Below are 57,671 nucleotides of genomic sequence, written 5' to 3'. Positions count from 1 at the left end.
TGAATACGGTGTGCCTTTCAGTTATATTGACATTAGCAGCAAGTACGATGAATTGGTGGCTAATCCCAATATCACTAAGACCAAGATTAAGGCCCGTGATTTAGAAACAGAGATTTCCAAACTCCAACAAGAATCAGGCTATCCTTATATTATCAATGTTGATACCGCCAACAGAACCAGTCCTATTGATGGTAAAATCATCATGAGTAACCTCTGCTCAGAAATTCTCCAAGTGCAAACACCTAGTCAAATCAATGATGCGCAAGAATTTGTCAAGCTAGGAACAGACATTTCATGTAATCTTGGTTCAACCAATGTGCTGAACATGATGACCTCACCTGATTTTGGCCGCTCTATTCGCACCATGACTAGGGCCTTGACCTTTGTCACTGACGCTTCAAGCATTGAGGCTGTGCCGACCATCAAAAATGGCAATGACCAAGCCCATACCATCGGGCTTGGAGCCATGGGCTTGCATAGTTATTTTGCCCAACATCACATGACCTATGGTAGCCCAGAGTCCATCGAATTTACTAGCATCTACTTTATGTTGATGAACTATTGGACCTTGGTTGAGTCCAACAATATCGCTCGTGAACGGGGCAAAACCTTTGTCAATTTTGATAAATCAACCTATGCCGATGGAAGCTATTTTGACAAGTATATCACTGGTCAATTTGTCCCTCAATCAGACTTGGTTAAAGAACTCTTTGCCGGTCACTTTATCCCGCAGGCTGAGGACTGGATAAACTTGCGTCAAGCTGTTATGGCCCACGGTCTTTACCATCAAAACCGTCTAGCCGTTGCCCCTAATGGGTCAATCAGCTATATCAATGACTGCTCAGCCTCTATCCATCCCATTACACAACGGATTGAAGAACGGCAAGAGAAGAAAATCGGTAAAATCTACTACCCTGCCAATGGTCTTTCAACCGACACCATTCCCTACTATACATCTGCCTATGACATGGACATGCGTCAAGTCATCGATGTCTATGCGGCAGCCACTGAACACGTTGACCAAGGCCTATCCATGACCCTCTTTATGCGTAGTGAAATTCCGATGGGCATTTACGAATGGAAAACGGAAACCAAACAAACCACTCGTGACCTGTCAATTCTTCGCCACTATGCCTTTAACAAGGGCATCAAATCCATCTACTACATCCGTACCTTTACTGATGATGGCGAAGAGGTTGGCTCAAATCAATGCGAAAGCTGTGTGATTTAGAAAAAGGAGTTACTAATGACCTACTATAACGCAATTAACTGGAACGAAATTGAAGATTCCGTTGATAAATCCACCTGGGAAAAGCTGACCGAACAGTTTTGGTTAGATACAAGAATTCCTCTTTCCAATGATTTGGACGACTGGCGTAAGCTCTCCGACATGGAAAAGGACTTGGTCGGCAAGGTTTTTGGTGGTTTGACCCTGCTTGATACCGTCCAGTCAGAAAGTGGGATGGCAGCCCTTAAAAAAGATGTCCGTACCCCTCATGAAGAAGCTGTGCTCAACAATATTGAATTTATGGAGTCGGTTCATGCCAAGTCTTATTCGTCAATCTTTTCAACCCTGAACACTAAGTCAGAAATTGAGGAGATTTTTGACTGGGTAGCTGAAAATCCTTACTTGCAGAAGAAGGCAGAGATTGTCAATGAAATTTACAAGCATGGTAGTCCCTTGGAGAAAAAAGTAGCCAGCGTTTTCCTTGAAACCTTCCTTTTCTACTCTGGTTTCTTTACCCCGCTTTATTATTTGGGCAACAACAAACTGCCTAACGTGGCCGAAATCATTAAGCTGATTATCCGTGATGAATCTGTCCACGGCACCTATATCGGCTATAAATTCCAGCTTGGCTTTAACGAATTGGACGAAAGAGAGCAAGAAAAACTCCGTGACTGGATGTATGACCTGCTCTATACCCTCTACGAAAACGAAGAAGCCTACACCGAATACCTCTATGATGGTGTCGGCTGGACCGAGGAAGTCAAGACCTTCCTGCGCTACAATGCCAACAAGGCCTTGATGAATTTAGGGCAAAATCCCCTTTTTCCTGATACTGCCAATGATGTCAACCCTATTGTCATGAATGGTATTTCAACAGGAACCAGCAACCATGACTTCTTTAGTCAGGTGGGAAATGGTTATCTACTTGGAACCGTTGAGGCCATGCAGGATAGCGACTATTTGATTGGCCTAGAAAATTAATTAAAAACTACCAGAGATTAGGTCTGCTGGTAGTTTTTATAGCTATTTTATCATATTTTTGATAAGATAGAACATATCACAAGCTGAGGAGACCATCATGAATAATGAGTTTAAAATTATGCTCTATGTCAAAGACGTTGACGCAGAGAAAGCATTTTGGCAGCAACTGGGTTTCATTATTGAAAATGAACAGGAGGTTCTAGGCTATCCAACCTTTGACATGCGAGTTAGTGAGCAGTCGAATTGTTCCTTTACCGTTTATTCCCTCTCATTTATTGAACGGTATTCGCCAAGTATTGCTACCAATCAGCCCAATCTCTTATTTACTAGCTCCGACATTGAAACCATCTATCAAAAGGTCAAAAAAATCACTAACCAGGTCAGTGATTTAAATCCCCTTCCTTTTAAAAACTTTAATTTTCAATCACCTAGTGGCCACTTCTATACCATTAGAGAAAGCTAAAATCCTTGGATTTTCCAAGGATTTTTTGCTTATACCAGACCATCTAGCAGGCCTTTGACAAATTCTTCTGAATTAAAGAGACCAATGTCATCAATCTTCTCGCCAAAACCGATAAATTTAACCGGAATATCCAATTCTTCTCGAATGGCAAGGACCACACCACCACGAGCCGTACCGTCTAATTTGGTCAAAACTAGCCCTGTCAACGGGGTAATTTTTGAAAACTCCTTGGCCTGACTGAGGGCATTTTGACCAGTTGAGGCATCCAGTGCCAGGAGGGTTTCATGAGGGGCATCTGGGACCACCCGCTTGATAATCCGCCCCATTTTTTCCAATTCAGCCATGAGATTATCTTTGTTTTGCAAGCGACCAGCCGTGTCAATCATCAAGACATCAACCTCTTCCGCCACTGCTTGGGCAACACCATCATAGACCACGCTAGCAGGGTCTGATTTTTCAGCCCCTGTCACCACGGGAACCCCCACTCGACGCCCCCATTCAACCAACTGGGCAACAGCTCCTGCACGGAAGGTATCAGCTGCTACTAGCATGACTTTCTTGCCTTGCTGCTTATAACTATAGGCTAGTTTACCGATGGAAGTGGTTTTACCGACACCATTGACACCAACAAACATCATAACGGTCAGCCCTTCTTGCATATTGACGGCTTCATTAAAATGACCGTCTTTTTCATAGATGTCAACTAACTTTTCAATGATGACTCGACGTAATTCTTCTGGTTTCTTGGCCTTCTCTAGCTTGGCTTCATAGCGTAGGGCTTCTGTCAAATTGGTGGCCACCTTGACCCCCACATCTGACATGATGAGTAATTCTTCTAATTCCTCAAAAAATTCTTCATCAACCCGACGGAATTGAGCGAAAAAGGCATTTAATTTGGCACCAAAACCAGTTCTGGTCTTAGATAGGGTGCGATGATATTTTTCGGTCTCAGTTTCCTGACCAGCAAGGGAGCTCTCATCCTCTGTCTCAGAACTTACTGGTTCTGCCCCTACTGACTGCTCCGCCTCAACTAGCTGGCCACTCGGACTAAACTCCTCAGACAAGTCTCCTTGGTCAGAATGGCTGTTTAATTCCTCCTCTGGCTGGTCGTCAGCTCTGCTATTTTTTTCTGCTTCCTGTTGGGCAAATTCTTGGCGGAGACGGGCCAACTTGGCCATGACATCTTCTTCTGTAAACTGGTTATCTTGCTCCGTCTGTTCACGCTCCGCAAGCTCTACTGTTTCTTCCTCTTGGTCGGTTAGGTCTTGACCAAATAAACGATCAAATAATCCCATCACTCTCTTCCTTTCAAAATATAACGTTCAATGGCTTCAGCTACTCCTGACTCTTCATTGGTGCGACTGGTCACGGCAGCTGCGACTGCCTTGACCTGCTGGCTAGCATTAGCCATGGCCACACCCAGGCCAGCCCAACCTAACATGGTCATGTCATTTTCTTCATCGCCCATGGCCATGACTTGGGCGGCGGTTAGGCCCAGATGTTTGGTCAACAGGTCCAAGCCGACAGCCTTGTGCACACCCTTGGGCATGATTTCAAAGACAATATCGCGTGACTTAAACAATTCAAACTTGTCCGCCAAACTGGCTGGTAAGTTACTAACTTCTTGATCCAAAATGGCCTGCTCATAAACACAGACTGCCTTGTTAAAGACAGCATTTTTCGGTAAATCTGCCAAAGCACTAATCTCAACAAAGTCTAACATGGGATTAACTTTGGGATAGAGCGACTGACGGGTCTGACTGGCTAAGCTGTAAACCGTCCCCTCACTTAAAATATCCATGGGTAAATCAAGAGCCTGCAAGGCCTGATAAATCTCTTCCAACTCTGCCATACTCAATTCACTCTTTGCCAAAATCTGCCCCGTATTTGATTGAACCAAGCCACCATTAAAGGTGATGCTATAATCATCCTCCTTAAGCAAATCCAAATCTGCCAACAAATGCTCAATAGCCTTCAATGGCCGTCCAGTTGTCAGGACCACCTTAATTCCCAAGTCTTTGACTGCCTGCAAGGCTAGACGATTGGCCAACGTCACTTCTTTTTGGCTGGTTAACAAGGTACCGTCCAAATCCAAGGCTAATAATTTGATTTCTTCCATCTATTTCTCCCTCTACTTAGTCATCAATTTTTCTGCTTCAGCCAACTTGACCGACACAATTTTTGACACTCCTGACTCCTGCATGGTCACCCCATAAATACTGTCAGCGGCAGCCATGGTTCCCTTGCGGTGAGTCACAACAATAAATTGACTTGACTTATCAAAACGATTGAGATAGTCGCCAAAACGCTTCACATTTGCTTCATCCAGAGCTGCTTCCACCTCGTCCAAAATCACAAAAGGAATGGTTTTTACCCGAATAATAGCAAATAACAGAGCTAGAGCTGACAGGGCTTTTTCTCCCCCACTCATCAAATTGAGGGACTGAATCTTTTTGCCAGGCGGTTGCACAGAAATCTCAATCCCCGCAGTCAACAAATCCTGTTCGGTAAGAATGAGGTCACTGCTACCGCCACCAAACATCTGCTTAAAGGTGTGTTTAAAACTCTGACGAATAGCTTCAAAACTAGCCTTAAAACGTTCCTTAACGTCATTGTTCATCTCATCAATCGTTGTGGTTAACAATCGCTTGGCTTCCACCAAATCTTCTTTTTGATTAGTCAAAAAAGTCAAGCGCTGTTTCACTTCTTGATGCTGCTGAATAGCCTCTAAATTAACTGAACCCAAGACCTTGATTTCCTTGACCAAGGCCTTTAATTGCTGACGAGCTAGCTGAAAATCTGATAAGACCTGGGCTGCTTCCTTGGCTTCATCAAAACTCATTTGATAATCCTCAGCCAATTGATGGGCAAACTGGCGAAGTTGATTCGTTTGACCATCAATGGCCAATTCTAGCTGTGTCTGCGCTCGAATCAACTCTTCATTTTTCTGACCTGACCTTAAGAGACGTTCCGCTACTTCCTCCAGGGCCGCATCGCAATCCTCCAGTTCTAATTTCTGTCGAATATTGGCCTGTTCCTGTTGATTCTTTAGCCCTTCAAGGCGAACCAATTCTTCCTGAATTTGTGCCAGATATTTGGGATTGTCCTCCTGAGCGTAAGTTTGAAGCTGCTGGTCAATCTTAGTCAATTGATGACTTAGTTGCTTGACGTCCTCTTCTAATTGGTTTAAATTAGCTCGCTCAAAACGATTGGCACTAACGAGATCACGCTCCCTTAACTTGGTCTCCTGAACTTGCTCTCTTAGAGCAGCCAAGCGTTCTTGGACATGGTCCTTGTTATCCTTGATCTGATTCAACTCTTGTGTTAAACGACTTTTTGCTTCTTCTACGTCAAGCAAACGACCTTCTAAAACCCTTTGTCGCTGAATCAAGTCCGCTCTAATTTCCTCTTGATGATCCCCTTGATTCCTTGCCAATAAGCTAGTCAGATCCGCCAGGCGCTGCTCCAGTTGTTCATGCTCCAAGCGAGATTTTTGCTCCACCAAGCGAGCCTGTTCCCCTTCTTCCTTGATTTCCGCCAAATGATTAGTCAAGCCTGCCAATTCTGCCTGGTCCTTCCCTAAGTCACTTTCAGCCACTTGAATAGCCTGCTCTTGCCGGCTTAATTCCTTGGTTAGCTCTTCTAATTCAGGCTTGATAAAGGTCATATTGTTTTGCCGATTGGCACCACCAGCAAAAGAACCTCCTGGTCGCAAGTCACTACCATCCAAGGTCACCAATCGTAGTTGATAGCCTAAGTGTCGAGCCGCTTGATTGGCCTGATCCAAGTTTTCAAACACAGCTATTGCCCCTAAGAGGTAGCCAAAAATAACTGACACACTTTGGTCATAGGTTACCAAATCATTAGCTACCCCTAAAAAACCAGGACTTTTTTGTAAAATGGCTAATTGATGGGGAGGAATTTGACGAGGCTTAATCGTCGTCAGTGGTAAAAAGGTTGCCCGCCCTTGACGATTTTTTTTCAAGAGGTCAATAGAGCGCTTAGCTGCCCCCTCATCTGCCACAATAATATGCTGGCTGCTAGCTCCCAAGGCAACCTCCATGGCTGTCCGATAGGTTAAATCAAAGCTAACATGTTCACTAACTGCTCCAACAATGCCACCAATATCTGCGGCCTGTTGCAAAATAAATTTGACCCCGGCATAAAAATGACTATGATTTTTCAAAATGCCTGTCAAACTCTGATGACGGGCTTTTTTGGTTTTCATCTCATCCATCAAGTCAAATAAGGCGGTTTGTTTCTGGCGATAGGTACTTTCTTTTTCTGCCAAACTCTTTTGCAAGCTCTGGTAGGTTGCCAATAACTGATCAAGCTGAGAGCGACTTTCAGCTAGGCTCTCTGCCGCCATTTGGTAATCCCGGGTCACTTGGTCATGTTCCACCTGTAGCTGTTCCAAAGCGACGGATTTTTGTCGCGACTGCTCTTCCTGACTGGACAGGGTAGCTTGCAAGGCCGTTAACTCATTGGACAAATCAGCTTCTGTTTGCATCAATTCCAGAAATTGTTCCCTTAGTTCTTCCATCATCTGGTCTGGAGTCGATGAATACTGGATCAACTCCTTCTCCAACGCTTGCAAATGGTGCCTAACCTGGTCTAGGTCCTGATTAATCTGTTCAAGCTTTTCTACCTTATCTGCAATCAGACCGGTCAACTTGATTTTCTGTTCCTGCAAGTCAGCCTGTTGTTTCTGCACTGATAATTTTTGTTCTGATTTTTGCGAAGATGCGAGCTTTGCCAAATCCATTTGCCGTCTCAAATCCGCCAACAGTCGGGTATTCTCTAACAAGTCCTTCTGTAAACTCTCCTGCTTACCTTGTAGGGACTGACGTTTTTCCTTCAAGACCTGGTTGCTTGTCTCCAACTCATCCCTTTGCTGGTAGTAGCCTGTTAGTTCTTTTTTTACCTGAGCCAGCTGGTACTGGTTATCTGCCAAGGCTTGATTAACCTGTTGAACATCTGCAACCAAAAGATTGAGTTGTAACTGCTGACGATCACCATCTAACCTCAAAAAGGTCTGGGCCACCTCAGCCTGTTGTCTGAGTGGCTGCTCCTGCAATTCCAACTCATAAATAATATCCTCGAGACGATCTAAATTATCCTGGGTTTGCCCCAATTTTTGTTCAGTTTCTTTTTTACGGGTTTTATATTTTAAAACGCCAGCAGCCTCCTCAAAAATAGCTCGCCGCTCCTCTGGTTTACTATTGAAAATAGCCTCCACCCGTCCTTGGGAGATAATGGAAAATGAATCCCGCCCTAAACCTGTATCCATAAATAAATCATGGATATCGCGTAAGCGAACCTTTTTACCATCAATCAAATAATCACTGTCACCATTGCGATACACATGTCGTTCCACTCGAATTTCTGAAGCCGCGTGAGCAATAAAAGCATCCGAATTATCCAAAACAACTGTGACTTGGGCATAATTCAAAGCATGACGATTCTCTGTTCCAGCAAAAATAACATCTGGCATCTTGCCGCCGCGTAAACTTTTGGCACTGGACTCCCCAAGGGCCCAACGTAAACTTTCAGTGATATTACTTTTTCCTGAACCATTGGGGCCAACAACTGCTGTTACCCCAGGTTCAAAGCTAATTTTAGTCTTATCAGCAAATGACTTAAAGCCTTGCATTTCAATCGCTTTTAAAAACATAATCCCCTCGTTCTAATCGTTCTAGGGCCTTTTTAGCAGCTTCCTGCTCTGCTAATTTTTTAGAGCGTCCCTTGGCAAGGCTAATCTCCTTCTGGTTGACGCGAACTAAAACTTCAAAAGTCTTGGCATGGGCAGGACCTGTTTCACCAACTACTTGATAGTCAATGTCAACTTCCCCCTTAGCCTGTAATAATTCCTGCAAGTGAGTCTTATAATCTCGAACTTTTTCAAAATTCCCCTGTTCAATTTGCGGAATCATGACCTGGTTGATAAAGTTCGAAACAGTTTCTACCCCCTTATCTAGCAATAAAGCCCCCAAGAAGGCTTCAAATAAGTCCCCTAGAATAGTCGCTCGCTCTCTTCCTCCCGAACGCTCCTCACCCCGCCCGAGCAAGATGTATTCTGAAAAACCCAATTGACGTGAAAAGCTAGCCAAGCTTTCCTCCCGCACAATCATAGACCGCATTTTTGACAGGTCTCCTTCTGCCTGATTAGGATATTTTTTAAACAGGTATTGTGAGATTAGCAACTGTAAAACAGCGTCTCCTAAAAATTCCAAACGTTCATTATGTGAAACCTTTAGGAGGCGGTGCTCATTGGCATAGCTGGTATGAGTAAAAGCTGTTTTTAAAAGATTGGAATCGGAAAAAACAATGCCAAAATCACGACGAATTTTGTCTTCTAGTGCCTTCATAAACACTCCTTTTCTATAGTTAACATACTTTTATTATAACAAAATCTTGCTTTTTAAGGGAGATTTTCTGATTTCTTCTCGCAGGGCTTAGTCATTTTCTTGACCAATAAGCTAAAATCATCTATCATAGCCTTATCAGGATGATAAGAGGGAGGACTGCCAATGATTGATTATCTATTTATCTCGCCCTTGGGCTGGAGTAAGAAGGTCTGGAACAAACTACTAAAAGACAAGAGATTTCAAGAAAAATCTATTGACATCATTGACTTTTTGAACGATTCCTTTGACATCATTTCAGAAGATGAGATTAACAGACGGATCAAGCACCGCCTCAGTCAGCTTTCAAAAAATGGTTGGGTCATTACCTCCTCTTATGGGACAGCAGCCTTAATCAGCTGTTTGAAACATCATCATCTAGTCGTAAAACAAGTCCTGATGATTGATGGTCTTGATCAGATGCCCTCCTTAGAGGAGCTCAAGGAGACCTTTGCCGACCTAGAAGATGTCACTTATCAGTACTTATCCGATTACTATGATGAGATGCTGTCTGATGATGAAAAAAACGACACCCAATTATTGGAGATTTTGACTGGCAATTTAATCGTCCACAATGGACGCTATAGGCCCAAACTTAACACCAAAAATACCCTAGCCTACCTTTCTATCTATTCTAATTTGGATATCGCAGCGGAACTGACAACCGTATTAAACCAAATAGAGGAAATCTGTATTTTCTCAAGTAGGCCGATAGGACTAGCCCACAGGCCCATTAGCCAAGAAGACCATCTGCTCATGCTAACAGAACCCCAAAGGGTCTTAGAAAAAATAATTGACCATGATTGACAATCACAAAAGCGGCCTTCCAGTGAAGGTCGCTTCTTTGTCATCCTATTTTTTTAATAATTCTCGAGCTTGAATGCGAGCTGCCTCAGTAACATCGTGGCCAGCCAACATCTTGGCAATTTCTTCCACTCGCTCTTCCTCTGTCAACAGTCGCACCACAGAAACCGTTGATGACTCACTGCTGCGTTTTTCAATGAAAAATTGGTCATCTGCAATAGCAATCACTTGTGGTAAATGTGAAATGGCCAAGACCTGACCATGCTGACCAATCTTGTAGATTTTTTGAGCAATCGCCTGGGCCACCCGTCCAGAGACACCTGTGTCCACCTCATCAAAAACAATGCTGGTTTTGTCTTCTTTGCGAGAAAAAGCCGATTTAATGGCCAACATCAACCGTGATAATTCCCCACCAGAAGCTACCTTGACAAGAGGCTTAAAGCCTTCCCCTGGATTGGTTGAAATATAAAATTCCACTAATTCATGCCCATCACGGTTAAACTTGCCCTTGCTAAATTGAACTTGAAAATCTGCCTTTTCCATATAAAGGTCAGCCAATTCCTGCTTGATTTCTTGGGCTAGGCTTTCAGCTATGGCATGGCGTTTCTGGCTCAAGGCTATGGCTGCTGTCCGTAGCTCTTTTTCCAGCACCTTTAACTGCCCTTCTAGGTCATCCCCCGCCAAATCATTACCAGTCAAGTGGTTATATTCCTTGGAAATACTGTCAAAATAGGCCAAAACATCCGCAACCGTTCCCCCATATTTACGGGTAATGCTATTGATCACATCCAAGCGGGCCTCAATAACCATTAGTCGCTCACCGTCAAAATCCAAACCATCCAAGGTATCGGCCAACCGCCTACTGACATCTTCCAACACATAATAGGCTTCGCTGAGGTGGGCGGACATTTCCTTATAAGCAGCATCATAGTCTTCCAAGGTCATCAAGTCATTCATAGCCGAACGGATATTGGAGAGACTGGAAAATTCCTCATCATCTAACAAGTGATAGGAACTGGTCAGGGTATCAGCAATCTGCTTGTGATTCAGTAATTTTTCTCGCTCCTGCTGCAGGCTCTCATCCTCACCCTTTTGTAAATCAGCTGCCTCAATCTCAGCCAGTTGAAACTCCAACATCTCAATTCTCGCCTGATGCTCGGCTTCATTTTTCTGCTTAGCCAAGACACGCTGACGCAAGCGACGGTACTGATCAAAAGTGGTCTGATAATGGCGCTTAATCGCCACAAATTCATCATCACCAAAACTATCCAAGAGGGAAATATGGCGTTGAGGACGCATGAGTTCCTCCTGATCATGTTGACCGTGAATATCTACCAAAAATTGGCCAATGCTTTTCAAGGTGGTTAGATTGACCATTTGACCATTAATCCGACTGATACTCCGACCATTAGCAAAAATCTCTCGACGGATAATCAATTCATCACTGACATCAATGCCATTATCTACTAGAATTTGTTCCAAAACTGGATTGGGAGCCAGTGAGAAAAATCCTTGAATTTCCGCCTTAGCCGTTCCATGACGGATAACCTCTGTACTAGCACGCGCCCCCAGCATCATATTCATGGCATCAATGATGATGGACTTCCCAGCCCCTGTTTCTCCGGTTAAAACCGTCATCCCATTGTCAAAATTGAGGGAGATTTCTTCAATAATCGCAAAATTTTTAATGGAAATGCTTAATAACATCTACTGCTCCTCTGCGCCCTGCTTGAATTGAGCTTGGGCTGCCTCAACCACTTCTACCAGCTGATTGGCAACCAAATTAACCGCCTGCTCTGCCTTTTCCAAATGAAGTAAAAATTCAATGTTGCCCTGCCCTCCTTGGATAGGCGAAAAATCCACCTGTTTGACACTAAAGCCCTCAGTCACAGCCATTTCCGTCACCTGATGGAGAACTTTTTCATGGATAGCAGGATTTTTAACAATCCCATGTTTCCCAATCTGCTCCCGACCCGCTTCAAATTGCGGCTTGACCAAGGCAACAACCTGACCACCTGGTGCTAAAATCCGATGCAGAGCGGGTAAAATCAGACTGAGAGAAATGAAACTGACATCAATCGAAGCAAAGACCGGCTGACCCACTTCAAAATCAGCTAGGTCAGCATAACGGAAATTATACTGCTCCATGCTAATAACCCGTTCATCTTGCCGAAGTTTCCAAACCAATTGATTGGTGCCAACATCTACCGCATAGACCTGCTTGGCACCATGTTGTAACATGACATCCGTAAAGCCACCTGTTGAAGCCCCAATATCTAAGGTCAGCAAATCTGCCACAGACAAGTCAAAAACCTGCAAGGCTTTCTCTAGCTTGAGCCCCCCACGGCTAACATACTTGAGTTTCTCTCCCTTTAATTTTAATTCCGTAGCAGCATCAATCTTCTCACCTGGCTTATCATAGCGATGGCCATTGAGTAGGGAAACCACCAGACCTGCCATAACACCACGTTTGGCTTGCTCACGCGTTTCAAATAAGCCCTGCTGATAGGCCAATACGTCCACTCTTTCCTTAGGCATGTAATCGTAACCTTTCTATTGTCTCCTGAATAGCTGTCTGCTCAAAACCTTGTGTCAAGGCCAAATCCGCAAAAATGGCCTGCGCTTGGTCTAGACTACTATCTAGAATCTCATAGGACTTATCCAAGCCTAATAAACTTGGATAGGTAGATTTTTCCGCCAGCAAGTCTTTTTGAGGGGTTTTACCCAAATCTGCAAAATCTGCGGTAACATCTAAAATATCATCACGCACCTGAAAGGCTAAACCCACCAATTGACCAGCCTGACGTAACTGCTCAAGCACTGGCTGACTCTGCCCTGCCATTAAGCCAGCAGCCACAAAGGGGAAGGTCAATAATTTCCCCGTTTTATTGGCATGAATGGCCTGCAAATCAGCCAAGGCCAAGCTTTGTCCCTCACCAGCCATATCTAGAGCCTGACCAGCTACCATGCCAAAACTCCCCGCCGCCCGTGACAATTCACTAATCAAACGCAAACGGATAGCCTCTGGTAAATCAGCTTCGGCTAGCAGGGCAAAGGGGTCAAGAAACAGACCATCTCCTGCCAAAATGGCCAGGGCCTCACCAAATTGCTTATGGTTGGTCGGCAACCCCCGCCGAAAATCATCATCGTCCATGGCCGGCAAATCATCATGAATCAAACTTCCCGTGTGAATCAATTCCACACTCACTGCCACCTGATAGTGGCTAGCCGTCAAGTCTAGGCCAAAACCAGCCAAGACTTGCAAACACAGCAAGGGACGAATCCGCTTGCCACCAGCCTTAATCGAATAAGTGATGGCCTTAACTAAATCAGGAGACAAGTCAGCTTGTTCATAAAAGGCCAGCATGGTCTGGTCTATTTTTTCCATCATCATCTAGTCCATCTCCACCTGACTACCATCTGGCTGCATGACCTTAACAAGCGTCTTTTCAGCCTCCTGCAAGGTTGTTTGCAACTGCTGCGACAGCCCCATTCCTTTTTGAAATTCAGCCAAGGCCTCCTCCAAGGGCACATCGCCATTTTCTAACTTGCTGACAATAGCTTCCAACTCCTGCAAATTTTCTTCAAATGTTTTTTGCTTTGACATCTTTTACCTCTACTTCTAAATATCCATCTCGCATGCTTAGCTCCAAGTTATCGCCTGGTTTAATTCCCGCTACCGAATCTAGGATAGCTTGATTTTTTTGGACAAGGGCATAGCCTCGCTCAACAATCTTCTGCGTATCAAGGGCTAAAAGAGCATCTTGAGCCTTATGAAAACGACTGACCTGTCGGTCATACTGATTGGCCATGTGGCTGAGCAACAAGCGTTCTAGCTGGCCTATCTTGTCTTGATAAGACTGGATTTTGACCGGTAAGCCCAAGCTCAGCAAACCTTGCTGATGGGTTTGAACCCTTTGCTGCTGGGTCCTAACTCGCTTGTCCATTCTATCCGTCAAGCGAGTACTCAAATAAGCCACCCGTTGCAAATAACCATCATATAGTCGCTCCGGCTGTCGAAAAACAACTGACTGCTGCCAGCGTTCCAATCGCTTGCTCAAGGCTTGAAGCTGTCGCTGACTGGCTTGGTAGAGACGTTTCTCCCAATCTAGCAAGCCAGCCAAAACATCTGCCTTAGTCACAGGAGTGGCTAGCTCCGCTGCTGCTGTCGGCGTTGCTGCCCGCTGGTCTGCCACAAAATCAGCCAAGGTCACGTCTGTTTCATGACCCACACTAGAAATCACTGGCAAGCGTGAGGCAAAAATAGCTTCCACCACGATTTCTTCATTAAAAGCCCACAAATCCTCAATAGAGCCACCGCCCCGACCAACAATCAAGAGGTCTAGGTCTTTCATTTGATTGGCAAGGGCAATATTAGCGACAATCTCCTCGGCCGCCCCCTTGCCTTGGACCTTGGTCGGAAAGAGTAATAGCTCAACACCGGCAAAACGCCGAGAAATGGTGGTGATAATATCCCTAATCACTGCTCCACTGGGACTGGTGATAATGCCAATCTTTTGAACAAAGCGAGGCAAGGGCTGTTTATGACGATTGTCAAAATAACCTGCTGCACTTAATTTTTTCTTCAACTGTTCAAATTGCAGGGCCAGGGCACCAACACCATCAGGCTCTGCTTTTTCAATGATAATGGAATAAGACCCGCCTGGTTCATAAAGCTGAATCCGCCCCACCACATTGACCTGCATGCCCTCTTCTAAGGTAAAACCCAGCTGACGATAAACACCCGCCCACATGGTCGCCTGAATGACCGCCTTGTCATCTTTCAAAGAAAAGTATTGATGGCTGGGACGCTGCCGAAAATTAGACACCTGTCCAGTCAAATAAACCCGTTCCAGATACGGATCACGGTCAAATTTCATCTTTAGATACTTGGTTAAAGACGATACGGATAAATAGTCTGACATAGCCCCTCCACTTCTTTCACTATCCTTATCAGTATAACAAAAAAAGTGCCAAAAGGCACTTCTCAAATCATCAGTCCTGCTCAATAATTGTCACAATCTCTGCCTGAGCTTTTTTAGCTTCTGGAATGGGATAAATCGCATAGACATGGTTCATTTTATCTGCCACGGTATAGTTATGGTCAATGCCCAGGCTGGTTAATTTTTGGCTCAATTTTTCATTATCTGGTAAGAAAATCTCATGAGTACCAACAAAGATAGAAATCTTACCAAGACCTGTCAAATCGCCCTTAATGGGACTGACATAAGGATTGTCCATCTCAGACGCACCACCTGCCCAAATAGCCCCTTGCTGGTTCAAGCCCCAGGCTGATAACATCGGGTCTTTGGCCTCATAGTCTGCGATGTCTGGATTATCGGTCTTAACATCCACCCAAGGGGATAAGAGAATAATATCCTTGGGTTGAGGCAAGTTCTCATCTTTGAGGGCTAAGGCCAAACCAAGACTGAAACCACCACCGGCAGAGTCTCCCATGACCGTCAGTTTGTCAGCTGAGGTATTTTCTAAGATTTCCTTATAAAGCGTCAGCATTTTTGGAAAGGCATCTTTATAGCTATAACGCGGAACCTTAGGATAGATGGGAAAGACCACCTTAGCATCTAGCTGCTTGGCAAGGGCGGCCACTGTCTCAAAATGATAAGAGGTTGGCTGATTGAGATAACCCCCACCATGGATATAGAGAATGGCCTTTTGATTCTTGTCTTTCTTATCATTCCAGACAAAGGTCTGCATGCCATCAACACTTGTTTCAGTGACTGGCATACCTACCCATTTTTCAGGATTGGGATAGGCTTGGTCACTCTTAGCTTGACCTGCCTGCAAGACTTTTGCAAAACTCTCCTGACTTTGTTCTGTCAAGCTTGACTTCCCTTGTAAAAACAAATACCTTTCCACCAACCAACTTCGAGCAGACCGCCCCTCAACAAGATTGGTGTAGGCGGCCAAACCTGCTGCTAGTAACAAGATACTAGCTAACAGATAGATGACAAATTTTCTTAGTTTTTTCATAAGAACTCCTTTATTTTTTGATAAGATTATTATAAACTATAAAGGATACTTGATAGTCAAGGAAGAAAGTTCATGAACAGTAAAAAAATATCCCAACTCAGTCAAATACCCATTTCAACCATTCGCTACTATGAACAATTAGGGTTAATTCCAGCCCCACCTCGTCAGACCAATGGCTATCGGGATTACCCAGAAACGACCCTGGTCTTACTTGATTTTATCAAACTTTTGATTTGTTTTGATTTTTCCCTCAAAGAAATTCAAGACATTATGGCAACTATTCGCCAGAAAAACATTGAAGCTGACTGGGTAGAGCAAGTCATTGAGAAAAAGCGTCACCAAATCCAAGCAAAATTAGATGCCCTCAAAAAATTGGAAACCAATCTAACCTATGTCTTAGACTTGGGTGTCGAGGCTGAAGAGTTTACCATTTTAGAAGAGCTAAACAAGATACAAACTAATCTTCAAGACCCCAAAAAGAAACCCTAGGCAGAACAGTCTGCTTAGGGTTATACTGTTTCAGCGGCTTTTTTAGCAGCCTGATAGGTCTGCTCCAAAAGCATGGTAATGGTCATGGGGCCGACACCACCTGGAACTGGTGTGATAAGACTGGCCACTTCTGCCACCTCATCAAAATTGACATCACCGACAAATCGACCATCATGGTGGCGATTCATGCCAACATCAATGACAACCGCCCCCTCCTTAACAAAGTCCTTAGTGACAAAATGGCCTTGACCAATGGCCACCACCAAAATATCAGCCTGCTTGGCCACCTGGGCAAGATTCTTGGTCCGGGAATGGGCAATGGTCACCGTAGCGTTCTTATCCAAAAGCAGTTGAGCCATGGGTTTGCCAACAATATTGCTGCGGCCAATCACCACCGCCGTTTTGCCAGCCAAATCCACCTCATAAGCTTCTAACATGGCCATAATCCCCGCCGGCGTACAGGGCAGAAGCCCGGGATGACCTGACCATAACTGTCCCATGTTCATGGGATGAAAGCCATCTACATCCTTGTCAGGCGAAATAGCTAGCAAGACGGCCTGGCCATCAATATGGTCTGGCAGGGGCAACTGCACTAAAATCCCGTGACAGTCCTTGTCCTCATTATAGGTCCCAATCACTTGCAATAGCTCAGCCTGACTAATGCTTTCAGGCAGGCCAACAATCTCACTAGCAAAACCAGCCGCCAAGGCTGCCCGCTCCTTGTTACCCACATAAAGCTGACTGGCTGGATCCTCACCCACCAAAATCACCACTAACTTGGGGACAATGCCTGTCTTTTCCTTCAAATCTTTGACTTTGTCTGCCAAGGCCAGCTGCATCTTTTGAGCCAAGGCTTTACCATCTATCAGTCTTGCCATGTCTTCTCCTTTCTGTCTAAGAAAAAACACCTAACGGTGTTCTTAGGCCTAATAAAGCAAGTCGTAAATTTCCATCGCAATCAAGTCAATGCTATCAAAGGTATAGGTTTCCCGTGCTTCAACATCACGTAGAGTAAAGACTGCTCCTGCTTCTGGGTCATTGTTAAACGACACCTCTGCCACAACGACACCTTCACGCTCAAAATTACGCTTCAAATTACCACCGTCAGTCGCCATCAACTCCAGGCGATTGATAATTCTTACTAAATGTGATTCCATTTTATTCTCCTATTTTCTAAATACTACCCCTCTATTTTATCACAAAAGTCAGTAAAGACGCAAAGAAACAGGTACTTTTTGCCAATCTTCTCTACCTTACTAGTAATTTTTCAGCCAAAACCATCTTTTTGCTTGCTTATTTTATAGATTGGTGTATAATGAAACTATAAAAGTTTGACCAATATTGACCAAAAGGTGAAAGCAACTTTTATACTGAAACTTCTAAGGAAAGAGGTATCGACCATGTTATGTAAAAACTGTCAACTTAATGAAGCAACAATCCATCTTTATACTAACCTTAATGGCCAGCAACAGCAAATTGATCTCTGCCAGAACTGCTATCAAATCATGAAAGCGGAACCCGATAATCGTTCGCGCCAATCTTTAACTAATAGTTCATCCCTCAATCCCCTCTTTGATGATTTCTTCGGCGATTTAAATAATTTCCGTGCCTTCAATCAAGATTTGCCAAATGCCCCTAAAACTCAGTCTGGCGGCGGCAATTCTGGTAACGGTGGCAACCGCTCCAACCGCAGACCAGCAGCTCCCCAACAAGCCAAAGGACTTTTAGACGAGTTTGGTATCAATGTCACTGACATCGCTCGGCAGGGCAATATTGACCCCGTTATCGGACGTGACCAAGAGATTGTCCGTGTCATTGAAATTCTCAACCGTCGCACTAAGAACAATCCTGTTCTCATTGGCGAACCTGGGGTCGGCAAAACTGCTGTCGTTGAAGGCTTGGCTCAAAAAATCGTTGATGGCAATGTTCCGCAAAAATTACAGAGCAAACAAGTCATCCGCCTAGATGTCGTTAGCCTGGTTCAAGGAACTGGTATTCGAGGTCAGTTTGAAGAACGCATGCAAAAACTCATGGACGAAATCCGTCAACGTCAAGATGTCATTCTTTTCATTGACGAAATCCACGAAATTGTCGGTGCTGGCTCGGCTGGTGACGGCAATATGGATGCCGGTAATATCCTCAAACCAGCCCTTGCTCGTGGCGAGTTGCAACTGGTAGGAGCAACCACGCTCAATGAATACCGTATCATTGAAAAAGATGCCGCCCTAGAACGCCGCATGCAACCCGTCAAGGTTGATGAACCGAGTGTGGAAGAAACCATTACCATTCTCCGTGGTATCCAATCCAAATATCAGGATTACCATCATGTCAAATACACTGATGAGGCCATTGAGGCTGCGGCAACCCTCTCTAACCGCTATATCCAAGACCGCTTCTTGCCAGATAAGGCCATCGACCTTTTGGACGAGGCTGGGTCTAAGATGAATTTAACCCTCAACTTTGTTGACCCTAAAGAGATTGACAAGCGCTTAATTGAGGCTGAAAATCTCAAGGCCCAGGCCACTCGTGACGAGGATTATGAAAAAGCTGCTTACTTCCGCGACCAAATTGCCAAATACAAGGAAATGCAAGAGCAAAAAATTGATGACCAAGACATGCCCATCATTACCGAAAAACATATCGAGGCCATTGTTGAACAAAAAACCAATATTCCTGTTGGCGACTTGAAAGAAAAAGAGCAATCACAATTGCTCAACCTAGCTGACGACTTGAAACAACACGTCATCGGCCAAGACCAAGCCGTGGATAAAATTGCCAAGGCTATCCGCCGTAATCGTGTCGGTCTCGGCTCACCAAATCGCCCAATTGGTTCCTTCCTCTTCGTCGGACCAACTGGTGTCGGTAAAACCGAGCTATCCAAACAACTAGCCATTGAACTCTTTGGCTCAGCTGATAGCATGATTCGCTTTGACATGAGTGAATACATGGAAAAACACGCTGTGGCAAAATTAGTTGGTGCCCCTCCAGGCTATGTCGGTTATGATGAGGCCGGCCAACTGACTGAAAAAGTTCGTCGCAATCCCTACTCACTCATTCTCCTAGATGAGGTGGAAAAGGCCCATCCAGATGTCATGCACATGTTCTTGCAGGTACTAGACGATGGTCGCCTGACAGATGGCCAAGGACGGACGGTTAGCTTCAAGGACACCATTATCATCATGACCTCAAATGCCGGTACAGGCAAGGTCGAGGCTTCCGTTGGCTTTGGGGCTAGTCGTGAAGGACGGACTAATTCTGTCCTCAATCAACTGGGTGATTTCTTCAGTCCAGAATTTATGAACCGCTTTGATGGCATCATTGAATTCCAAGCTCTAAGCAAGGAAAATCTCTTGACCATTGTTGATTTGATGCTAGCTAGCGTCAATGACCGCTTGGCCAACAATGGCATCCACCTTGATGTTACCGATAAAGTCAAGGAAAAACTGGTTGACCTAGGCTACGATCCTAAAATGGGAGCCCGTCCCCTACGTCGTACCATTCAAGACCACATTGAAGATGCCATCACTGATTTCTATCTAGAACATCCAACCGAGAAAGACCTCAAGGCAGTCATGACCTCAACTGGCAATATCCTAATTAAATCAGCCAAAAAAACAGAGCCTGAAACCGATCTAGCAGCAAGTAGCCAGACTGATTAGGCTTGAAAATCCAGCAAATTCAATGCTGGATTTTCCTCATTTTTCGGGTTATAATAGAACCAAAGGAGAAAACTATGACAAAGAATCCCACATTTGGCCAAAAAGAAGACCAAATCACCTATACCACTCGCTTAGGCGTCTACGCTATTATTCCCGATGCCAAGCATGAAAAGATTATTCTTGTTCAAGCCCCCAATGGTTCTTGGTTCTTGCCCGGCGGAGAAATTGAAGCTGGCGAAGATCATTTAACTGCTTTGAAACGTGAATTATTGGAAGAGCTAGGATTTACAGCCACTATTGGCCAATATTACGGTCAAGCCGATGAATATTTCTACTCTAGCCACCGTGACCAGCATTTTTATAACCCAGCCTACATTTATCAAGTCACTGATTTTAAACAAGATCAAAGTCCCCTAGAGGATTTCAACCAGTTGGCCTGGTTCCCTGTCGATGAAGCCATTACCAAACTGAAGCGTGGCAGTCATCAATGGGGAGTTCAAGCCTGGAAAAAATCTCATTAAAATTAGGCGAAAACTGTTAATGACTTCACAATTTTATGGTATAATAGTGCCATCATAACTTTCAGAAAGGAGCAACCTATGCGACTTATCAATACAACTAGTAGCCATGCTAGCCTGGTTAAAAATCAACTAAGAAATACGGATGCCGAGCTAGTTGAGGTTTATTCAGCTGGTAATACAGACGTTGTCTTTACCAAGGCTCCCAAGCATTATGAGATTTTAATTTCTAACAAACATCGTGCTATTAAGGATGATGAAATTGAAATCATTCGTGACTTTTTCATGAAGCGTAAAATCGACAAGGATCTTGCCCTTTTTGATCAGTTAAAAACCTTACATACTCCAAATTTGATTGAGATGTCAATTCCACTCAAAGCCTAAAATTATAACCAGCCCTTCAGGCTGGTTTTTTCTATTAATTTATCTCATCTCTGTTGACTCAATTGACTAGCTGCTTCCTGATCTAAAATAACCAAAACGTCGTCATGTTCTTGTAAAATACTGGCTGGTAGGTCTGGATTGACGGGGCCTTCCACCATTGCCTTGACAGCTGCTGCCTTTTCCAGACCGTAGGCCATCAGAATAATACTTTTAGCTGACATGATTGAGGCAATGCCCATAGAAATAGCTTGGCGAGGTACTTGCTCAGAATTTTCAAAAAAGCGTGCATTGGCCTGAATCGTGCTAGCTGCCAAATCAACCACATGGGTCTGACTATCAAAGGGGGTTCCTGGTTCATTAAACCCAATATGACCATTTTGCCCCAAGCCTAAAATTTGAACATCAATCGGATAAGCTTGCAAGACTTGATTATAACGCTCAGTTTCAGCCACCAAATCCTCTGCCAAACCATTAGGTAAAAAATGCTCCTTAAACTGCCGGTGACCAAATAGCTGTTGCTCCATGAAGTAATGGTAAGACTGCTGGTCCTGAGCAGACAAACCAACATATTCATCAAGATTAATGGTCCTTATCCTTGAAAAATCCAGAGATGAGGCCACCATTTGCTGGTAAAGAGCAATAGGACTACTACCTGTTGCTAACCCTAAAACTTGAGCACCAGCTTTTATTTTTTCAGCGATTACATCAAAAGCTATCTTACTACCTGCCTGCTGATTATCCACGACAACTAATTTCATCTGTCTCTCCTTTGGTATATACCATTTTTCTTTATTCTAACAGGATAGGCTGCCGATGTCAAGTTTTTATCATTTTTGGTATAATAAAAAGGCAGAAAAAGGAGACTCTATGAACGTAAACGATTTTGATTTTTATCTACCAGAAAGGCTGATTGCCCAAACCCCTTTAGAAAAAAGAGACGCTTCCAAACTGCTCGTCCTTGACAGAGAGCAAGGAAGCATGACTGACGGGCATTTCCATGACATTATTGACCACTTAAATCCCGGCGATGCCTTGGTCATGAATAACACCCGTGTCTTGCCTGCTCGCCTCTATGGCGAGAAGCCTGACACCCATGGCCACGTAGAATTTTTACTCTTGAAAAATACTCAGGACAATCAATGGGAAGTCTTAGCCAAGCCAGCCAAACGGCTCAAGGTTGGCAGCAAGGTCTCTTTCGGGGACGGACGTCTCATGGCGACAGTCATTGAAGAACTGGAACACGGTGGCCGAATTGTTGAATTTGACTATCAAGGAATTTTCCTCGAAGTCCTAGAAAGTCTTGGAGAGATGCCACTGCCACCCTATATCCACGAAAAATTAGCCGACCGCGAACGCTACCAGACCGTCTATGCCAAGGAAAATGGCTCTGCTGCTGCCCCAACCGCCGGTCTGCATTTCACCCCAGAATTACTGGCTGCTATTGAAGCCAAAGGAGTCAAGCTAGTCTACCTAACCCTGCATGTGGGCTTGGGCACTTTCCGCCCTGTTTCCGTTGACAATATTGAGGACCATGACATGCACTCAGAATTTTATCACTTATCAGCCCAAGCTGCCAAAACACTCAATCAGGTTAAAGCAAAGGGCGGTCGTATTGTTGCTGTCGGGACAACCTCTATTCGGACCTTGGAAACGATTGGAGCAAAATATGATGGTCAGTTGCAAGCTGATTCTGGCTGGACCAATATTTTTATCAAACCAGGCTACCAATTTAAGGTCGTTGATGCCTTCTCCACCAATTTCCACTTGCCAAAATCAACCTTGGTCATGTTGGTCGCAGCCTTTGCTGGTCGTGACTTCACCCTAGAAGCCTATCAACATGCGGTTGAGCAAGACTACCGTTTCTTCAGCTTTGGCGATGCCATGTTTGTCAAATAAGAAAAAGCTTCCCTAGTTCAACTGGCTAGGAAAGCTTTTTCTTATGATTTTGATTGACGAGATTTTTTGGTTAAATTGAGGTAATGGTTGATAAAGACCGTTAAGAACATCCCCATCAAACCAAGTCCGATAACCGTATATAAAATGGTAAAAATCTTGCCAAGGGCTGTAACAGGGTAAAGGTCACCAAAACCAATGGTTGTCAGTGTGGTAAAAGAAAAATAAAAAGCATCTAAAAAGGTAAAACCCTCTACCTGACTATAAAACATACTACCAATCAACAAGATAAATAGGGTCAGAAAAAGCAAAGACCGTGACTCTTCGTCCTTCAAGATAGAGACCAAAGTCTTGCCGACGCGGCGAACTTGTAGCCAAAATGTTAACATGATAACTCCTTAATCGTTTATTAGCTCTAGCATTCAAATCTCTCTCTGCCACTATGACTAACAGAGTCAGTTGAATTTATCTAGGACATCTCATCATACTACCCCTCTCCCTATTTTGTAAACTATTTTGCTCATTTTTAATCATTTTTAGATAGTAAAAATCTCTCAGTCAAAACCGAGAGATAAATTTTTCGTATTAGTTTGTGTTCATATTGACCCGATGCCACTGGTTAATGACATAGGCTAGCTGGGCTAATTGATTATAACCTTCAGGATTGATTTCCTCAGTCTCCTCATTGGACCCACCAAGGCCAGCAGTATAAATCGCAACCATATAAGGGGTTTGCTCTTCAACAATGGCATCAACATTCAATGCTTCCCTGACATAACCGGGTTTTTGATAAATTTGTAAACCTGGTAGATAGGTTTCGTAGTATTCCCCTGGGAAGGATTGATCTAGAAAGTCTAAAATAGCCGCATACTTTTCCTTGTTCTTCCAAAGATAGTCTAACACTTGGATGTAATAGTCCGTTGTTGTTTTATTACCTTCTAGACGGATTGTTTTGACGGAAGCTTTAGATTGACCGTAACGATCAAACTGGCTATAAGCTTTCTTAAAGCCTCCCAACAACCCAGCCATCACATGGGCTGGAGTATTTTCAGAATAAACCAAAGAATATTCTTGCATCTCTGAAATCGTCATGTCGTCACCGAACTGACCCCGATAAGCCAAGTATTCTCCCTCATACTCATAATCTGTCTTGGTGATGTCATAGGCCTTGTCCATAGACAGTTTTCCGTCATTCACAGCATCAACAATCAGCATATTAAGTGGTAATTTATAAGTACTACCCGCTGTCATCAACTGGGTATCATTCATGGCAAAAGTTTCACCTGTCACCATATTTTTGTAGGAAAAGGCAACAGCTTTAGGATCGATGCCAAATTCATCCAAGTAAGCCTTAACCGTCTCTTCTAAACTCAAATTAGCATAATCATAATACAGGCCATAAGATTCCATTACCGCTAAATCTTCTGCCATTGCCTGTTTTTTAGCTTTAGCACTCTTATTAGTCGGAATAATCTTAGGTTTTGTTTCGTCCTGACTAACCTTTGTTTCCTCTTTGGTAAACCATTGCTTAAGATTAACAGAGCCACCATAGCTTCGACCCAAGACAACAATAAAAAGGGATACGAGCAGACCAGTTACCAATCCCAAAACTAATTTTTTCATACTTTTCATAATATAGCCATTATACCATATTTTCTTTCTTTTTTCCAATCATTTACACAGAAAAAAGCTGAGACGTTCAGCTTTTTTCTTGACGTGTTCTTAAGCTTGAGTAGCCTGGTAAAGCTCATCAACCTTGTTCCAGTTAATCACATCAAAGAAGGCCTTGATGTAGTTTGGACGAACATTACGGTAATTGAGATAGTAGGCATGTTCCCAGACATCTAGCCCCAAAATAGGTTGTTTTCCATCCATGATTGGGCTATCCTGATTACCAGTTGACATGACTTCTAGCTTGCCTTCTGCATTGACAACCAACCAGGCCCATCCTGAACCAAAACGGGTAGTGGCAGCCGCAGTAAAGGCTTCTTTGAAGGCGTCAAATGAACCAAAGGTCGCCTCAAGCTCTGCCAATAAGCTTGCTGAAGGGCTTGTTTTCTCTGGCGACAAGAGTTCCCAGAACAAGGCATGGTTAAGATGACCACCACCATTGTTAATCACTGCTTGGCGGATATCTGCCGGAATACTGTCCACATCAGACAGAAGTGCCACCAAATCTTCACCAATTTCAGGGTGTTTTTCCAGAGCAGCATTGACGTTAGCCACATAAGTCGCATGGTGCTTGTCATGATGAAGAGTCATGGTTTCTGCATCAATATAGGGTTCCAAGGCGTCGTAAGCATAAGGTAAATCTGGTAAAATAATGGCCATAAATCTGTCCTCTTTTCTTTATAGTTACCCTTTCATACTACCGAAAAATCTCACTTTTGACAACTATTTTAACCGTTTTTCTCATAGGTTAATTTTAAGAGGGCCAAATCAAAAAGATAATCTTTGTCATAACGGCCAGTCTTGATTTGATAATCCGTATCAATTAAAATGACTAGGGCTTTTTTGAGAAAGGCCAGTGACAAGGCTTTAGAATCCCGCAAGGCAAATTTGACTTGATAAGGATTGACGCGTCGTCCAAGGTAATCTGACAAGTCAGCCACCAGCTGAGCTTCTGACTTATTGGCCTGGGCCAAAAGTTTGACCTGTAACCAAAAACGAAGTTGCCCCAACATAATAGCCAGCAGCTTAATCACGTCCTCACCTTGTAAACTCAAATCACGACTGAGCTCTCGTGCCTCTGCTAGCTTGCCGGTTAAGACATATTGCGTCAAATCAAAGATATTATCCTGCAAGCTCTTTGGAATCGCTTCGATAATATCTGCCTGTTCAATGACTTCTCTTCCCTTATAAGTCTCTAAGAAGGCCAAATTTTTGAGGCTCTCACTAAAATCAAAATTCGATTTTATTAATAAATCCTCCAAGGCCCCTGCTGCAAAAGTCAATTGTCGCTTTTGAGCCAGTCTTTCCAGATACTGTCGTAATTCCTGTTCCTTTAAGCTATTGGCTTCCAATACCAAGGCATCTCGCTTGAGCAATTTGACGAGACGACGTTTCCCATCCAACTTCCCTGGGGCACAAATAATCAAGCGAGTGCTAGCTACTGGTTGGAGGAGATAATCCTCAAATTGTTTAAGTTGTGCATCATCTAAAACCTTTTTCTTATCAGTGGTAATATCACTCAAATTATCCAATATAACCACTTTTTCATCCGCAAAAAAGGGCAAGCTTTCCAAATCTAGGGCTGCCTCTTCAAAACTGCTTTCTTCCAGGTCAAAATAGGAATAGGTCAAATCACTGGGATCAAAACCAACCGCCTCAAACAAAGCTGACTTGCTGTCACGGTATTGCCCACTATCATCGCCTGCTAGCACTAAAATCTGCGGTAAGGTCGCTCGACTTAATTGCTTTACTGTTTCTATCACAATCATGTATTTATTATATCAAAAATTTGGTATAATAGCAGTAAGTATCCCTAGGAGAAAATCATGAAAAAATACCTCTATTTACTGATTGCCCTGCTTTTCCTGGGATTGGTTTGGCTCTTTTTACAAGCCCATGTCCAAGTCAAGACCCAACCAAGCACTGAGCAAGCTAATCTGACCAGTACAAAAAACTCGCTAGCAACAAGCACCCCTTCTGTCGCTCCCAAACCCAGTCAAGAGCTTGAGAACGAGACCTATACCGTTGACCGGGAACAAATCACTCTTTACGGCAAGTTGACAGCCCCCAAAACCTTCAAACAAGAAAAACGACCACTGGTCATTATTGCCCATGGTTTTAACAACACCTTGGACATGTATGATGACTATGCCCAATATCTTGCCAAACTAGGTTATGTGGTTTATAGCTTTGATTTCTACGGCGGTAGCACGCGTTCCAGAAGTGGGGGTACAGACATGCTAAACATGTCTGTCTTGACCCAAGAGGCGGACCTAGCGGCTGTGGTCAATAAACTCAGCCAAGAGTCCTTTATTGACACCAGGAATATCAGTCTCCTCGGTGTCAGCCAAGGCGGGGTGGTTTCCACCCTCTATGCCGCTGACAATCCCCAAAAGATTAGCAAACTCCTCCTCATATTCCCCGCCTTCGTCCTCTTTGATGATGTCAAGGAAACCTATAATCAGCTTGGGGTAGCTAGTCCAGACCAACTACCAGCTATCATCAGCCACCGTAATGCCCAACTAGGCAGTATTTATCTGACCGATGCCTTAACCATTGATATCAAACAAAAAATGCAAGCTGTCAACCAGCCTGTCCTGATCATTCAAGGAACCGATGATCAGGTTGTTCCCTATAGCTATGCTCAAGAAGCGAGTAACCTCTTCCCTCAGGCCACATTGGTAACTGTTCCAGAAGGACAACACTGGATTGACCAAGCTTTTAATCAAATCGCTCTTCCTGCTCTAACAGAATTTCTGATACAAAATAGCAGACAATGACAAGCAAGAACTCATTTTCTTGGCTTTGGCTGCTGTCACCAAGAAAAAATCCTTAGCCAAATTGGCTAGGGATTTTCTTATTTGTCTGCGTAGAATTCTTGACCATGGTCAGCCACTTCAGCATTGATTTGCCAAGTAATACCAAATTTATCCGTTATATTACCATAGGCAGGCGACCAAGGGGTTGCTTGAAGTTCCAGATGAATGGCCTTGGCATCCACCGATAGTTTTTGGTAGAGGTCAGTCGCTGTTTCTGCATCATCTGTCACTAGAGCAACTGTAATATTGTCACCGACAGTATAAGGCATTTCAGGATTGTTGTCTGATAACATAAAGCGTTGACCATTCAGACGGAATTGGGCATTCATGACAAAATTTTCAAGTTCAGCAGGACAATCTGGCATAAAGTCCTTATAAAGAGTGACTTGTTCCACACTTGCTCCCAAGGCTTCCTTATAAAATTCAATCGCCTCTAAGCCGTCACCATTGGTAACCAGATAAACTTCCATTGCTTTTAACATGATAAACTCCTTATAATTACAATAAATTAGGTTATTAGTTTACCATACCTAAGCTTAAAAGAAAAGGGATTGGCCTTACCTAACTGTTTCCAACTGCCAGGTTCGTTGACCAGAAAAACGAATGGCCCCATCTTGATCTGTCCGATAAATCCTAATGCCTTGTTTTTGCAAACGTGCCAGAGCCTCTTGATGAGGGTGTTGGTAACGGTTGTTCTGGCCCACAGAAATGAGAGCTAACTTGGGCTGAATTCTTTCTAAAAAGGCAGCTGACGACGACCCTCTACTCCCATGATGTCCTACCTTAAGCACATCAACTGGTAGGTTAGAATAGCTTGCCAACAAATCTTCCTCTCCTTTTGCCTCTAAATCCCCTGTAAAGAGAAAATTTAGACCTAGCAAGCGACCATAAAGGACAAGGGAATCATCATTGCCGCCATCACCCACCCCAAGAGGTGAGAGAACCTGAAGACGACTCCCCATAATAGACAGAGAATCCCCTGCCCTAACTGTCCTAACCTTAATGTTCAGAGCTTGTAGGCGGTTGACAAAACTGGTCTTGGTCAAGGCCCCCTGGCTAACCAAAATCTCATCAACCCTTATTTCCTTGACCAATACTTCCAAATCCCCCATGTGATCAGCATGAGCATGACTAATGACAAGCTGATTGATCCGTCCAATGCCCCTACTCTTCAGATAAGGAATTAGGCTCCGCTGGGCATTGCTCGCTGTCACTCCCTGACGCCAAGCCTCTTTCTGACCAATTTCCAAACGACCACCAATATCCAACAGGATGGTTTTGCCACGCATATCCCGCAAAAGCAGGCTATCTCCTTGCCCCACATCTAACATGGTCACTTCATTGGTCAAGGGATGCTTTACAAGGGTAAATAGCAGAGCTAAACAAGCAACCAGACTGACCAAAACCTTCTTATTCTGGTAGTAATCATATAAGACCGTCAAACAAAGCAAAAGTAATACGAGCATTAAACCAGTTGCTTGGCCTAAAATCAAGGGCTTACTCAAAAGACCGCCCGTTCCCTTGACTAGATTTTCCACAAAAATGAACAAAGGATTAAAGAAAGTCAGAGCTAAGATTGGGGACAAGAGAAAGGCAACTGATAGTAAGGGAAGAAACAAGTAGTCAAAACAAAGTGAAAATAAGGTTGTCAAAACCACAGACCAGGGCTGAAAAACTGAAAAATAAGCCAACAATAAGGGCAAAATCCCTAGGGTTAGGGTTAAGCCCTCTGCTAATTTTTGTCGGTAACCTGACAGGTGACTAAAGTCCATCATGCTGATGACAAAAGCATAGGCAAAACTAAGCACCCCTCCGACTGTCAATAAAAAATTAGGCAGGATAAACAAACAAATCAAAAAGGTCACCGCAAAATTATTGACTCCTTTAATACCATATCGCCCCAAGAACGCTTGGATTAAGCTACGAATGACGGAAATGGAAAAACCGGTCAGTCCTGCATAAAAAAGAGAAAAAGGAACTTGCATGCCATCTACCACATCCTGACGCAAACCCAAACGCAGGAAAATTTTCCGGAAATGAGTGAGAAAAAAGCCAACCTGCATCCCTGACAAGGCAAAAAGATGAATAATGCCCAAGTCAGCATACCGGTCACTCATATCTGCGAAGTCCTTATCCAAGTAACCGAACAACAAGCCTGTCATGTAGTGGCTCATAGGAGCAGGAAATCGTGTTTTTGCCTGTAAAATAGCCTGTCGTCGCCACTGAGCTAAGTAATCAAGAAAACTTAACGATTGAACTGGCTCAATAGCCTGCAATCGCTCTAGCTGGGCCAAGCGATAAATCCCTTGATTTTTCAAATATTCCCTATAATTAAAACCAGAAAAATTGCCTTGCTCTGCTGCCTCAATTAGCCTAATCTCTCCCTGCAAGCTGACAACCTGGTCTAGATTAGCAAAATAATCACGTTCTTGCTCAGAAGCTAGCCGATAAAAGACCTGGTAGCGACGCCCCGCAGATCTTCCTTGAAAACTCAAACGATCCCCATTAATGCTAATGGTATCAGGAATTAACTGAATAGTTCTGATAGTCTCAGGGGCTGTTTGGTAAGCCTGCTCCATTTGCTGAAAGTGACCCGTCAAAAAGATGGTCAAAGCTGTCAAATAGACAAGCACTTGACCGATAATTTTCTTGGAATACTGGCAAAATAAGGCTGCCAAAGTGACAGCCAAGAAGATTAGAATGGGCAACTGCCGATAAACCAAAGAAAAATAGAGCAGGGCTGATAAAACCGCCAAATAAATCGGTGGTAGGGGAAAAAACCTAGTCAACGGTAATCATCTCCTTAATCTTGTCAAAGGTCTTTTGACCAATCCCTGAAACCTTCTGCAAGTCTTCGACAGACTTAAAGAAGCCACTGCTTTCCCGATAATCAATGATGTCTTGAGCCCGTTTGGCACCAATCCCTGAAATGGTTTGCAGTTCACTAACACTGGCCCGATTAATATTAACCTTACCAGTTCCTACCCCACTCGTGTCTGATGGATTGGTAGCTGAAGAGGTAGAAATCACACTGATATTTTCTCCTTGGCTAGCCACATAAACCACACTGCCGTCACTCAATTTTTGAGCTAAATTGATGGACTTTTTATCAGCTGTTTCTGTTAAACCACCTGCCAATCTGATGGCATCATCAACTCTGCTCCCTGCTGGTAACTGGTAAACCCCTTCCTTTTGCACAGCCCCCTTAACATCAACGACCAAGTCAGCCTCCTCCTTGCTTGAAGAGGGATAATCTTCCTGAGCTGTCGACTGGCTTACCAAAGAGGAACTTGCCGAGTTTAAAAGTTCTGATTCACTAGGTTTGTCGGTTTGTAAAAAGCTAAGATAGATAAAGACCAGGGCCACAAGGCCCAGTAAACCTCCGACAACTAGCTTCCGTTCTCTAATTTGTGCTAAGACTTCTTCCATCATGACCTCCTCTAAACATCCCTGCTTATCTTTTTATTCGTAATTGACCACACAAAAAGAGGATTTTCATAAAATCCTCTGATATGCTATTAAGACTGCCTGATGATTAGGCAAGTGATTACAGGCAGTTTACTTGCGGTGTTTATCAGGATCCCAAACGAAACTAGCTAGCCAACTAAACATCAAGGTCAAAATAACCAAGACAATAGCCACTAAGGCTGCTGGAATGCGAACAAGATACCAAAAAACACTTGGTTTTTTAGCATTATGGTAGCTTTGATTTTCCTCATCTAGTTGGTCAAAGGCCTCTTGAATCCGTCTGGCAACCTCTTCCACCCCTGCATTATCCATCCGCTTAATATCTGAAATATCAATAGGGGCACCAAAGTTCATGTCAATCCGCTCACGAGATAAAAGCCCTTTGATCGACAAAGGTCCCAGATAGGCCGAAGGCATAATCCGAACCTTAGCCATCTTGGCAATCACAGCTACCCCCCCCTTAACATCACTGGAATGACGACTACCACTAGGGAACATAATCAGCGAGCGTTGGCTTTTTTTCAGCATATTGACAGGGTAGCGAATGGCTTCTTGGCCTGGATTGTCACGATCAATCGGAAAGGCTCCACACATACGGATCCACCAACCAAAAATCCGATTGGTAAACAATTCTTTCTTAGCCATGAAAATAAACTGTTTAGGTCGGGCGGCAAAAGCCATATAGACAGGGTCCCACCAAGTCCTATGGGGGGCAACTAAGATATAATTTTCATCCTGGTCAGGAATCTTGTCCTGATTATGATAGTGGACATTGCCATTGATAATCCACAGTAAAAACACTACCAGACCTCGAAGATAGGCATAAAACATCTTGATTTCCTTTTCTTTCTGCTAAATTCGGTCAATAAGATCAGTGCCTTCATTGTATCATATTTCAGTCAAAAGGACAATTAGCCCTTCCTAATCTTGGCTAATCTATTTCTTGTAAAAACAAGCTCTGTCTATTCTCTAGGGAAATCTTATGCTATAATAAAAACATGACAAAAAATCTTTTACTAGACAATGAACGAGTTGACCAACTTTTTTCAACCGATGTTAAGATTATTCAAAATCGGGAAGTTTTTAGCTATTCTCTGGACTCTGTCCTCCTCTCTCGCTTTCCCCAATACCCTCAACGAAAGGGCTTGATTGTCGATCTTTGCAGTGGTAATGGAGCTGTCGCCCTCTTTGCCAGCAGTCAGACCCCTGTCAAGATTTTAGCTGTGGAACTTCAAGAACGCTTAGCTGACATGGCTAAACGTTCCGTTATCCTTAACCAGCTGGAAGAGCAGGTTGACATTATCCAAGATGACCTCAAGCACCTCTTAGACCATGTGCCAGCTTCGCAGGTGGATTTGATTGTCTGTAATCCCCCTTATTTTAAGGATAGGGAAAGCTCTAAGAAAAATCTTTCTGAGCATTACCTCTTGGCCCGCCATGAAATCACCACCAACCTTGATGAAATTTGTCGCGTCAGCCAGCAAGCACTCAAATCCAATGGTCGATTGGCTATGGTCCATCGCCCAGATCGGTTTTTGGAAATCATGGACACCCTAAAAAAATACAAGCTCGCTCCCAAACGGGTTCAATTCATCTACCCTAAATTAGGCAAGGAAGCTAATATGCTACTGATTGAAGCCATCAAGGACGGTTCTTTGGAGGGGTTCAAAATCCTACCCCCACTCATTGTTCACAAGGACAATGGCGATTATAGCGATGAGATTTTTGAGATTTATTATGGAAAAAATAAAAGCAATTAAGGCCTACATGTATGTGCTTCGTTGTCAGGATGACTCTCTTTACACGGGCTACACCACTGATGTAGATAGACGTGTTAAGACCCATCAAGCTGGCAAAGGAGCCAAGTATACCAAAGCCAGACTACCGGTCCAACTCCTTTATGTGGAAAAATTTGCTAGCAAGTCCCTGGCCATGTCAGCTGAAAGCCAGTTTAAAAAGAAAACGAGACAGGAAAAGTTAAATTATATCGCCCAAAACAAGCCATAGAACAATTATGGAACCACTCCTTCGAAAAACTGTAATCACCTCTTAAACCAACTGTGCCACAGGATAATTATAAAGACATATAAAAAGGATATTGGAATGTTTCCTTTTTATATGTCTTTTTTCTAAATATGATAATGATTGGAAATTACTCATATCATATATTTAATATGGAAATTATTCACAAAACCCCTTTAAACAATCCCAAAGGATTAAATAGCAACATCTTACTACTGCATGATTTTCCTTACTAGGTTTTAAACTACCATGTACCAAATGACAACGGACTTGATAAATAATTTCAAAAATTCCCGCAAAAAGAATACCTAAATCCTCTACTACAACCAAGTCACCTAAATCATGAGTATCACTATACTTTTTCTTTAACTTTCCAGTTTTTGTTCTCGCATCACTAATAATCACATTTTGGTAGCTAGTATTATCTGTTTTCTTATTAAAATCAGTTAGTAAATTCTCAAAAATCATTTTAGTATAACCATTCGGAATATCATTTCCACGATACTCTAACTCTGCTTGTATTAAAGCATAGTGTAGTTGGGTAATATTATTCCTAAAATCAGCACCTTCTTTATCATCTGATAAAAACAATCGCTCAAATGATTGGTATAATTTATTGTTAGAAGAACGATCAGACTTTATTTTATTAATATGTTCTCTATCATTTGTCAAAGAATAATGAAAATTATACCAGCTATTACAACTTAGCCAAAGCATAATAAATAGTGAATGGTAATCAATCCTTGCTTTTTCAAACCATTCTTTTTTTAAATCTTGACTACTACCAGACATACCTACCTCATATTTTCAATTTCATTTTCTACTAACCTTTTAGCTTCAGCTAATAGTTCTTCACTTTTGGCTTTCAGTGTAAAACTTTGTTGAATTTTTTCACTAATCCTTAGCTGAATGGTTCTAGGTAATACTGGAATACGCACGTCTAAAATCTCTGACGGTTTCCAATGCTGGATAATTGAACCACCTGCATCACGTTCTGCTTGTAATTGTACTACTGCCGAATTTATAACTAAAGCAAGATAGTCAGGTAGCACTCTATCTGTTTTTAGAGATAAATGGACAATCGCTCCTGATGTAATCACATCTAAATCTTCTGGTACCCGATAGGCAATCCCAACTGTCCCATCTTTAGATAATAAAATAGTGTCTCTTTTAGGACGAATAGCTTCATTAAAGGATTCAGGATCTAAAAACTTGTCTGATTTTGTAATACCATATTTAGATAAATTTGATACACGCACAAATGGTACTCCTTGACTCTGATATGCTTGTGAACCTGGCTCAATTGATTTATACAAGTCTACTATATCACCTAAACGTACACAATCAAATTTAGCCATACTTTCTAAAAGTTGTGTAAATTTCGGTTGATAATATTCAGCATCTAAACGCCCACTCATACCAAATGATTGTGATAAAGTTTGAACAGAGACATTGCTTGTTTTTTGCTCGATTAACAATTCTATGAGTGTCCACTCTGCTAAGCGCTCATAATAGAGGGCTTTAGCAAGGAGAGAGTCAATCTCTACCCCCCCCCCCCCCCGTGAAACTTTCACAGAGTTTTCGATTTCATTTTCAACAGATGCTTTTGCTTCAGTCAATAACTGTTGGGCTTGCTCACGTAAATCGTTGCTTTGACGGATATATTCAGCGATTTTTTCTTGCGTATTTTGAGAAATAATCGGCAGCGGGATATTTAATAAGTCCTCTTTATTGATTGCCGTTAAAATCGTTCCTGAACAGTTTTTCTTTAAAATCTGTTGCATAAGTGATGATTTGAACAACACCAATAAAGTTTCTGCATTGATTTTATCAGATGACAATACATAAAATCCTGTCGAACATAAAGAATTATCATAGTGCGGTGGTACAATTGCACAACTTTGCAAAGAGCCTTCAATGCTGGAAATCATCACTTGATTTGTTCGCACTTTCCGTCTAGCACGAGATGGCAAGTCTTTGCCTAATGCTTTTGTACTACCTGTAATTTCACCTGATTTACCGATATTGGAAAGCTCAATATAGTCGTATTCTTGGTTTTCGTTTGGCGTGTAATTCTCATCGTGCAAACGGCATACTTTACCTAATTTTTCAAAACCATTTGAATGAGTTTGAATAAATTTTTCTAATTGCTCATAAATGGGTTGATAAAACTCTGCATCCAATCGCCCTGTTTGTAAAAAGCTATCTTTGAGCGATTTGATATTTACAGGATTTTGTATAGCTTGAAAATCAGTTAAACCAAGATTGTCTAGCAATAAAGTTTCGGCTTCGATGTAGATGTTTTGAGATTTTTTCAAAGATAGTTTTGCATTATCGAAGCAGTCTTTTATTTTTAATTGAAAATCTCTATCAAGTAATGGAATAAAGGTTTCTTTTACCTCTTCTGGGTTTATATTGGTTTGGTTAATAGATTGTCTAGCCCGCCTTTTTAAGTCCCAAATACCATATTTCGTATTTAAATATGCTGTTAGGTATTCAGGTAAAATAATATCTTCATTTGGAACAAAACGCACAAGATAAGAAGCAAAAATAAAATCACTATCGTCTTGCTGATAAAAAATACCTGTTCTCCCAACCCACTCAAACGAATTTGTTCTGTTAAACAAAACATCTCTATCTTTTAATAAAAAGGTTTCTTTCTCTAAATTTGATACATTTGCATACTTTGATACAGAAAAATCACATAACATATTATGAATTTCATTCATTCTATAAATTGGAATACCATCTCCAATTTCATTCATAGAAATAGAAATTCCATATTGTGATTTTAAAAGGCAATCACCTATTTTAATATATGTTAATTGTGGATTACGTTTTGGTTCTTTTGTCCAAAAGTCAGTATCAAATCTACAATCTTTATTTTTATCAACAACGGATAAACTAATTTCACTCACTTCCAGCCCATCTAACAATGCCTGATATTTGGCAGGGTTAAATGGGCTTAATCCTTTCCCACAAAAGAAAGTTTTTCCTTTTTAGCAAATTCAATAAAAGCTTCAGCAATACCATCTTGTGTTTTTCCATCATGATTATAGAGGTCATGTTTCACAATCAGATGCCCATGTTCATCTAAAATTGGAGAGCCATTTTCATCTTTGAGATAAATTTTATCACCACTATTATCTTTACTTGGTTCTTGCATGGTAGCAAAAAAAATTGGATAATCCTCCACTTTCGGACATAGTTCATCATCCCATTTTTGAACAAATAAGACGCTTGTTTTCGTTCCTGTATGTGGCTTAAAAACATTGCCATGCAGACCAACAACTGCTAAAATACGACAATGTTCGGCAATATAGTCTCGAATATACTTATCACTAGAATTGTTAAAGCGTCCTTGAGGGAGAACAACTGCCATGCGTCCACCAGGTTTTAAGAAGTTCAAATTACGTTCTATGAATAGAATATCTCGTCCAACTTTAGTTTGATATTTTCCTTTTGCATTTTTACCTAATTCAAATTTCGTAATAATTCGACTTTCCTTAATATCACCTGCAAAAGGCGGATTTGCCATTAAAACATCAAATTGAAATGCGTAGTTACTATTTTTAGATTGACGAAGTTTTTTGAGACGTTTCCACCCTTGATTATAAGTATCAGTCCACTCTTCTTGTTGAACAGTTTCGTCCCAACGCTCATAATCTAAAGTATTTAGATGTAAAACATTGGTTTGCCCATCTCCAGCGATAAGATTCAAAGTTCTAGAAACTCGAACAGCTTTTTCATCAAAATCAATAGCAAAAACTTTTGATTTTACATAATCTTCACATTCCGTTGGTTTTTCTTCAGCAGTAAATAAATGACTCTGTTTAATTCCTTTTTCGTCTAAAATTTGTTTCCACACATGAAACATTGTATGAACCGGAAAACCACAACTACCACTTGCTGTATCAATCATGGTTTCATCTTTGGTAGGATTAAGCATCTTAACACACATATCAATGACATAACGTGGTGTAAAATACTGACCTTTTTCGCCCTTACTTGACTTACTCATCAAATACTCAAAAGCATCATCCACAACATCTAAATTAGAATTAAATAATTTAACATCTTGCAAACTAGACACACAAACAGATAAGTGGGATGAACTTAGCATGATTTTCGCATTTTCTTCAAAAACACCTTCCCACTTATTTTGGGCGTTTACAAATAGTTGCTGGATACGATCTTTTAATTCCGTATCTGTATCTCCATAATTTCTAAAAGACAGATGACGTGTTTTATTTCGAGTACTTTCTAATTCATCATAAAGTTTTGTAAAAATTAACTTGAAAACTTCTTCAAAAACATCGACCCCAGCATTTGCCAACACTTCATCTTCCATTTCTAAAATGAGATCCTTCAGACTTTTACGCTCAGTCACCAGCTTATCGTTTTGAATTAAGTCTGCAATATTCCAACGCTCACTAAGAATATCAGATAATTTTTCAGTATATTTAGGAATATTTGGAATATCTTCAAAATAATTGGGATCTTTACGATTATAAAAAGAAATCTGTTTCCCATTTGTCCAAACACCAATCGGAGCACCCGTCGCATTACAATAGCTTTTCAGTTGCTCTTTTCCATCTTTTAACTTGGCTTTTTTTACTTCAACAATGATATATGGTGCTGTTGTATTTTGCTTATCAAAAACAACAATATCCGCACGCTTTTTCTCACGACCAAAAGATACACTATATTCCACTGCTATTTGATTCACTGGATAATCATAATCATGAATCAGCTTGTACAAATAGAGCTGTCTTACCAACTCTTCAGGTTTTAAAGCAACATTTTTTTCCCTAATAAAACATTTGATGTTATACGAAATTTTTCCAGTTTTGGTAGTTTTTTCGGTAATTCGATTTTTAAGAGCTAGAATTTCTTTATCAGTAAACTGCTCAAGATTGAAATTTTTATCTTTAAAAAAATTATCTATCATTCTTATTATCCTTCTTTTCTATTTAGATTTATTATATCATAGTCCATTAAACTTCTCAAAGTTTGTAAAAACTCTAGAAAAAACCAAATATTAGCGAAATTCTCCTAGCTAATTTATCACATAAGTATAGAATATTTATGATGTTCACTGACTTCATTGTTATAGTTTAATCATTATCAACCATACTAACATAGTCAAATATTCTTTTTATTATGAGTATTCATAATAAAATGATCCCTTAGTCCTAGATTTTACTTCTCCTTTTTGACAAAATGATAAAAAGGTCCACTGGACCTGAGTTTGCTGTCCTTTTTTTAGGCAAAATGATAAAAAGGTCCACCGGACCTGATTTTGCTGTCCTTTTTTGGGCAAAATGATAAAAAGGTCCACTGGACCTTTTTATTTATCTCCCTTGTTACGGATAACAAAGCCATTTTTCTTTTCACTTGAGGTGCGGTGTGGGCGTTTGTTGCCTTTATTGTCAAAATCACGGGAATTTTTGTTGGAACGACGTTTGAAATCTCGGCGACCTCCCTCACGTTTCCCTGATTGACGATTGAATGACCGGTTGTTATTGCCTCCACGCCCCTTATTCGCAAACCCATTGCCTGACGGTTTAAATGGCAGCGGTTTTTCACGAGCAATCTCAACTTCTGGCAGACTATCTGGGTCTTGAACCGTCAAATTAAGAATGTAAAGGGCTAACTCTTCTGGGCTAAAATCATTTGCTAACTTGATGGCATCTGCCCTGAATTTCTCAAAACTAGCCTGCACCTTTTCATCGGCAAAATCACGGGCAATTTTTTTCAAGGCGACTTTTTTCTTAGCTTGGAAGGCTTCCTCAGCAGTCGCTGGTTTTAAGCCCTTCATCCGCTTCTTGGTTAGATTTTCAATAATGGATAGGTAGCCCATTTCATTTGGTGAAACAAAAGTAATGGACTGTCCATGTTTGCCGGCACGTCCTGTCCGTCCGATACGGTGAACATAGCTTTCTGGGTCTTGGGGAATATCATAGTTGTAAACGTGGGTCACCCCAGAAATGTCCAAGCCACGCGCCGCCACATCGGTAGCGACAAGGATATCAAGACCATCATTTTTGAAATCACGAAGGACACGCAGGCGTTTGCCCTGATCTAAATCACCGTGGATGCCCTCGGCACGGTAACCACGCAGTTTCAAACCACGCGTCAATTCGTCCACACGACGCTTGGTCCGACCGAAGACAATGGCTAATTCTGGTTGGTCAACATCCATCAAACGGGTCATGGTGTCAAATTTTTCTTGCTCACGCACACGGATATAATATTGGTCCACCAATTCCGTCGTTAGTTCTTTGGCCGCAATCTTAACATGCTCAGGTTCTTTCATAAAGGTCACGCCAATACGCTTAATCGGTTCTGGCATGGTCGCTGAAAAGAGCAGGGTTTGACGGCTGTCTGGCACTCGGCTGATAATACTCTCAATATCTTCCAAAAAGCCCATATTGAGCATTTCATCAGCCTCATCCAAAATCAAGGTTTCAATATCAGACAACTTCAAAGCCTTACGTTTGATTAAATCCAACAAACGACCTGGTGTGCCAACCACGATATGAGCACCAGAACGTAGGGCCTTGATTTGTTTTTCAATACTTGAGCCACCATAAACCGACCGTACCTTGACCCCCTTATCACGCCCAAAACGGAAAAGTTCCTCCTGACATTGCACTGCCAACTCACGGGTTGGAGCAATAATCAAGGCTTGAATGGTATTATCCTCTGTGTGAATCTTGTTCAAGGTTGGCAAACCAAAGGCTGCGGTTTTTCCTGTCCCTGTCTGCGCTTGACCGATGACATCCTTGCCAGCAAGGGCCAAAGGAATGGTCATTTCTTGAATCGGAGATGGTTCAACAAAGCCAGCTTTTTCAACAGCAGATAAAATCTCTGCTGATAGGTTTAAATCTGTAAATTTCATAAGTTCCTTTTCTAAAAAGACAGTGCGAAGCTGTCTTATGACGCTTGTTTTTGTAACAATAGTTGTCCAATCTGCCCTAAAGCGAAGATCAGACTTGCAACCTATCTAGTATATCATAATCTGACCAGAATGAAGCAGATTTACCTTGAAAAGAAAAATAAATCGTTTTCATCGAAAAACACCTTTGGGTATTTCGATTTATTGGAAAACAAAGTCCAGTTCAATCTTTGGGTCAATTGATTTGAACAGGGTTTGGTAATACTCCTGAGCTGCTTCTCGAATCTGTCCCTTATATTTGGTCAGATAGTTCTCTTGTTCCTTATTGCTCAAGGTCTTTGTGACTAAGTCACCGGTATCGACATTCTGGGTAAACAGACTGAGGAGTTGACCGCTGGCATCATACAGTTGGTAAGGAGTTTCCTTGTCCAGCTCCACTCCAATCACGTCAAATTTAGGAACTGTCACTTGATAACGGTTGTCCCCAGTCTGCTCAATGGCAATAGCCTGTTTAATCCCAAACTTGGCTTGATAATTTAAGATAATGATAGCTTTTTTCTCGGTAAAAGGCAAATCCAAACGAGAAAATAGTGTCGTCTTATTTTTTTGTGTTTCTACCTGCTGAATAGCAGCAGTAAGAAAAACCGTTTCTTTAACCTTTTCGATAGATTGCACCACACTCGACGAGGTAGTTTGTGAAAAGGTCTTGACAAGACCAGTGTCGTTGAGGAAAAAATATCCACCAACAAGCAAACCTGCTAGAAGGAAAAGGGAAACAATAGCTTTGCGTAACATGGCTTTCTCCTTTATGTTTTCTTTTATTTTACCATACAGATGAAAATCCTTGGTTTTACAACCAAGGATTTTACTTCTTATCTTAAAACCGCTTCAGCCAAGGCTTGTTGGATTTGAATAACGTTTTTATCATTCTTGAATTGTAGTGTTTCAGCGGGCTCGACACCTGATGAAATCCAAATTTTTAGCTCAGCGTCAAGATCAAAATGACCTGATGTTTCTACGGTAAACCGTGAAATGGAACGATAAGGCAAGGACTTGTAGGATGTTTTTTTCCCTGTCACTCCCTGTTTATCCACCAAAATCAAACGACGGTCCGTAAACACAACCAAATCACGAACCAGACTGAAAGCTAGCTCAACCACCTCATCGGTCACCAACACATGAGCCAAGTCTTGCTCGACCTTAGTGGTATCTTTTTGTGAGGCATTGCCTAATAAACCTGAAAATAATCCCATCATCTTCTCCTTACATCTTTTCTTCTAATGTGACCTCTGGATATTTATCCGCAAACCACCGCAAAGCAAAATCATTCTCAAAGAGAAAGACAGGCTGGTCAAAGCGGTCGCGGGCTAAAATGTTACGACTGGAACTCATGCGTTCATCCAAATCTTCTTCCTTAATCCATCGGACAGTTTTCTTGCCCATAGGTGTCATCACCACTTCGGCATTGTATTCTCCCTCCATGCGGTGTTTGAAAACTTCAAACTGCAACTGACCGACAGCCCCCAACATGTACTCACCAGTCTGATAATTTTTATAGAGCTGAACAGCTCCTTCTTGGACCAGTTGCTCAATCCCCTTATGGAAGGATTTTTGTTTCATGACATTTTTGGCCGCTACCTTCATAAACAACTCTGGGGTAAAGGTTGGCAGCGGTTCAAATTCAAACTTGTTTTTACCAACAGTTAGGGTATCACCGACCTGATATGTCCCTGTGTCATAGACCCCAATAATATCACCGGCCACGGCATTTTCAACATTTTCTCGGCTTTCAGCCATAAATTGAGTGACATTAGATAGTTTGGCAGATTTGCCCGTACGAGGCAGATTGACCGCCATGCCTCGCTCAAATTGACCGGAAACAATACGGACAAAGGCGATACGGTCACGATGGCGAGGGTCCATATTGGCTTGAATTTTGAAGACAAAGCCTGAAAAATCCTGAGTCAAAGGGTCAATCAACTGGCCATCAGCCGTTTTATGCCCATGAGGTTCTGGGGCAAATTCAAGGAAGGAATCCAAGAAGGTTTGAACACCAAAATTGGTTAGGGCCGAGCCAAAGAATACGGGGGTCAGTTCTCCCTTTAAGATGGCTTCACGAGAGAAGTCATTACCTGCTTCTTCCAACAGTTCCACATCTTCCAAAACCTGCTCATAGAAAGGATTGTTAGCAAATAGCTGGGCACCCTTGTCAAAAGAGGCAAAACGTTCCTCGCCCTTATAGAGTTCCAAACGTTTGTTATAGAGGTCATAGAGCCCTTCAAAGGATTTCCCCATACCAATGGGCCAGTTCATGGGATAGCTGGCAATGCCCAAAACCTCTTCCAACTCTTCTAGCAAGTCCAGGGGCTCACGACCATCTCGGTCCAATTTATTGATAAAGGTAAAAACTGGAATATTGCGATGCTTGACGACTTCAAAGAGTTTTTTGGTCTGGGCCTCAATCCCCTTGGCCGAATCAACCACCATAACGGCAGCATCAACCGCCATCAGGGTACGGTAGGTATCTTCAGAAAAATCCTCATGTCCTGGCGTATCGAGGATATTGACCCGCTTACCGGCATAGTCAAATTGCATGACCGATGAGGTCACCGAAATTCCCCTTTGTTTTTCAATGTCCATCCAGTCAGACTTGGCAAAATTCCCTGTTTTTTTCCCCTTCACTGTACCAGCCTCACGAATCTCGCCACCAAAATAAAGCAACTGCTCAGTAATGGTCGTTTTACCAGCGTCCGGGTGACTAATAATGGCAAAGGTCCGACGCTTCTGAATTTCTTCTTGTAATGACATAACTACTTCCTTTTCTCTTGCAAATAACAAATCACATCACACCTGATGTTCAGCCCTTTCATTATACCCCATCTGCCTTTTTTTGGCAATGATTCCAGCATTGTGAAAAGGCTTTAGTCATGCTATAATAGGGCTAGAAAGGAAAAGGCATGAACCAACTACAACTCACCCGTAAACAGTGGAGTCTGATTGGGCTCTTGCTACTGGCAACTTGCTACGGTATTGATTATGAAATTGAAACCCTAACTGGGGGAAATCCCTCCCTCTCGCTCTATCCCTATGTCATCCTAGCCAGCCTACTCATCAGTATCTATCTTGTCCCTTTTATCATCTATCTTCGTAAAGCCCAACAAAACTGGCAGATTCCCTCTTTTGTGCTGCCGCTAACCTTTTTCGTTTCCCTCTTTGCCTCCAGTTGGACTGCCGTGGAGGGCAACGACCTACTAGCTAGCTTTTGGGCAATTTTTCTAGATAAAAAATTTCTAGCTGATTGGGAAATGGCTCTAACGGCTCCACTTATTGAAGAATTAGTCAAGACCGGTATTGCAATCTGCCTACTGGCCATCTTCGGCAAATGGGACAAAAAATGGGCTTTCCTTCTTGGTATCACAACGGGCATGGGTTTTCAAGTTATTGAGGACATTGAATACATCTATCTCGGTGGTCTTGAAAAACTCAGTAACACAATTCCATCTGCCCTCTATCGGATTGCTGGAAGCCTTAGCTCTCACTACCTCTATACGGCCCTCCTCACTGTTGGGGTCGCATTACTAATTTCCCAAAGCAAGCAGGTTTCCAAATCCAAGATTTGGTTATGGATTCTCGCACCAGTTATCTGCCATTTTTTCTGGAATTCACCATTAAACGTCGGCCCGGTCTCTGCTATCATTAGCAGCTTGAGCCTTCTCATCTTTTTAGACATGGTACTCTACGTGATGGCAGACTAAAGACATCACTTGGCTAGATTTATTTAAAAAGAGCAGTCACTCATTCCTTGAGTTGCTGCTCTTTTTGGAAACCGGCGTGATGTTTTTCCAAACCATGAAAAAAGTCATTGATAAACCAGATGGCAATCACCTGCACGCTTGTCATCAGCAAAAAATTAAAGACTAGATGATTACTGTGAATCAAGGGCAGTTGACTTAGAAAACCATAATTGCCTCCCAATACAAGATTGACCATTAATATCAGTCCATTCATCATCAGAGTATAGCTAAAAACTGCTTTTAGTGGCAAAGGTTTGTCAGCCTGATGAGACAACAAATACATAAGAGCGTTGGCTGCCAAGGCATAATGGCCAATAACAAAACTAAAGAAGGTCAGGTGAGGAAACTGAAAGGGATCCAAAACTGGATAAGTCAAGGCCACAACGGAACCAATCAGGCCCAGACAGGCAAAATAAGCTTTCAAACGCCCCTCTCTCCCCCAAAGCAGAACAAACATGGCCAAACGACAATGGTAAAGGGGTAAACTTTCTGACAAGGGCCACCCTACCAATAGATACCAGCTGTAAAGACTGATAATTTGCACCATTTGTAACCATCGAAAAAAAGCAAGGTAGCAAGGTTTTTGATACCAACGACTCGTTAGATAAATCACCACGACTAAAAATAAGAAGATAAGCAGACGGTCTTCTAAACGTAAATGTGGTTCCTGGGTCATATGGTCAGTAAAAAATTCGGCTAGCATAGTGACTGGCCCCTTCATCTTTTTTCAGTCTTTTAGATTGAGACAGAAAGTCACTGCCCCTTTTCCGACTACTTTTCCAGTTCTTCGACAATCTTGGCTAAATTCATGGAATTACTGCCTTTGAGCAAGACTTGGTCTTGGGCCTGCAAATCTTCTTTAATCGCTGCCAACAAGTCATCAAAGGCATCCTCTTGATTGCTTTTAACAAAGTAAGCCACGGCCTCAGCCCCAAACTTATCAACTGCCAAATCTGCCAAGCCCTTAATCTCTTGACCATAGAGGTAGAGACGGTCAAAATCAGCTGGTGACAGGCTATCAATCATCTGCTCGTGCAAGGCAAACGAAGTAGGCCCCAACTCTTTCATATCCGCTAAAACCACCAATTTTCGACCAGCCTCATTCTTGGGAATATTGGCAAAGGTTTCCAAAATCAACCGCATGGCTGTTGGATTGGCATTATAGACATCACTAAGAATATCCGCCCCATTACTTGCTTTTTTCCATTCTGTCCGATTACGCGTCAGTTGAATGTTTGCTAAGGCAGCAACAATTTTATCCTCTGACACGCCCTCTTCCTTGGCCACATAGGCAGCCAGCATGGCATTGGTGGCATTGTACTTACCCGTCACAGGGATGGTCAACTTCTTCGCCAAGAAATTTGTCTTAAAGGTCAAAGAATCTTTGGCCTCCACTAAATCCGTCACATAAAGGTCGCCCCCAGGACCAAAACGTAACAGGCGTTGACCTACTGGAATCAAGTCGTCAAGCAAGTCATCCTGCGGTAGCAAGAGTAGATCTTCTGGCTGCATGCCTGCGCTAATCTGCATCTTACCTTGGGCAATTTTTTGGCGTGTGCCAAAAAATTCCAAGTGGGCCTCACCAATCAGGGTCACTACCGCCAACTTAGGCCGGGCAATCTTGGATAAGAGTTCAATATCCCCCAAATGGTCTTGCCCCATTTCCAAAACCAGCTTTTCCGTATCATCTGGCATTGAGAGAACAGTATAGGGAAGGCCAATTTCATTATTGTAGTTGCCTTGGGTTTTATAGGTCTTATAGCTAGTCGCCAAAAGGTCATGAATCATGTCTTTGGTCGTTGTCTTGCCATTAGAACCCGTTACGGCAATGACATCTACTGCCATCTTATCCAGATAGTAGCTGGCTAAGGTTTGTAAGGCGAGCAAACAGTCATCCACGAGGATGTGAGGGACAGCCAGAGGTTTTTCTGACAGGGTAACCGCACAGCCATTTTCAAAGGCCAAGGGGATAAAGTCATGACCGTCTCTTGCTCCCTTGAGAGGAACAAAGAGGTCGCCTTTCCCAATCAAGCGACTATCAAATTCAATCTTGGAAATGGTCACATCTGCCAGCTTGGTGACATCATTTTTTGCCCCAAGAAGACGGGCGATTTCTTGCAAACTTAGTTTCATTGTCTTCCATCTTTCTCTTTTACTTCCTTTCAATTATACCATAAACCAGCCTTGCCATTCTTAAAACATGTGCTATAATAGAAAACGGTGGCAAACAAACCACCTTACAGAGTAGATGATTTGCGTTAAGTGTGTGTGAATGGGATGTTGTCACACAACGAAACCTCTCGGTGCGGTAAATCATTGCATCCGCTGTTATCTTGATAACAGCTCCACCTTGAAAGGAGCATTTTTATGAAACTATCTTTTTCTAGCCCTAAAATGACCAACCAACGCTTGGTCACCTTAGCCATGTTGGCAGCCTTGGCCATTATCATCAGTAAATTTTCCATTACAGTCATTCCCAACCAATTGATGGTGAGTTTTACCTTTATCGTCAACACGGTCATTGGGATGGTGGCAGGGCCAATTTGGGGCTTTATCAGCCTTGCCCTCATTGATGTGGTTGACAATCTCAGCAGTGGTCAGGGAAATTTCATCATCTGGTGGACCCTGATGGAGGCGGTTGAAGGCTTTCTCTACGGCCTCTTCTTCCATGGACAATTGCTTGCTCGTGACGAGAAAAAGGACTGGCTAAAAGTCACCTTGGCAACCTTGGTCATCATGACCTTTAGCACCTTCCTTGTCACACCATTTCTAGTTCAGACCTACTTTGGTACCCCATTTATTGCCCAGTATCTAGCTGGTCGTTGGTTAAAGATTTTTGAAATCCCCTTACGAATTTTTGTCACCATGCTAGTTCTGCCGCAGCTACAAAAAATTCCAGAATTAAAAAAATTAGTCAAAGCAGATAAGTAAAAAAATCAGAGTATCATCCCTACTCTGATTTTTTCTGATCTTAAATTAAGTGACTTTCACGTTTGGCAAACATCTCCTTGCCCAAAGCAACCAATTCTTCAATCAAATCGCTATAAGCCAAGCCCATATTTTCCCAAAGTAAGGGATACATAGACCATTGGGTAAAACCAGGGGTAGTGTTTAATTCATTGAGATAGAGTTGCCCATCTTCTGTTAGGAAAAAGTCACAACGAGCCATACCGCAGCCACCGATGGCACGGAAGGCTTGGGCAGCATATTCCCGCATCTGTTCCATGATGTGACCATCAATCTTGGCTGGAATCTCCATGGTAATCTTGTTATCAATGTATTTAGCCTGATAATCATAAAAGGCCACGTCCTTAACCACTTCACCGGCCTCTGTCGTCTTAACGTCAGTATTCCCCAAAATACCAACCTCAATCTCACGAGCCACAACACCCTGCTCGATAAGAATACGACTGTCGTATTTGAGGGCAAGCGTGATCGCTTCTCGGAGTTGACTGTCATCATCAGCCTTGGAAATCCCCACACTGGAACCCATATTAGCTGGCTTAACAAAAACTGGGTAGCTGAGGTGGTCCTTAACCCGAGCAATCGCTGCGTCTACATCCTGTCCTTCAATAAAGGTCTCATAGGCCACTTGCGGAATGCCTGCCGTCTGGAGAACTTGCTTGGTAATGATTTTATCCATGGCCACGGCTGAGCTGAGGACATTGGTTCCCACATAGGCCATCTTCAAGACTTCAAGGAATCCTTGGACCGAGCCGTCTTCCCCCATGGGACCGTGAAGAACTGGAAAGACCACCGCTCCTTGCTCATAAATGTCACTTGGTTTGATTTGTTTGCTGAAATCAACCGTGTCATTAGTCATCAATTTTTCATCAGCTGCTGGTGTTTGGCTAAACTCCTGTGTCTTGATAAACTCCCCTCTTTGGCTAATAAAATAGGTTTTTACAGTAAATTTATCATAATTGACCGCTCGCATGACGCTCTCTGCCGACAAGACAGAAACATCACGTTCTGCTGAACGTCCACCGTATAGTAAAATCAAGGTTTCTTTCGACATGATTTCCCCTTTTCTTCTCTATTTTTCTCTCCTATCATATCATAAAATCAATCTTTTTTCAAAAAAAGTAAAAAAAGTGGTTAGACTTAAAGATAATCTTAATGCCAAAAAAAGACTAGAAATCCTTCTAGTCTTACAGTTCTGTCCGATTCTCAATAGCCCGTAGTAAGGTTACCTCATCAGCATATTCAATATCACTTCCTACTGCTAAACCACGGGCTAAGCGCGTGACCTTGATTCCAGCAGGTTTTAAAAGACGTGACACATACATCGATGTGGCCTCACCATCAGCAGTCGCATTGGTCGCAATGATAACCTCCTGTACCTGATCATCCATTAACCGATTAATTAAGGATTTGAGGTTAATATCATCTGGACCGATGCCTTGCATGGGTGAAATCAAGCCATGAAGGACATGATAGCGCCCCTTATATTCTTGAATCTTTTCCATGGCCGAGACATCCTTACTAGCTTCAACCACCAAAATCAAGCTCCCATCACGAGTCTGATCCTGACAAATAGCACAGGGATCCTCATCTGTCAGATTGCCACAGATGCTACAGTAGGTCAACTCACGCTTGGCGGCCAACAAATTTTTCGCAAACTCATTAACCTCTTCATCCGTCATACTAATCGTATGAAAGGCTAGACGTGTCGCTGTTTTTATCCCAATTCCAGGTAATTTAGAAAATGAGTCAATCAATTTTGCAACGGGTGTTGGATAAAGCATGTGTCTCCTCTCTCAATCTTGTCCACGACGTGACATGTATAAATTGATAATGTCCCTGACAATGTGATGACTGGTCTTACCCGTCAGATCCGTACTGTGGGGCAAGACCACTGCAACCGCAATTTGTGGATCATCGCTCGGTCCATAGGCCACCACATTGAGATTACTAGTATAAATAGAATTACCAGCCTCATCAGTCACATAGGCCTCGGCTGTACCAGTTTTGGCAGAAATGGCTACACTGGCACCGTAGCCAATTTCTCGTCCAGTTGTAAAGGCTCCACCACCATTAACCACATTATAAAATCCGTTTTGAATCAAGGCCATCTCGTCTGAGCTAATCCCAACTTGATTAAGGGTTTGTGGCTCAATTGGCTTGATTAAGGCACCTAAACCACCTGAAGCATCATTCGCATAAATCCCTTCTACTAGGTGAGGGGCCTGACGTTTTCCGCCATTGGCCACTGTGGCAACATACTGAGCCAATTGCATCGTCGTATAGTTATCAAACTGACCAAAGGCTTCTGTCATCACATTCGCTAGGCTATAATCCTTTGGGATAAAACCCGTTGATTCACTAGGCAAATCAATACCAGTTGCTACGCCTAGGCCATACTGGGCATAACTGGTCCGTAATTTTTCCATAGCTCTTTGATAAACCGATTCTTTTAAGAGGTCCTCTGTCATGCCGTCTTGGCCAGCTAATTTTAGGGCCACTTGAACCATGTAGGTGTTAGAGGAGTATTCTAAGGATTGGGTTGCTGTGATGGGCATGGAACCACCTGCTAAATCTGTAAACCACGATTTAATGGTGTCAATCTGTTGGTCATAGAGCGTCTGGTTCCCAGCAATAACACCATTTTCCCAACCTGCTGACAGGGTTGCCCCCTTAACAACCGAACCTGGTGTAAAGACCTTGGTAATGGTACCCAAGGCATCTGTTGTTAGCTCATTAGTCTTGGTATCGTGGGCTAGGCCTGCCATCGCCAGAATAGCACCTGTTTCTGGATTCAGGGCCACCGCATAGACCCCTTCGGAATTGGCTACATTTCCCTTGGCTAACTCTGCATTATAATAGTCACGGAGAATATTTTCAACCCCCTCTTGGAAGGCAAGGTCAATCGTTAACTTGATATTATTTCCTTTTTCCCCTTGCTGATCAACCGTGTCTGATAAAATACTTCCCTTTTTATCAACCGTCACTGTACGAACCGTCCGGCTTCCTTGAAGAACTTCTTCGTATTGTTTTTCAAGATAGCTAGTTCCTACCCGATCGTTCAGGGCATAGCCTTTTTTCAGGTAATCGTCAGCCTCTTCCTGTGGCAAACCCGTCTGCTCTGTTGAGACACGACCAATGATGGAAGAGAGGGATGTTGCAATGTCTTGTCGCTGCCAATTGGTACGGACAGCAATTCCATCCAACTTAGCCTTATTAGCCGTTACATACGCAATCTGCTCTGGTGACAAGTCTCCTGTTGTTAGAAAGACCGTATCAAAGGTCCCCGCCGCATTCATTTGATTAAAAATATAAATAATCTTGAGTTCTTCCTCACTATAATTCACCGCCTCTTCTGGCACTGCAGCAATGGCATTGTTATACACAGTAGCCGTTGTCAGATTATTACCCAATTGATCATATTTTTGATCATCAGGTAACTGCTCCACCACCTCTTTGAAACGTGCTTCATCCACCAAATAATAATCCCTCTTTGCCCGATCGGTCACCTTGGTCTCCGTCAGGGTCACATAGCTTGCCAAGCGTTGGGCAATCTCCTTAATGTCCTGGGCGGTCATGGTATTGCTCCGCGTAAAGGAAATAGCCTCTTTAACAGTATTACCAACTAGGGCCTGCCCTTTGGCATCATAAATTTGCCCCCTAGGACTAGAAGTGGTTACCGTGTAGGTTGTTGAGGCTGTTAGCTTATCGTCATAAAAAGAACGGTTAACTAACTGCATCTGGGCTAGCCGAAAGACCAAAATTGAAAATAAACTAACTACCACAAAAAAGAGGAGATAAATTCTCCGCAATAAGGTATTGGTCATTGACTTATCATTGCTTCCTTTTTTTATCACACTAATCCTCACTCGTCTTATCTGCTATGAATATTCTACCATAATTCCTCAAAAAAAAACTGTTTTACTTTGATGACTTGGAGAGAATTTTTCCAATCTCAGACAATCTTCCGATATCAAAAGACTAGGAACTTATCCTAGTCTTTCCCATCGGTGTCTTGACAACATGATAAAAAGGGCCACTGGACCTAATTTTGCTTTCTAATTTCTTGGCAAAATGATAAAAAGGTCCACTGGACCTGATGCCACTTTCTTATTTTTCGGTGACATGATAAAAAGGTCCACTGGACCTTTTTATTTACCTAGATAGTATTCCGCTGTGACCTTTAGTTTGTCGTCAAATTCAAAGACTAGTGGTGGGAAGTTAGGGATTTCCACATCCATGATTTCATCATCTGACAAACCTTTGATGTGTTTCACAAGGGCACGGATTGAGTTACCATGAGCACCAACGAAAACATTTTGGCCAGATTTAAGAGCTGGTGCAATCTTGTCTTCCCAGAATGGAAGGGCACGCTCAAGCGTTACTTTCAAGTTTTCTGCGTCTGGCACAACTGAGTCATCAAGTAAGGCGTAACGACGATCAGCATGCGCTGAATGTTCATCGTCCTTAGCCATTTCTGGTGGCAAAACATCATAAGAACGACGCCAGATATGCACTTGCTCATCACCAAATTCTGCTGCGGCTTCAGCCTTATTTTTTCCAGTCAAACCACCATAATGACGCTCATTCAACCGCCAAGATTTCTCAACAGGCACCCAAAGTTGGTCTGAATGTTCAAGTGCAAGATTAGTTGTTTTAATCGCGCGTTTCAAAACTGATGTAAAAGCGATATCAAACTCAATACCGGCTTCTTTAATCAATTTACCAGCGTCGATTGCTTGTTGTGTTCCTTTTTCTGAAAGATCCACGTCTGCCCAACCTGTGAAAAGGTTGGCCTTGTTCCATTCTGATTCACCATGACGGGCAAATACTAATTTTACCATTGTAAGTCTCCTTTTATTTTTTGGAAAATCCAAAGTAATACCTTTTCATTATACAAAAAATTTGTGAAAAAATCTACTAAAAAATCAAGAAAATCTATTTTTCAAACTGCTCAACAGCAAATTCCAGCATGAGATGACCAATCTTGTCTTTTTTCTCAAGGTCATCAAGGTTGGATAAGGTTCTTGGGTCCCAACTTTCATTGGCCAAGCTATCTGCCGAATAAAAACAATGAACATGGTTCAGCCCACGAAACTTGGCCAGGGCTGCTACTGCTGAGCATTCCATATCAACGCAGATTGCTCCTTCTTGCCGACGCTGGGCCACTTTTTGCGCCGTTTCTCGGTAAACCCCGTCAGTTGTCCAGGCCTTACCAACGGTATAACTAATCTGACGTTGTTTGAAAAAATCTTCCAAGGCTGGTAGATAATCTTGGTTGACCGCAATTTCACGGCTGGCTGGTTGATAATGATAGCTGGTTCCCTCATCACGAAGGGCAGCCGTTGGGATAATGATACTGGTTTCCTCAATCTCTTCCAAAACCCCACAAGTGCCAAAAAGCACCAGATTTTCCATGCCCATATAAATCATATCTTCTAAGATGGCGACGCAACCAGCTGCTCCGACAAGAGAATTGAAAAAACCAATTTTAGTGCCGTTGACATCCAGTTCATAAAAGGGGATTTCTATACAGGCCATTGAGGTGGTAAAAAGCTGACGATGGGGATATGCTTTGAGCAAGCGGGCAAAGGTCTCACGGGCAAAGCAAGACACCACTGTCTTGGGAAAATCAGCCAGTCGCTCCCCCATGGTATCGGCAGCGTTAATCACCGCCTCTTTGGTTGGGTCAAATTCTTCTAACATCATAAACGACTCTCCTTCTAAGTCAAACGGTCATCTTCTTGCTCGTCAAACTTTTCCTTGTCTTGCTCAGACAGTTCTTGGGGTTTTATCAAACGGCTGGCGGTAAAAACAATAACCATCCGCATGACGAATAAGAAGAGTAAAATTGCAATGATTTGTTTTTCCATGATTATACTTTCTTCATCTACTTTTTTAATCGCTAATCCAAAGCCTTGAGCTCCAAAATCATATCACGAATTTGGGCGGCCAGTTCAAAGTCAAGGAGTTCAGCAGCTTCTTGCATTTGTCCTTGAAGTTTCTTGATGCTTGCCTGACGCTCTGCTTTCGTCAGACTAGAGAAGTTAACTGGCTCTGCCACTTCTGTTGAACTATCCGCCTTGGTAATGGCAATCAAATCGCGAATGTCTTTCTTGATGGTTTGCGGCACAATGCCATGTTTGTCATTATAGGCCATCTGAAGCTGACGGCGGCGGGCCGTTTCATCAATGGCTTTTTGCATGGACTGGGTCATGGTGTCAGCATACATGATGACATGACCGTTGCTATTTCGAGCTGCCCGACCGATAGTCTGGATAAGCCCTCGCTCATTTCGCAGGAAACCTTCCTTGTCAGCGTCCAAGATAGCCACCAAACTCACTTCAGGAACGTCAATCCCCTCACGAAGCAGGTTAATCCCAATCAAGACATCAAAAACACCCAGTCGCAGGTCACGGATAATCTCTGTCCGCTCCAAGGTCTTGATATCTGAGTGCATGTATTTGACCTTGATGCCCATTTCTTTGAGATAATCGGTCAGGTCCTCAGCCATCTTTTTGGTCAAGGTGGTGATAAAGGTCCGCTCACCTTTTGCCACACGCTGGTTAATCTCACCTAGCAAATCATCCATCTGCCCCATGGTTGGACGGACTTCCACTTCTGGGTCAAGCAGACCAGTCGGACGGATAATTTGCTCAACAATCGTCTCTGTTTGCTCCAACTCATAATCACCCGGTGTCGCTGAGACATAGACAATTTGATGGACATGGCTTTCAAATTCTTCTCGGCGCAGCGGTCGGTTGTCTAGGGCTGATGGCAAGCGAAAACCATAGTCCACCAACATCTGCTTACGAGAGCGGTCACCATTGTACATGCCCTTAATCTGACCCATGGTCATGTGACTCTCATCAATCATAATCAGGAAATCCTCTGGGAAAAAGTCCAAGAGGGTATAGGGCGGCTCACCTTCGCTACGGCCGTCCATGTGACGGGAATAATTTTCCACCCCATTGGTATAGCCCATCTCCCGTAACATTTCCATGTCATAGTCAGTCCTTTGTTTCAATCGCTGAGCTTCCAAGAGTTTGCCCTCGCTCTCAAAAAGTTGGAGCTGCTGGGCTAATTCTGCTTGAATATTGGCAATGGACTGTTCCAAATGTTCCTCATTGGTGACAAAGTGGGTGGCTGGAAAAAGAACCAAATGGTCAACTTCGCCCAGGCTCTTTCCTGTCAAGCTCTCAATCTCACGGATACGGTCAATCTCATCACCGAAAAATTCTATCCGAAAGGCATGCTCGTCACGGCTAGCTGGAAAAATCTCCACCACATCACCACGCACACGGAACCGCCCTCGTTGAAAGTCAATATCATTGCGCTCAAACTGAATATCAACCAAACTATTGAGCAGCTGGTCACGAGAGATTTCCTGACCTGGTCGCAGGCTGACAGCACTGTCGGCATATTCCTTGGGTGACCCCAACCCATAAATACAAGATACCGAAGCCACCACAATCACATCATTACGTTCTAGCAAGGCTGAAGTGGCACTATGACGGAGCTTGTCAATCTCATCATTGACCGAACTGTCTTTTTCAATATAGGTATCACTAGAGGGCACATAGGCCTCAGGCTGATAGTAATCATAATAGGAAACAAAATATTCCACGGCATTATCAGGGAAAAATTCCTTGAATTCCCCATAGAGCTGGCCAGCCAGAGTCTTATTATGAGCAATGACCAGGGTAGGTTTATTGACCCGTTGAATGACCTGACTCATGGTATAGGTCTTACCAGTCCCTGTTGCCCCCATGAGAATCTGCGATTTCTCCCCGTTTTCGATATTATCTACTAGCTGGGCGATGGCTTGGGGCTGATCACCAGAGGGCTCATACTTAGATACTAACTTAAACTGATTATCATTTTTTCTATCGATCATCTTCTTACCTCTCTTCTATTTTATTATATTTTCCAACAAAACACAAAGGACACCTTATGTTATATTTTCTTACATGAGTGATTTCAAAACTTGCTTAATCTTTCCTTTTTTGCTATAATAAGTAGTAATTTTTATAAAAGGAGGTTAACATGAAGAACAACATTAAGCTATTTATGCTAACAATTCTATCATGTTTCTTAATGTTAGGGACAAAAGTTACCGCTGAAACCATTGACATTGTTTCAGACACTGCTTATGCCCCGTTCGAATTCAAGGATTCAGATCAAACTTATAAAGGAATTGACGTTGATATCATCAACGAAGTCACCAAACGTGCTGGCTGGGATGTCAATATGACCTTTCCTGGCTTTGATGCCGCAGTCAATGCTGTCCAGTCTGGCCAAGCCGATGCTATCATGGCTGGGATGACTGTTACAGATGCTCGTAAGAAGGTTTTCACTTTCTCTGATACTTATTATGACACGGCCGTTGTTATCTATACCCGTGGCGATAAGAAAATCAGTGATTACAATCAATTGAAAGGTAAAACAGTCGGTGTCAAAAATGGTACGGCTGCCCAAGCCTTTCTTCAAGAAAATCAAGACAAGTATGGTTACACGCTCAAAACTTTTGACACCAGTGACCTCATGAACAATAGTTTGGATTCAGGTGCAGTTGATGCTGCCATGGACGATCAACCGGTTGTCCAATACGCTATCAACCAAGGTAAAAACTATGCCATCAATATGGATGGTGAAAAAGTTGGTAGCTTTGCCTTTGCCGTTAAAAAAGGTAGCGACTATGAGTACCTGATTGAGGAATTTAACAAGGCTTTCGCTGATATGAAGGCTGATGGCACTTACGCTCAAATCATTGAAAAATGGACAGGTAGCTCAACCGCTTCTGCCACTGCTACGCCTAATCTGACATCAACTGGTGATGCTAATGCCAAGGCTACACCAGTCAAGAAAAGCTATAAAATTGTTTCTGACTCATCATTTGCCCCATTTGAATTCCAAGATGACGCTGGCAAATACACTGGGATTGACATGGAATTGATTCAGGCCATTGCTAAACAACAAGGCTTCACTCTTGACGTTAGCAACCCAGGCTTTGACGCAGCCCTCAACGCTGTTCAATCTAGTCAGGCCGATGGGGTTATCGCTGGAATGTCTATCACCGATGCCCGCAAGGAAATCTTTGATTTCTCTGACCCTTACTATACCTCAAACGTCATCCTTGCTGTTAAAAAAGGCAGCACTATCAAGTCTTATGAAGACCTGAAAGGCCTAACCGTTGGAGCTAAAAACGGAACTGCCTCTTACACCTTCCTGAGTGACAATGCTGCCAAATACGGTTACACCGTCAAGGCATTTGATGAAGGGTCTACCATGTATGACAGCTTGAATTCTGGCTCAGTTGATGCCATCATGGACGATGAGGCTGTCCTTAAATATGCTATTCAACAAGGTCGTGATTTTGAAACACCAATTGCTGGAGAAAAATCTGGTGAATATGGTTTTGCGGTCAAAAAAGGAACCAGCCCTGAATTGCTCGAAATGTTCAACAATGGTCTGGCGGCCTTGAAAGCCTCTGGCCAATACGACAAAATCGTTGGCAAGTATCTCGGTTCAAGCTCAACTACTGAAAAAACTGTTGACGAAACCACTATCGGTGGCCTCTTGTCAAACAACTACAAACAACTCCTGGCTGGTCTGGGAACTACTCTCAGCTTGACCCTGGTGTCCTTTGCTATTGCGACCATCATCGGTATCATCTTTGGTATGATGAGCGTGGCTCCAAACCAAACCCTACGCACCATCTCAGCTATCTTCGTTGATGTGGTTCGTGGTATCCCATTGATGATTGTGGCGGCCTTTATCTTCTGGGGCATTCCAAACCTATTGGAATCTCTCACTGGTAAGCAAAGCCCAATCAATGACTTTGTCGCAGCAACCATTGCTCTATCCCTCAACGGTGGTGCTTACATTGCCGAAATTGTCCGCGGTGGTATTGAAGCTGTACCGACTGGTCAGATGGAAGCCAGCCGCAGCTTGGGTATTCCTTATGGCACAACCATGAGAAAGGTTATCCTACCTCAAGCAGTTAAACTCATGCTACCAAGCTTTATCAACCAATTTGTTATCTCATTGAAAGATACGACTATCGTGTCTGCTATCGGTTTGGTCGAACTCTTCCAAACAGGTAAAATCATTATTGCACGTAACTACCAAAGTTTCCGCATGTATGCAATCTTGGCAGTCATGTATCTGGTCATTATCACGCTGTTGACACGTTTAGCAAAACGCTTAGAAAAGAGGGCTAACTAATGGCAGAATTAAAAATTGATGTTCAAAATTTACATAAGTCTTATGGTAAAAATGAAGTCCTAAAAGGAATTGATGCCAAGTTCTACGAAGGTGATGTGGTTTGTATCATCGGCCCATCAGGTTCTGGAAAATCAACCTTCCTACGAACACTTAATTTGCTAGAAAGCATTACCAGTGGTAAGGTCGTGGTTGATGGATTTGACCTCTCCGACCCCAAGGTCAACGTAGATAAGGCCCGTGAAAATATCGGCATGGTCTTCCAACACTTCAACCTCTTCCCCCACATGAGTGTATTAGACAATATCACCTTTGCTCCTGTGGAACTAGGTAAATTGACCAAGGAAGAAGCCGACAAGGTCGCCATGGAATTGCTAGAAAAAGTTGGTTTGGCTGACAAACGTGATGCCCTACCAGACAGCCTCTCAGGCGGACAAAAGCAACGTGTGGCCATCGCCCGCAGTTTAGCCATGAATCCAGACATCATGCTCTTTGACGAGCCAACTTCAGCCCTTGACCCTGAGATGGTCGGTGACGTTCTGAATGTTATGCGTGACCTGGCAGAGCAAGGCATGACCATGTTGATTGTCACCCACGAGATGGGCTTTGCCCGCCGTGTTGCCAATCGTGTCATCTTTACTGATGGTGGTGAATTTATCGAAGACGGTACACCAGAACAAATCTTTGATAACCCGCAACACCCTCGCCTCAAAGACTTCCTTGACAAGGTCTTGAATGCTTAATCAAGTCATAACCGCCCGTGAAAACGGGTGGCTTATACACCGGCTGTAAGCCGTTTCTCTCCAGCGACGTCTAAAGACGTTCGCTGAACTTCGTTCAGGTTAGTGCTATAATTACTTGACTAACGCCCGTAACAACGGGCTTTTATCTTGTTCTAAAACTGCCATCTGAAAATGGATCTTCATACTCTTTGACACTCAATTTATCAAGTGCAATGTCATTTTTCTCCTGCTCGCGAATGTATTTCGCAACT

Annotated in this window: 53 protein-coding genes, 1 pseudogene and 1 riboswitch (1 of these 55 running past the window's edge); of the genes and pseudogenes, 16 read left to right on the top strand and 38 right to left on the bottom strand. The window is 42.8% G+C overall.

Annotation, left to right across the window (positions count from 1 at the left end; translation table 11 throughout):
• The 3 genes from nrdE to FRX57_RS00255 all read left to right on the top strand — a co-directional run.
• Positions 1-1,231: the 3' portion of a class 1b ribonucleoside-diphosphate reductase subunit alpha gene (gene nrdE, locus FRX57_RS00265; RefSeq protein WP_146565511.1), read on the top strand. 929 nt of this gene lie to the left of the window's left edge; only the last 1,231 of its 2,160 coding nucleotides appear in the window; its start codon lies beyond the left edge, outside the window; its stop codon occupies positions 1,229-1,231.
• Between the two features lie 15 nt (positions 1,232-1,246).
• Positions 1,247-2,209, top strand: a complete 963-nt coding sequence (gene nrdF, locus FRX57_RS00260) for a class 1b ribonucleoside-diphosphate reductase subunit beta (protein ID WP_146565509.1) — start codon at positions 1,247-1,249, stop codon at positions 2,207-2,209.
• Positions 2,210-2,306: 97 nt separating this feature from the next.
• Positions 2,307-2,672 carry a VOC family protein gene (locus tag FRX57_RS00255; protein WP_246100854.1) on the top strand — a complete coding sequence of 122 codons (366 nt, stop codon included), beginning with the start codon at positions 2,307-2,309 and terminating at the stop codon, positions 2,670-2,672.
• A 29-nt stretch (positions 2,673-2,701) separates the two neighbouring features.
• Here the strand turns inward: FRX57_RS00255 and ftsY are convergent, their stop codons facing one another.
• The 4 genes from ftsY to rnc are packed head-to-tail and all read right to left on the bottom strand — an operon-like array spanning position 2,702 to position 9,040.
• Positions 2,702-3,967: a signal recognition particle-docking protein FtsY gene (gene ftsY, locus FRX57_RS00250; RefSeq protein ID WP_146565505.1), complete on the bottom strand. Its 1,266-nt coding sequence runs from the start codon at positions 3,965-3,967 to the stop codon at positions 2,702-2,704.
• Positions 3,967-4,791, bottom strand: a complete 825-nt coding sequence (locus tag FRX57_RS00245; protein WP_146565503.1) for a Cof-type HAD-IIB family hydrolase — start codon at positions 4,789-4,791, stop codon at positions 3,967-3,969. The genes ftsY and FRX57_RS00245 overlap by 1 nt, the downstream gene beginning before the upstream one ends.
• Before the next feature lie 12 nt (positions 4,792-4,803).
• Positions 4,804-8,346, bottom strand: a complete 3,543-nt coding sequence (gene smc / locus FRX57_RS00240) for a chromosome segregation protein SMC (protein ID WP_146565500.1) — start codon at positions 8,344-8,346, stop codon at positions 4,804-4,806.
• Entirely contained in the window at positions 8,327-9,040 is a 714-nt protein-coding gene (gene rnc, locus FRX57_RS00235) for a ribonuclease III (protein ID WP_146565498.1), read from the bottom strand. Before rnc ends, smc begins: the two co-directional genes overlap by 20 nt.
• A gap of 162 nt (positions 9,041-9,202) precedes the next feature.
• On the opposite strand from rnc, the gene FRX57_RS00230 reads away from it, so the two are divergent.
• Positions 9,203-9,883 carry a hypothetical protein gene (locus tag FRX57_RS00230; protein ID WP_146565496.1) on the top strand — a complete coding sequence of 227 codons (681 nt, stop codon included), beginning with the start codon at positions 9,203-9,205 and terminating at the stop codon, positions 9,881-9,883.
• 45 nt (positions 9,884-9,928) lie between these two features.
• On the opposite strand, the gene recN is transcribed toward FRX57_RS00230, so the two are convergent.
• The 6 genes from recN to FRX57_RS00200 all read right to left on the bottom strand — a co-directional run bounded on the left by recN (position 9,929) and on the right by FRX57_RS00200 (position 15,871).
• Positions 9,929-11,587 carry a DNA repair protein RecN gene (gene recN / locus FRX57_RS00225; protein ID WP_146565494.1) on the bottom strand — a complete coding sequence of 553 codons (1,659 nt, stop codon included), beginning with the start codon at positions 11,585-11,587 and terminating at the stop codon, positions 9,929-9,931.
• Positions 11,588-12,418, bottom strand: coding sequence for a TlyA family RNA methyltransferase (locus FRX57_RS00220; RefSeq protein WP_146565492.1), 831 nt, complete (start codon positions 12,416-12,418; stop codon positions 11,588-11,590).
• Positions 12,411-13,274: a polyprenyl synthetase family protein gene (locus FRX57_RS00215; protein WP_425472603.1), complete on the bottom strand. Its 864-nt coding sequence runs from the start codon at positions 13,272-13,274 to the stop codon at positions 12,411-12,413. The genes FRX57_RS00220 and FRX57_RS00215 overlap by 8 nt, the downstream gene beginning before the upstream one ends.
• Complete coding sequence (locus tag FRX57_RS00210) at positions 13,275-13,487, bottom strand: exodeoxyribonuclease VII small subunit (protein WP_146565490.1); 213 nt, start codon at positions 13,485-13,487, stop codon at positions 13,275-13,277. It lies immediately after the preceding gene.
• Positions 13,465-14,805, bottom strand: a complete 1,341-nt coding sequence (gene xseA / locus FRX57_RS00205) for an exodeoxyribonuclease VII large subunit (RefSeq protein ID WP_146565488.1) — start codon at positions 14,803-14,805, stop codon at positions 13,465-13,467. Before xseA ends, FRX57_RS00210 begins: the two co-directional genes overlap by 23 nt.
• 70 nt (positions 14,806-14,875) lie before the next feature.
• A complete protein-coding gene (locus tag FRX57_RS00200) occupies positions 14,876-15,871 on the bottom strand; it encodes an alpha/beta hydrolase fold domain-containing protein (protein WP_146565486.1) in 996 nt (331 codons plus the stop codon).
• Positions 15,872-15,943: 72 nt separating this feature from the next.
• Between FRX57_RS00200 and FRX57_RS00195 the strand changes: the two genes are divergently transcribed.
• The gene (locus FRX57_RS00195) at positions 15,944-16,360 is read left to right on the top strand and encodes a MerR family transcriptional regulator (RefSeq protein ID WP_146565484.1); all 417 of its coding nucleotides are present in this window, start codon (positions 15,944-15,946) and stop codon (positions 16,358-16,360) included.
• A 20-nt stretch (positions 16,361-16,380) separates the two neighbouring features.
• On the opposite strand, the gene FRX57_RS00190 is transcribed toward FRX57_RS00195, so the two are convergent.
• Both FRX57_RS00190 and FRX57_RS00185 read right to left on the bottom strand, forming a co-directional pair.
• Positions 16,381-17,238: a bifunctional methylenetetrahydrofolate dehydrogenase/methenyltetrahydrofolate cyclohydrolase gene (locus tag FRX57_RS00190; RefSeq protein WP_146565482.1), complete on the bottom strand. Its 858-nt coding sequence runs from the start codon at positions 17,236-17,238 to the stop codon at positions 16,381-16,383.
• 48 nt (positions 17,239-17,286) lie between these two features.
• Complete coding sequence (locus tag FRX57_RS00185; RefSeq protein WP_146565481.1) at positions 17,287-17,517, bottom strand: DUF1797 family protein; 231 nt, start codon at positions 17,515-17,517, stop codon at positions 17,287-17,289.
• Positions 17,518-17,760: 243 nt separating this feature from the next.
• Between FRX57_RS00185 and FRX57_RS00180 the strand changes: the two genes are divergently transcribed.
• From FRX57_RS00180 to FRX57_RS00170, 3 genes are all read left to right on the top strand, one after another.
• A complete protein-coding gene (locus tag FRX57_RS00180; RefSeq protein ID WP_146565479.1) occupies positions 17,761-20,019 on the top strand; it encodes an ATP-dependent Clp protease ATP-binding subunit in 2,259 nt (752 codons plus the stop codon).
• A gap of 74 nt (positions 20,020-20,093) precedes the next feature.
• Positions 20,094-20,540, top strand: a complete 447-nt coding sequence (locus FRX57_RS00175; RefSeq protein WP_146565477.1) for an NUDIX hydrolase — start codon at positions 20,094-20,096, stop codon at positions 20,538-20,540.
• Positions 20,541-20,618: 78 nt separating this feature from the next.
• Complete coding sequence (locus tag FRX57_RS00170; RefSeq protein ID WP_146565475.1) at positions 20,619-20,921, top strand: DUF1827 family protein; 303 nt, start codon at positions 20,619-20,621, stop codon at positions 20,919-20,921.
• A gap of 44 nt (positions 20,922-20,965) precedes the next feature.
• Here the strand turns inward: FRX57_RS00170 and nagB are convergent, their stop codons facing one another.
• Positions 20,966-21,679, bottom strand: coding sequence for a glucosamine-6-phosphate deaminase (nagB, locus tag FRX57_RS00165; protein WP_146565473.1), 714 nt, complete (start codon positions 21,677-21,679; stop codon positions 20,966-20,968).
• Positions 21,680-21,788: 109 nt separating this feature from the next.
• On the opposite strand from nagB, the gene queA reads away from it, so the two are divergent.
• Positions 21,789-22,817 (top strand): tRNA preQ1(34) S-adenosylmethionine ribosyltransferase-isomerase QueA, encoded by a 1,029-nt coding sequence (gene queA, locus FRX57_RS00160; RefSeq protein WP_146565471.1) that lies wholly within the window; start codon positions 21,789-21,791, stop codon positions 22,815-22,817.
• 41 nt (positions 22,818-22,858) lie between these two features.
• On the opposite strand, the gene FRX57_RS00155 is transcribed toward queA, so the two are convergent.
• From FRX57_RS00155 to holA, 4 genes are all read right to left on the bottom strand, one after another.
• Positions 22,859-23,203, bottom strand: coding sequence for a potassium channel family protein (locus FRX57_RS00155; RefSeq protein WP_146565469.1), 345 nt, complete (start codon positions 23,201-23,203; stop codon positions 22,859-22,861).
• Between the two features lie 196 nt (positions 23,204-23,399).
• Entirely contained in the window at positions 23,400-24,437 is a 1,038-nt protein-coding gene (locus FRX57_RS00150; RefSeq protein WP_146565467.1) for a serine hydrolase, read from the bottom strand.
• 99 nt (positions 24,438-24,536) lie between these two features.
• The gene (sodA, locus tag FRX57_RS00145) at positions 24,537-25,145 is read right to left on the bottom strand and encodes a superoxide dismutase SodA (protein WP_146565465.1); all 609 of its coding nucleotides are present in this window, start codon (positions 25,143-25,145) and stop codon (positions 24,537-24,539) included.
• A 68-nt stretch (positions 25,146-25,213) separates the two neighbouring features.
• Positions 25,214-26,254, bottom strand: a complete 1,041-nt coding sequence (gene holA / locus FRX57_RS00140; RefSeq protein WP_146565462.1) for a DNA polymerase III subunit delta — start codon at positions 26,252-26,254, stop codon at positions 25,214-25,216.
• A gap of 57 nt (positions 26,255-26,311) precedes the next feature.
• Here holA and FRX57_RS00135 point away from each other — a divergent pair, with 57 nt between their 5' ends.
• The gene (locus tag FRX57_RS00135; RefSeq protein ID WP_146565460.1) at positions 26,312-27,265 is read left to right on the top strand and encodes an alpha/beta hydrolase; all 954 of its coding nucleotides are present in this window, start codon (positions 26,312-26,314) and stop codon (positions 27,263-27,265) included.
• 77 nt (positions 27,266-27,342) lie between these two features.
• Here FRX57_RS00135 and FRX57_RS00130 read toward each other — a convergent pair whose 3' ends face one another.
• From FRX57_RS00130 to FRX57_RS00115, 4 genes are all read right to left on the bottom strand, one after another.
• The gene (locus tag FRX57_RS00130) at positions 27,343-27,786 is read right to left on the bottom strand and encodes a VOC family protein (RefSeq protein ID WP_146565459.1); all 444 of its coding nucleotides are present in this window, start codon (positions 27,784-27,786) and stop codon (positions 27,343-27,345) included.
• Between the two features lie 75 nt (positions 27,787-27,861).
• Entirely contained in the window at positions 27,862-30,093 is a 2,232-nt protein-coding gene (locus tag FRX57_RS00125; RefSeq protein ID WP_146565457.1) for a DNA internalization-related competence protein ComEC/Rec2, read from the bottom strand.
• Positions 30,086-30,736 carry a helix-hairpin-helix domain-containing protein gene (locus FRX57_RS00120; protein WP_146565455.1) on the bottom strand — a complete coding sequence of 217 codons (651 nt, stop codon included), beginning with the start codon at positions 30,734-30,736 and terminating at the stop codon, positions 30,086-30,088. Before FRX57_RS00120 ends, FRX57_RS00125 begins: the two co-directional genes overlap by 8 nt.
• A 126-nt stretch (positions 30,737-30,862) precedes the next feature.
• Positions 30,863-31,603, bottom strand: coding sequence for a lysophospholipid acyltransferase family protein (locus tag FRX57_RS00115; protein ID WP_146565453.1), 741 nt, complete (start codon positions 31,601-31,603; stop codon positions 30,863-30,865).
• A gap of 167 nt (positions 31,604-31,770) precedes the next feature.
• On the opposite strand from FRX57_RS00115, the gene FRX57_RS00110 reads away from it, so the two are divergent.
• Together FRX57_RS00110 and FRX57_RS00105 are read left to right on the top strand one after the other, a co-directional pair.
• Positions 31,771-32,532 (top strand): tRNA1(Val) (adenine(37)-N6)-methyltransferase, encoded by a 762-nt coding sequence (locus tag FRX57_RS00110; protein WP_146565451.1) that lies wholly within the window; start codon positions 31,771-31,773, stop codon positions 32,530-32,532.
• Entirely contained in the window at positions 32,510-32,779 is a 270-nt protein-coding gene (locus FRX57_RS00105; RefSeq protein ID WP_146565449.1) for a GIY-YIG nuclease family protein, read from the top strand. The genes FRX57_RS00110 and FRX57_RS00105 overlap by 23 nt, the downstream gene beginning before the upstream one ends.
• Positions 32,780-32,953: 174 nt before the next feature.
• Here FRX57_RS00105 and FRX57_RS00100 read toward each other — a convergent pair whose 3' ends face one another.
• The 7 genes from FRX57_RS00100 to FRX57_RS00070 form a co-directional block, all read right to left on the bottom strand.
• Positions 32,954-33,586 carry a hypothetical protein gene (locus FRX57_RS00100; protein WP_146565447.1) on the bottom strand — a complete coding sequence of 211 codons (633 nt, stop codon included), beginning with the start codon at positions 33,584-33,586 and terminating at the stop codon, positions 32,954-32,956.
• 2 nt (positions 33,587-33,588) lie between these two features.
• Entirely contained in the window at positions 33,589-35,712 is a 2,124-nt protein-coding gene (locus tag FRX57_RS00095; protein ID WP_222431058.1) for a restriction endonuclease subunit S, read from the bottom strand.
• A 47-nt stretch (positions 35,713-35,759) separates the two neighbouring features.
• Entirely contained in the window at positions 35,760-37,745 is a 1,986-nt protein-coding gene (locus FRX57_RS00090) for a type I restriction-modification system subunit M (protein ID WP_146565444.1), read from the bottom strand.
• A gap of 399 nt (positions 37,746-38,144) precedes the next feature.
• On the bottom strand, positions 38,145-39,698 hold the full coding sequence (cshA, locus tag FRX57_RS00085; protein ID WP_146565442.1) for a degradosome RNA helicase CshA: 1,554 nt from the start codon (positions 39,696-39,698) through the stop codon (positions 38,145-38,147).
• A 198-nt stretch (positions 39,699-39,896) separates the two neighbouring features.
• A complete protein-coding gene (locus FRX57_RS00080) occupies positions 39,897-40,490 on the bottom strand; it encodes a DUF4230 domain-containing protein (RefSeq protein ID WP_146565440.1) in 594 nt (197 codons plus the stop codon).
• Between the two features lie 77 nt (positions 40,491-40,567).
• Entirely contained in the window at positions 40,568-40,948 is a 381-nt protein-coding gene (locus FRX57_RS00075) for a PH domain-containing protein (RefSeq protein WP_146565438.1), read from the bottom strand.
• A 10-nt stretch (positions 40,949-40,958) separates the two neighbouring features.
• Positions 40,959-42,503 (bottom strand): peptide chain release factor 3, encoded by a 1,545-nt coding sequence (locus tag FRX57_RS00070; RefSeq protein WP_146565436.1) that lies wholly within the window; start codon positions 42,501-42,503, stop codon positions 40,959-40,961.
• 149 nt (positions 42,504-42,652) lie between these two features.
• Between FRX57_RS00070 and FRX57_RS00065 the strand changes: the two genes are divergently transcribed.
• On the top strand, positions 42,653-43,450 hold the full coding sequence (locus FRX57_RS00065) for a PrsW family glutamic-type intramembrane protease (RefSeq protein WP_146565434.1): 798 nt from the start codon (positions 42,653-42,655) through the stop codon (positions 43,448-43,450).
• A gap of 40 nt (positions 43,451-43,490) precedes the next feature.
• Here the strand turns inward: FRX57_RS00065 and FRX57_RS00060 are convergent, their stop codons facing one another.
• Together FRX57_RS00060 and FRX57_RS00055 are read right to left on the bottom strand one after the other, a co-directional pair.
• Positions 43,491-44,192, bottom strand: a complete 702-nt coding sequence (locus FRX57_RS00060; RefSeq protein WP_186600797.1) for a YwaF family protein — start codon at positions 44,190-44,192, stop codon at positions 43,491-43,493.
• Positions 44,193-44,260: 68 nt separating this feature from the next.
• Positions 44,261-45,622, bottom strand: coding sequence for a UDP-N-acetylmuramoyl-tripeptide--D-alanyl-D-alanine ligase (locus FRX57_RS00055; RefSeq protein ID WP_146565430.1), 1,362 nt, complete (start codon positions 45,620-45,622; stop codon positions 44,261-44,263).
• Between the two features lie 105 nt (positions 45,623-45,727).
• Positions 45,728-45,819, top strand: a riboswitch (THF riboswitch).
• Between the two features lie 37 nt (positions 45,820-45,856).
• Here FRX57_RS00055 and FRX57_RS00050 point away from each other — a divergent pair.
• The gene (locus FRX57_RS00050) at positions 45,857-46,420 is read left to right on the top strand and encodes a folate family ECF transporter S component (protein ID WP_146565428.1); all 564 of its coding nucleotides are present in this window, start codon (positions 45,857-45,859) and stop codon (positions 46,418-46,420) included.
• A 40-nt stretch (positions 46,421-46,460) separates the two neighbouring features.
• Here the strand turns inward: FRX57_RS00050 and FRX57_RS00045 are convergent, their stop codons facing one another.
• The 7 genes from FRX57_RS00045 to uvrB all read right to left on the bottom strand — a co-directional run bounded on the left by FRX57_RS00045 (position 46,461) and on the right by uvrB (position 54,350).
• Positions 46,461-47,507, bottom strand: a complete 1,047-nt coding sequence (locus tag FRX57_RS00045; RefSeq protein WP_146565425.1) for a D-alanine--D-alanine ligase — start codon at positions 47,505-47,507, stop codon at positions 46,461-46,463.
• A 133-nt stretch (positions 47,508-47,640) separates the two neighbouring features.
• On the bottom strand, positions 47,641-48,237 hold the full coding sequence (gene recR, locus FRX57_RS00040; RefSeq protein ID WP_146565423.1) for a recombination mediator RecR: 597 nt from the start codon (positions 48,235-48,237) through the stop codon (positions 47,641-47,643).
• Between the two features lie 12 nt (positions 48,238-48,249).
• Positions 48,250-50,280: a penicillin-binding protein PBP2B gene (gene pbp2b / locus FRX57_RS00035; RefSeq protein WP_146565421.1), complete on the bottom strand. Its 2,031-nt coding sequence runs from the start codon at positions 50,278-50,280 to the stop codon at positions 48,250-48,252.
• 324 nt (positions 50,281-50,604) lie between these two features.
• Complete coding sequence (locus FRX57_RS00030) at positions 50,605-51,297, bottom strand: phosphoglycerate mutase (protein WP_146565419.1); 693 nt, start codon at positions 51,295-51,297, stop codon at positions 50,605-50,607.
• A gap of 94 nt (positions 51,298-51,391) precedes the next feature.
• Positions 51,392-52,162, bottom strand: coding sequence for a nucleoside phosphorylase (locus FRX57_RS00025; protein WP_146565417.1), 771 nt, complete (start codon positions 52,160-52,162; stop codon positions 51,392-51,394).
• A gap of 14 nt (positions 52,163-52,176) precedes the next feature.
• Positions 52,177-52,326: a hypothetical protein gene (locus tag FRX57_RS07570; RefSeq protein WP_186600796.1), complete on the bottom strand. Its 150-nt coding sequence runs from the start codon at positions 52,324-52,326 to the stop codon at positions 52,177-52,179.
• 32 nt (positions 52,327-52,358) lie between these two features.
• Positions 52,359-54,350: an excinuclease ABC subunit UvrB gene (uvrB, locus tag FRX57_RS00020; protein WP_146565415.1), complete on the bottom strand. Its 1,992-nt coding sequence runs from the start codon at positions 54,348-54,350 to the stop codon at positions 52,359-52,361.
• A gap of 149 nt (positions 54,351-54,499) precedes the next feature.
• Between uvrB and FRX57_RS00015 the strand changes: the two genes are divergently transcribed.
• Positions 54,500-56,680 carry an ABC transporter substrate-binding protein/permease gene (locus FRX57_RS00015; protein WP_146565413.1) on the top strand — a complete coding sequence of 727 codons (2,181 nt, stop codon included), beginning with the start codon at positions 54,500-54,502 and terminating at the stop codon, positions 56,678-56,680.
• On the top strand, positions 56,680-57,420 hold the full coding sequence (locus tag FRX57_RS00010) for an amino acid ABC transporter ATP-binding protein (RefSeq protein WP_146565411.1): 741 nt from the start codon (positions 56,680-56,682) through the stop codon (positions 57,418-57,420). The genes FRX57_RS00015 and FRX57_RS00010 overlap by 1 nt, the downstream gene beginning before the upstream one ends.
• Before the next feature lie 142 nt (positions 57,421-57,562).
• Here FRX57_RS00010 and FRX57_RS00005 read toward each other — a convergent pair.
• Positions 57,563-57,671 (bottom strand): annotated as a pseudogene (locus tag FRX57_RS00005) (IS200/IS605 family transposase); the annotation flags it as partial.

It is taken from the genome of Streptococcus cuniculipharyngis, assembly GCF_007859195.1.
GTDB classification, from domain to species: Bacteria; Bacillota; Bacilli; order Lactobacillales; family Streptococcaceae; genus Streptococcus; species Streptococcus cuniculipharyngis.
The sequence above is the reverse complement of the archived record's forward strand: the minus strand, read 5'-3'. Positions and strand labels throughout refer to the sequence as shown.

Bases quoted from the DNA above. Each gene is read 5' to 3' on its own strand.
- nrdF (WP_146565509.1), top strand. From the start codon at position 1,247: ATGACCTACTATAACGCAATTAACTGGAACGAAATTGAAGATTCCGTT.
- FRX57_RS00255 (WP_246100854.1), top strand. From the start codon at position 2,307: ATGAATAATGAGTTTAAAATTATGCTCTATGTCAAAGACGTTGACGCA.
- ftsY (WP_146565505.1), bottom strand. From the start codon at position 3,967: ATGGGATTATTTGATCGTTTATTTGGTCAAGACCTAACCGACCAAGAG.
- FRX57_RS00245 (WP_146565503.1), bottom strand. From the start codon at position 4,791: ATGGAAGAAATCAAATTATTAGCCTTGGATTTGGACGGTACCTTGTTA.
- smc (WP_146565500.1), bottom strand. From the start codon at position 8,346: ATGTTTTTAAAAGCGATTGAAATGCAAGGCTTTAAGTCATTTGCTGAT.
- rnc (WP_146565498.1), bottom strand. From the start codon at position 9,040: ATGAAGGCACTAGAAGACAAAATTCGTCGTGATTTTGGCATTGTTTTT.
- FRX57_RS00230 (WP_146565496.1), top strand. From the start codon at position 9,203: ATGATTGATTATCTATTTATCTCGCCCTTGGGCTGGAGTAAGAAGGTC.
- recN (WP_146565494.1), bottom strand. From the start codon at position 11,587: ATGTTATTAAGCATTTCCATTAAAAATTTTGCGATTATTGAAGAAATC.
- FRX57_RS00220 (WP_146565492.1), bottom strand. From the start codon at position 12,418: ATGCCTAAGGAAAGAGTGGACGTATTGGCCTATCAGCAGGGCTTATTT.
- FRX57_RS00215 (WP_425472603.1), bottom strand. From the start codon at position 13,274: ATGATGATGGAAAAAATAGACCAGACCATGCTGGCCTTTTATGAACAA.
- FRX57_RS00210 (WP_146565490.1), bottom strand. From the start codon at position 13,487: ATGTCAAAGCAAAAAACATTTGAAGAAAATTTGCAGGAGTTGGAAGCT.
- xseA (WP_146565488.1), bottom strand. From the start codon at position 14,805: ATGTCAGACTATTTATCCGTATCGTCTTTAACCAAGTATCTAAAGATG.
- FRX57_RS00200 (WP_146565486.1), bottom strand. From the start codon at position 15,871: ATGAAAAAACTAAGAAAATTTGTCATCTATCTGTTAGCTAGTATCTTG.
- FRX57_RS00195 (WP_146565484.1), top strand. From the start codon at position 15,944: ATGAACAGTAAAAAAATATCCCAACTCAGTCAAATACCCATTTCAACC.
- FRX57_RS00190 (WP_146565482.1), bottom strand. From the start codon at position 17,238: ATGGCAAGACTGATAGATGGTAAAGCCTTGGCTCAAAAGATGCAGCTG.
- FRX57_RS00185 (WP_146565481.1), bottom strand. From the start codon at position 17,517: ATGGAATCACATTTAGTAAGAATTATCAATCGCCTGGAGTTGATGGCG.
- FRX57_RS00180 (WP_146565479.1), top strand. From the start codon at position 17,761: ATGTTATGTAAAAACTGTCAACTTAATGAAGCAACAATCCATCTTTAT.
- FRX57_RS00175 (WP_146565477.1), top strand. From the start codon at position 20,094: ATGACAAAGAATCCCACATTTGGCCAAAAAGAAGACCAAATCACCTAT.
- FRX57_RS00170 (WP_146565475.1), top strand. From the start codon at position 20,619: ATGCGACTTATCAATACAACTAGTAGCCATGCTAGCCTGGTTAAAAAT.
- nagB (WP_146565473.1), bottom strand. From the start codon at position 21,679: ATGAAATTAGTTGTCGTGGATAATCAGCAGGCAGGTAGTAAGATAGCT.
- queA (WP_146565471.1), top strand. From the start codon at position 21,789: ATGAACGTAAACGATTTTGATTTTTATCTACCAGAAAGGCTGATTGCC.
- FRX57_RS00155 (WP_146565469.1), bottom strand. From the start codon at position 23,203: ATGTTAACATTTTGGCTACAAGTTCGCCGCGTCGGCAAGACTTTGGTC.
- FRX57_RS00150 (WP_146565467.1), bottom strand. From the start codon at position 24,437: ATGAAAAAATTAGTTTTGGGATTGGTAACTGGTCTGCTCGTATCCCTT.
- sodA (WP_146565465.1), bottom strand. From the start codon at position 25,145: ATGGCCATTATTTTACCAGATTTACCTTATGCTTACGACGCCTTGGAA.
- holA (WP_146565462.1), bottom strand. From the start codon at position 26,254: ATGATTGTGATAGAAACAGTAAAGCAATTAAGTCGAGCGACCTTACCG.
- FRX57_RS00135 (WP_146565460.1), top strand. From the start codon at position 26,312: ATGAAAAAATACCTCTATTTACTGATTGCCCTGCTTTTCCTGGGATTG.
- FRX57_RS00130 (WP_146565459.1), bottom strand. From the start codon at position 27,786: ATGTTAAAAGCAATGGAAGTTTATCTGGTTACCAATGGTGACGGCTTA.
- FRX57_RS00120 (WP_146565455.1), bottom strand. From the start codon at position 30,736: ATGATGGAAGAAGTCTTAGCACAAATTAGAGAACGGAAGCTAGTTGTC.
- FRX57_RS00115 (WP_146565453.1), bottom strand. From the start codon at position 31,603: ATGTTTTATGCCTATCTTCGAGGTCTGGTAGTGTTTTTACTGTGGATT.
- FRX57_RS00110 (WP_146565451.1), top strand. From the start codon at position 31,771: ATGACAAAAAATCTTTTACTAGACAATGAACGAGTTGACCAACTTTTT.
- FRX57_RS00105 (WP_146565449.1), top strand. From the start codon at position 32,510: ATGGAAAAAATAAAAGCAATTAAGGCCTACATGTATGTGCTTCGTTGT.
- FRX57_RS00100 (WP_146565447.1), bottom strand. From the start codon at position 33,586: ATGTCTGGTAGTAGTCAAGATTTAAAAAAAGAATGGTTTGAAAAAGCA.
- FRX57_RS00090 (WP_146565444.1), bottom strand. From the start codon at position 37,745: ATGATAGATAATTTTTTTAAAGATAAAAATTTCAATCTTGAGCAGTTT.
- cshA (WP_146565442.1), bottom strand. From the start codon at position 39,698: ATGAAATTTACAGATTTAAACCTATCAGCAGAGATTTTATCTGCTGTT.
- FRX57_RS00080 (WP_146565440.1), bottom strand. From the start codon at position 40,490: ATGTTACGCAAAGCTATTGTTTCCCTTTTCCTTCTAGCAGGTTTGCTT.
- FRX57_RS00075 (WP_146565438.1), bottom strand. From the start codon at position 40,948: ATGGGATTATTTTCAGGTTTATTAGGCAATGCCTCACAAAAAGATACC.
- FRX57_RS00070 (WP_146565436.1), bottom strand. From the start codon at position 42,503: ATGTCATTACAAGAAGAAATTCAGAAGCGTCGGACCTTTGCCATTATT.
- FRX57_RS00065 (WP_146565434.1), top strand. From the start codon at position 42,653: ATGAACCAACTACAACTCACCCGTAAACAGTGGAGTCTGATTGGGCTC.
- FRX57_RS00060 (WP_186600797.1), bottom strand. From the start codon at position 44,192: ATGCTAGCCGAATTTTTTACTGACCATATGACCCAGGAACCACATTTA.
- FRX57_RS00055 (WP_146565430.1), bottom strand. From the start codon at position 45,622: ATGAAACTAAGTTTGCAAGAAATCGCCCGTCTTCTTGGGGCAAAAAAT.
- FRX57_RS00050 (WP_146565428.1), top strand. From the start codon at position 45,857: ATGAAACTATCTTTTTCTAGCCCTAAAATGACCAACCAACGCTTGGTC.
- FRX57_RS00045 (WP_146565425.1), bottom strand. From the start codon at position 47,507: ATGTCGAAAGAAACCTTGATTTTACTATACGGTGGACGTTCAGCAGAA.
- recR (WP_146565423.1), bottom strand. From the start codon at position 48,237: ATGCTTTATCCAACACCCGTTGCAAAATTGATTGACTCATTTTCTAAA.
- pbp2b (WP_146565421.1), bottom strand. From the start codon at position 50,280: ATGACCAATACCTTATTGCGGAGAATTTATCTCCTCTTTTTTGTGGTA.
- FRX57_RS00030 (WP_146565419.1), bottom strand. From the start codon at position 51,297: ATGGTAAAATTAGTATTTGCCCGTCATGGTGAATCAGAATGGAACAAG.
- FRX57_RS00025 (WP_146565417.1), bottom strand. From the start codon at position 52,162: ATGATGTTAGAAGAATTTGACCCAACCAAAGAGGCGGTGATTAACGCT.
- FRX57_RS07570 (WP_186600796.1), bottom strand. From the start codon at position 52,326: ATGGAAAAACAAATCATTGCAATTTTACTCTTCTTATTCGTCATGCGG.
- uvrB (WP_146565415.1), bottom strand. From the start codon at position 54,350: ATGATCGATAGAAAAAATGATAATCAGTTTAAGTTAGTATCTAAGTAT.
- FRX57_RS00015 (WP_146565413.1), top strand. From the start codon at position 54,500: ATGAAGAACAACATTAAGCTATTTATGCTAACAATTCTATCATGTTTC.
- FRX57_RS00010 (WP_146565411.1), top strand. From the start codon at position 56,680: ATGGCAGAATTAAAAATTGATGTTCAAAATTTACATAAGTCTTATGGT.